The organism is Deinococcus sp. YIM 77859 (assembly GCF_000745175.1).
Lineage (GTDB): Bacteria > Deinococcota > Deinococci > Deinococcales > Deinococcaceae > Deinococcus.
The window spans coordinates 397,982-453,678 of the sequence record NZ_JQNI01000002.1 but is presented as its reverse complement, the minus strand read 5'-3'; the positions used below and the strand labels follow the sequence as shown (position 1 = coordinate 453,678).

Sequence of the window (55,697 nt, the reverse complement as noted above, 5' to 3'; positions counted from 1 at the left end):
GGGCAGAGCCACCACCGGAGGGCTGGCCGCGGGTGCTGTCATGGGCGGACAGGCCGCACCCGGTAGACCCGCCGCGCAGCGGGCGGCCCGACCTCGCCCCGCTCGAGCAGGACGGCGACGGCCTCCGGTGTGAGGCGTTCCATGCGGGTAAGGTACGTTTCCAGCGTCTGCGGGCTGTCGAAGCGGCGGGGATGGGGATCCCCTTCGACGCGCAGGTCAAGCCAGTCGGTTCCGCTGCTCATAGGGGTGCCGTCGCGGACGGCCATTCGCTCCACTCTTGGAGATTCTTCATGGATCTCAGCCACCGGGAGTTGTGTTGTTTCTTCATGGTGTTCCACTCTATACGGTGACGCAACCAGTAACGGTTTTGGAGGGCTTTCCCCTGCCCCTTCGGGAGAGGTGTCTCTGGGGCAGAGATGGGAAAGGAGGAGGGATGCTTTTCTGTCCACCCTCTCACCTGCTATTAAAAGTGGAGCATGACTTCAGACGAGCAGACACTGAACCCGGAGATCATGGTACGCCTCAAGGAGATGACCCGGGAACAGCATGACGCCGTCGAACGTCTCTTCCCCGTCTTTGAGCCCACCTTCGACCGGCGACGCTACGCGGCCCTCCTGGGTCAGCTCGCCCAGGTGGTGTTTCCCCTAGAAGCCCACCTGTTGTCCCTTCCCCTCCCGGCGGCGTTCCAGCTTCCCAAAAGATTAAAAAGCGCGGCCCTCCTCGAGGATCTGCGTGTGCTTGGTGTAGAGCCGGCATCGGCGCCTCCGGCCTACTTGCGCCTGCCACCGGATGTCCCCACCGCCCTCGGCGCGCTGTATGTGCTGGAAGGTTCAACCTTGGGGGGCCAAGTCCTCTCGCGGCAGTTGCAGGCCCGGCTTGCCCTCACGCCGAAGCGCGGTTTGCGCTACTTCTCGGGGTACGGCCCGCAGACGGGGGCGATGTGGCTTGCCTTTGGACGTGCCCTGCGCCAGCACGTCCGACCGGGCGAGGATCTGCGGGTGATTGAGGGTGCGCAGCAGACTTTTGCGGCTTTTGAGTGCGCCCTGACAGGAGTGTCCGCGTGACGGAAGGCCCGCTGGACTTGTTGCCCCCCACCTACCTGGGCGGACCGAGCATCACGCCTGAGAACTGTGACCGCAAGCCGATTCATCTTCCAGGAAGCATTCAGCCACACGGAGCGCTGCTGACTGTCGACGCCGCAACGTGCCTGATCCTTCAGGCGAGTGCGAACACGCAAGCGCACCTTGGCCACCCACCCGAGGCACTCAGGGGTCAGGCCCTCACCACGCTGCTGCCAACCAGCGAGGCACAGTCCCTGCTTGCCGCTCTGCCCCCCGGGTCGCCCGATCATCTCCAGTACCGCACGGTGCTCGGTCTCCCGGCGGGCCGCCTCGCCCTGACCGCTCACCGCGCGCAGGACCTGCTGATCCTGGAATTTGAGGCGAGTGAGGGGCACGGTCCCACCGGCCCACCGGCCCTGCGCAACGCCGTGTTCGCCCTGGAAAGCGCCCCCACACTCGCCGACCTTGTGCAGGTGGCCGCCCGGGTTGTGCGGGAGATCTCGGGATTTGACCGGGTCATGGTCTACCGCTTTGCTCCGGACGGGAGTGGAGAAGTCATCGCTGAGGCTCGGCGGGAAGACCTCCATGCCTTCTTGGGCCACCGCTTTCCCGAGTCAGATATCCCGGCACAGGCGCGGGCCCTGTACAAGCGCCACCTGCTGCGGCTCACGGCGGATGCACACGCTGCCCCCGTCCCGCTCGAACCGCTGCTTCATCCCCAGACCGGTCAGCCCACGCCTCTGGGAGGAGCCGTGCTGCGCGCGACCTCTCCCATGCATCTTCAGTACCTGCGGAATATGGGGGTGGCCTCCAGTCTGTCGGTGTCCATCGTCGTGGAGGGTCAGCTCTGGGGCCTGATCTCCTGCCATCACCTCACGCCTTATGTGGTTTCTCCTGAAACCCGCACGGCGCTCGAATACCTGGGCCGCCTGCTGAGCCTGCAGGTACAGGTCAAGGCCCGAGCGGACACAGACAGGTTTCGTGCTCAGCTGCAGGCGCGTCACCTTCAACTCGTGGACGCCGCTGCCCATTCACTCGCGCCCCTGGCCACCTTGACGGATGAAGGTTTGGATCTGGCAGGGCTGATGCGAGCGAGCGGCGTGATCGTGTTTTTTGAGGGGCGCTGGCAGGCGCGGGGCCTTGTCCCCGAAGCCGCCGAGATCGACGCCCTGCTTTCTTGGCTTCGCACGCGGGAAGGCTCGCTCTTCTCCACCGACGCGCTGGCTGACCACTGGCCACCTGCCGCCCACCTGACGGACCGGGCGAGTGGTCTCCTCGCCATCAGTGTAGGGGGCGGCTGGGCTGAGGGGGTGGTGTGGCTGCGCCCAGAGATCACCACGGTGGCTCGCTGGGGCGGCGCGCCGCCAAAAGAGGCCAAAGGTCGGCTGGGACCGCGCCACTCCTTTGAGACCTATGTCGAAACGGTACGGGGACGAGCCGAACCCTGGCATCCCGGGGAGCTGGAAGAGGCCCAGGACCTTCAGCGGGCCCTGACGGCGGCGCTGGGCGAACGGCTCCAGGTGGTCCGCGAGCTCAATGCGGCGCTGGAGCGGGCCAACGCCGAGTGGCGTCAGTACGCTTTCGTGATCGCCCACGATATGCAGGAGCCTGTACGCTTGATCACACAATTTGCAGAACTCTTTCACCTGCGGTACCGCGACCAGGTGGACGCTTCTGCCGAACGTATTCTCCGCTTTCTGCTGGACGAAGCGGCGCGGCTGCGCAGCCTCACGCACGACCTCTACCGCTATACGGCGCTGCTCTCCGCCCCGCCTCCAACCCGCCATCCGGTGAACCTGGGCGAAATTCTGCGCGGCGTGCTTGCAGAACTCGCTCCCCAAATCCGTGACACCGGGGCAGAGATAGCAACCCAGGAGCCGCTGCCTTCCCTCGAGGTTGAGCCCTCCGAGCTGCGCGACCTGCTGCGGCACCTCATTCAGAATGCCCTCACCTTCGCGGGCCCGAAGCCCCGAGTGGAGGTGAGCACCGAACGGCAGCCCGGCGCCTGGAGCGTCACTGTCCGCGACTTTGGACCGGGAATCGCTCCAGAGTACCAGGAGAAGGTCTTTGGCTTGTTCCAGCGCTTGGGCCGCCGCGAGGATGCCCCGGGCAACGGCATTGGGCTCGCCCTGTGCCGCCGGATTGCCGAGCGTCATGGAGGTCGCCTCACCCTCACGTCCGCTCCGGGGACAGGCTGTGCCCTGACGTTCTTTCTGCCCGACCTCGTCAACCGCTATGCCTGATCTCCCCCTCCATCTGCTGCTGGTCGAGGACAACCCGGCGGACATCTTCCTGATGGAGGCCGCCCTGGACCTCGATGGCTTTTCCCACACACTGACTGTGGCCCGTGACGGTCAGGAAGCCTTAAAGCTCCTCGAGGACGCACTGGAACGGGGCACGCTGCCTGACCTCGTCCTGCTGGATCTCAACCTGCCTCGTCTCAACGGCTTTGACGTTCTGGGGGCTATCCGCAGTCATCCTCAGCTGAGGCAACTCACCGTTGTGGTCTTTACGACCTCTACGGCGAGCACGGATGTCCAACGGGCCTACACGCTGCGAGCGGATTCCTACGTCACCAAGCCCGCTGGCCTTGACGAGTTTCTCGGGATTGTGCGGCAATTGGGTGCCTTTTGGTCACAGGGAGCTCATCTGCCCTGCACCCATGCCCGGCCGTCCTAGGGCACTCACTCCCACTTGGCTAGAGTTCGCGCAGATCCTCCCAGAGTTGCCAGCCCACACCAGGCGGCGTAGCGTCCAACAGGGGACCAAGGGCCTCGCTGGCCGCCTCGGCGTCCTCGTGGAGTTCGCTTCCGGCTGGTTTGTCGTCGTACACGCGCAGCACGGTGAACTGATAAAAGGTCTGTCCGGCCGTCGGCTCGCCGTTTTCGAAAAACGCGAAGGGTGGGGTCACCTCGTCCCACAGGACGTGCGCATGGTCGAGTTCATGAGGCAGGTAATGTTCTAGGTCCACGTCGGCGTTCTTGGGGTGCCAGAGGTAACCCTGGAGCAGGCGCACGGCAGCGCGACCCCCTCCGCCACCGTGGTCGTCAGTGGTGCTCATCACTTCGCAGCATACCCGCTTCGGGCACACAGGACCGAGGTGCATAAGCAAGGATTCAAGGCTTAGCCGTACCCCGCAGGATTACACCTCCTGCCGGTTCTCCCGCGCTTCCAGCAGACCGAGCGCGTCGCGTACCCGTAGGGTCCCCGCCTCCCACTCCGGGTGCAGGGCGCGCAAGACGGCTTCCGGGTGTGGATGCCGCTGCTCCAGGGCGCGGCCCGCCTCACGCCAGACGCCGAAACGAAAGGGGCCGAGCGCGGGATCACCCAAAGCGTGCCGCAACGAGCGCAGGGTGCGCTCACCGTCGAGGATGGTCGCGCGGGCCTCTAAGGCCAGGAGCTGCGCGGTGAGGCCGGGGTCGGGGGCGTGGGTTCCGGAGAGGCCAGCCTGCACGCGGCGCACCAAGACATGTGCGCGGTTGATCTCTGCCAGAGCCGCCGGCTCCTGGTCGGCCCGCAGCAGCGCCTCGGCAGACAGGGCGCGGGCCTGCGCCTCCGCATAGGGATGATCCGTCATGTCGAGCGCGCGGCGCACCGATTCCAGCGCCGTCCGGGGGTCAGGTTCTGCCAGAGCGCGGCTGAGGTGCATATCAAAGGTCAGCACCTGCTCGCGGTCGCTGGGCGCGGGGGGGCGCGCCAGAAAGGCGTCGAGGAGGGCGCGGGCGTGCACGAGGTCAGGGTGATCGCGCCGCGCACCGGCAAACGGCTGAAGGTATGGCCGGCCCAACCCACGGGTAAGGTACGCCAGCGCGACCCGGTAGCGCGTTCGCCGGGTTCGGTACTCGGCCTCGGCTCGCCGCGGGCCAGGCTGAGCCAGGAGTTCCAGGGCGCGCGCGGCGTCGGCCAGGGCGTCGTCGGGCCGTGCGAGGGCCAGCAGGATGGGCACACCCTCGCTCAGGAGGCGCGCGCGCAACACCCTGTCGCTGCGCCCTTCCCAGCCGTCCTCGTTCGGCAACAGGGCCAGCGCCTGCTCTAGAACGCGCAGTCCCTCCTGCGGGCGGCCCAGACGGCGCAGGGCGGTGGCCGCGCGGGCGACGGCGCGGGCGCGTTCCTCGGCGCTGCCTCCGGCGCCCTCCAGACGAGCAGCAGCCTCGGTGAGGGCCGCGAGGGCCGCGTGCGGCTGTCCTAGACGCAGGCGCAGGTCTCCTTCCTGGTACAGGGCACGCGCGGAGAGCAGCGGACTGCTGTCTGGGACGAGGTGCAGGTGCCGCAGCGCCTCTGCCCAGCGCCCCGCGTCCTTGGCGATCAGGCCGCGCCAAAGGTGCGCTCGTGGGCCGCTGTGCGCGGCACGTGGATCAGACACGACCCGAGTGGCCGCGTCGAGGTCACCCCGCCAGCGGGCAAGCGCCGCCTGCACAAGCAGCGCGTCGGCCTGGGCCGCGACCGTCCAGGCATCGGGCGGGCCCGCCAGCGTTGCCGCGAGTTCCGGGTGCGCGAGCTGCGCGGTCGCCGCCTCGAAATTCCCGGCGTCTACGCTGCTTTCCGCGAGCTTCACCCTCGCCCAAACGCGGGCGGCGGCATGGGGCGACTCCAGCAGGGTAAAGAGGGCATCCCGCGCGCGGGGGTCGTCGTACTCGCCCCGTCCGGCGTGGTGTGCGGCCACCGCGCGCGCCAGCGCCTCCCGCGTTTCTCCACGTGCACCGGCCCGCACCTGTGGCCACAGGGCCGGGAGGTGGCGGGCGTCATCCGGATGCGCCGCGACGTGGGCCGCAAGAGCTCCCCACTCACCGAGGGCGGCCAGAGCACCCAGCCGCGCGGGAGCGAGGTCCGCAAGCGGTGGAGCGGTGATCAGGCGGCCCAGCGCCGCCGTACGGTCGGCCGCAGGCACGTGACGCAGGGCCGCCCGCAAGACTGGTGCCGGCTGCCATCCCGTTTCCTCGCGGCGCAGCAGCGCTCGGGCGTGGGGGGGCAGCGCCGCGACGGGTTCCCCCAACGCGGCGGCAAGAGCGGTGTCCGGCACGCCATGGCCGCTTTCCCCACCCAGCGACACCAGCGCCGCCGCCACCCGACGCACCTCCGAATCGGCCAGCAGCCGCTCTGGAGGGACGCCCTCCGGGCCACTTCCGGCCAGGAGGGTGAGGCGGTCTAGGTGGCGGCCGGTCTCGCGCGCCAGGGCATCGGCCCGTTCCCGGGTGACCCCCAGACGCGCCATCAGGTAGGCGCGGGCCTCGGCCAGCGTGGGCGGGCGCAGGGCGATCACCTCACACAGTCCGCTGGGCAGCCCTGCCCCGTCCTCCAGGGCCAGCAGCACCGCCACGCCGGGAGGAGCGCGGCGCAGCAGGTGCTCCGCCAGCCAGGCAGCAGCAGGAGCCGGTGTGCCGTCTCCCCAGCGCGGCGGTCCCCCACCAAAGTGCAGGTCCGCGGTGGCCCGGACCAGCAACACGCCGGGGGAGGTGGGGAAGAGCTTCCGGGCTGCGTCTGCCTGGGCCTGCGCCTGCTCGGCGTAGGAGGTGCCGCCCCCCCCAAGGGCCAGCGCGCTCCGCACGTCACCGCTGAGGTTCAGCCGCCGGATCTGCCCGGCGTCCAGGCCATGGAGAGCACGTTCCAGGTGGTCCAGCAGGACGGTCTTGCCGGCCCCAGCACGACCGGTCACGATCAACCGGGGAGCGCGGCCAGCGCGAACCCCAGCCAGAAACTGCTTGTAGGCACGTTTCTTGCTGCGACCCAGCAGCTCCAGTTCGTCGGGAAGCGGGGCGGGCGGCAGCGGCGGCGCGCCGTCTTCGGGGAGGGGCCGTCCTGCCTGGCGCGCGAGATCGGCGAGAATGCTGCGAAGAGCCGCCTTATCGGCCGGCGTCCCCACGTTGCGGTAGACGATATTGCGCACCGAGGCAGGATTGGCTCCCCGCGCGCGCATCTCGGCTTCCAGCCAGCGCAGGCTGCCGGGCACGCCCCGTCCAGCCTCGCGGGTAGGAGGCAGATGCGCGCGCAGGTCGGCCAGAATGCCTTTCCAGTCCACAGTGGGGCGAGCCTAGCATTCCCCTCCCCCCATCTTGAACCGGGTGCAACGCCACAGCCCGAACTGTGTATACTCGGTCCAGTTTTCAGCAATTTGTCGGTTCCACAGGAGGAAACATGCGTCTATCTCCCTTGCGTTTCGCCCTCGTGCCCCTCGCCTTGGCTGTGGCGGCGCCCGCCAGCGCCCAAAGTCTCCAGGCCGCGCAGAGCCTGTATGACCAGGGCAAGTGGCAGGAGGCGGCCAATGCCGCTGCGGCCCTCAACACCAGCGCCGGGTTTGCGCTTGCCGCCGAGGCCACCACGGCGGGTGCCAGCGTCAGCCCCGACGCGCAGAAAAAAGCCCTCTTTGCCAAGGCGCAGGAGTACGCCCGGCAGGCCATCGCCAAGGACGCGAACAACGCCGACGCCTACTTCGAGTTGGCCCGAGCACAAGGCCGCTTGGCGCAGTTCGTTGGCATTCTCCAAAGCCTGAACCTGGCCGGAGATATGAAAAAGAACCTGGAACAGGCGCTGAGGCTCAAACCCAATATGGCCAGCGCGTATGTGGCCCTGGGCTTGTGGCACGCCAACCTGGTCAGCAAGGGCGGAGCCGCCACCCTGCTCACGGGCGCCAAAAAGAACCAGATTGTTCCCAACTTTGAAAAGGCCATCGCGCTGGAACCCAACGTCGCCATCCACCGCATCGAGTACGCCAACGCCCTGCTGCTCCAGGGCAACAAGGCGGGGGCCATCGCGCAGCTTCAAAAAGCCGTGAGCCTACCCGCCGACACCTACTGGGAAAAACGTGACCTAGAGGCCGCGAAGGCGAAGCTCGCGAGCTTGCAGTAAGCGGCAGCGCTGGAGGTGCGAGGGATCACGCCTCGCACCTCTCGTTTGGGGAGGTCGCTAAGGCCAGTAGCGCGCGGTCTGCCCGCTCACCACGATGATCTTGCCGTCAGGCTGCTGCAAAAGCGCACCGAGGGGCGTGGCGGGAAGCCCCTCGGGCAAGAAGGTGACCGGCAGCCCCGTCAGCACCTGGCCCCCTGTACCGAAGCTGGGGTCGAGGCTGAGGTCTGGCTTAAGCCGGGCTAGACCGTACTGCGTGGCCGAGCTGGAGCTGTCCGCCCGGCCCATACCGCCCACCAGCAGCTTGCCGTCAGGCTGGAGCCACACGTCACTCAGGGTGTTCTGGCTCGCCGGGCTGCCCTCAGAGAACCGCACGGTTGCTGCGGCCTGTAGGGAACCGTCGGAGCGGTACCGCCGCACCACACCGCTCGCGACGAAGCGGCCCTCGTACCCCACCGCGACGATATCGCCATCCGGCTCCAGCACCACGTCATTGAACAGACCGTAGTAGCCGCCCCGTTCGGCACCGTTTTGCGCAAAGGTCGTGTCCAGGCTTCCATTGGGGTTCAGCCGCGCCAACAGCCAGCCGGTTGCGCCTCCCGGAGCATCGGACTTCCCTGCGACCACGATCTTGCCGTCGGGCTGGACCGTGACCGCCCGCGCCTCGTCCTCGGTGGGAGCAGTGGGGACATCGAAGCTCAGAAAGACGCGCCCGCCCGTACCGAACGTCGGATCAAGCTGGCCGTTCGCGTTGTACCGCAGCACCACTCCGTCGGCGTGCGGCTCGGGATCGGGCGGCACGACCCGGTTGATCCTGCCCGCCACCACAAGCCCGCCGTCAGGCTGCACGGCCACAGCGTAGGCCGCTGCGCTGCCTCCCAGCGCGGTCACGACTTTCCCAGCCGTGCCAAAAGAGTCGTCCAGGGTCAAGTCAGGGTTGTAGCGCACCAGGGCCACAGCATCACCGCTCTGCCCAGCCACCACAATCCGGCCGTCGGGCTGCCGGGCAATTGCAAATGCCGCGTCTTGGCCCCCCAGATCCGCACGAACTTCGCGCAGATCGCCGTTGGGGAGGAGGCGCCGCAGCGCGAAGTCACCCCCGGCGGTGTCGGCCAGGAGCACATTGGTGCCCGCCTCAAGCGCGGCGTCCACACCTCCCACGGCCGCGCGTCCACCCACCGCAAAGGTCGCGTCCAGACTGCCCGGAGAGGGCGGGGCGTCCTTTTGGCAAAACACCTTCGGGTTGGCCCAGTCGGCGTGATCGTAGTTGATGCCGTCGCCGGCGTCCGTCACCACCAGCCGCAGTTCCTGCTTGCCCGCTATACCCAATTCTACCCGCTGGGTCGCGCTCGCGCCGGTCATCACGCCACTGTCGTACGCCTTTTCTCCGTCCAGATAGACCTGGAACACCACGCTTCCCCGGCGTCCCACCTCATCGTCAACGCCGACCTCCACGGTAAAGCGGGTACACACGGCGCCCGTCCCCTTCAGGCCAAAGCGCAGTTCGCTGCTCGCGTGCACACCGAATCCCCGGCGGTAGGTTTTGCCGTTGAGGGTGAGTGTTCGGCCGTCGCCAGCGCGGTGTTCGCCGTTGCTGCGGTCGATCTCCACCGGCCCCCAACCGTTTGTGGCCGCCAGAATGGGTTCGTAGTAGAGGGTGTTTTCGCCGGGTGTCAGGCTGAGGGGCGTGAGTTGGTCGGGTGCGGGCGTGTAGGACCAGGGAAAGCTGGCCCCAGCCGCATACGGATTCGGCCCGGCCGGTGCGTCAACCGGCGATTGTCCGCAGGCGGCGAGGAGGAGACTCAGGCTTGCGGCCAGCAGCCGCCGGGCGACAGGCTTCTTCATAGGAGCGCTCCTTTGCAGGGAGGACGTGACAACCTTTCGAGTGGAACGGCTCCATCCTGTCGTTTTGTGAAATCCTTTGCATTTAGTCAGGGTTCATGAGGAGGTTGAGGGCCGCCGGTACCGTTGAGGAGGGTCACGGCGCCCGGCAACACCTCCACCTGGAGCGCGGTCACCTGCCCGGCCGGGTCGCCGTCGAGGTGGAGCGCCATGGGCTGTGCCCAGCGCACCGTGACCACGCGGCCCGCTCGGTGGTACACCTGCGGATGCCCCAGGTGCCGGCCGGGCAACACGCGGCCCATCAACGCCAGAAGCTGACGGCGGGTGAGTGGGCCGCTCGCCAGCACATTGAGGCGCCCGTCTCTCGGGTCTGACGCCGGGCTGATGTGAAAGCCGCCGCCGTAGCGGGTGCCGTTCATCACGGCGGTCAGGGCGCTGGGCCCGACATACAGTTCCTCCCCGTCGACCTCAACCGCCACGGATGTTAGGCGCAGGTCACGCAGTGCGCCGAGGGCCGCCCAAACGTAGCGGCCGAAACCGGGCAGGGCGGCCGGAGTGCGGTTCATCAGGGCCGCGACCTGCGCGTCAAAGCCCAGGCCCAGCCCATTGATCAGGAGACGCGAAGTTCCGGCGCCTTCCCCTGCCAGGATGGTGGCCCGCAAGGCGTCTACCCGTTGCGGCGGGCCCGCGAGCCGGCTGAGCGCCGCCCTGAAGTCTCCTGCTCGCAGGCCCAGCATGCCCGCAAAATCATTCCCGCTCCCCAGCGGCACGATGCCCAGCGCTCTGCCGGTGCCCACCAAGGCCGGCAGCAGGGCGCCGACTGTGCCGTCGCCACCGACGGCCAAGATCCCCACGTCCGGCGGGAGCGCCCCTACCCGTGCCAGGGCCGCTGACCCGCTTGGCTCGGTGATGGGCTCGAAAGAAAGCCCGCGGGCATACAGCTCGGCTTCTAGCCGTGGCCACACGCGCGCCGCCAGTCCACGCCCAGCGTTGGGGTTCAAAACGGCGGCGTAGCGCGCGCAGGAGGGGGAAGACAGGAAAGAGGGCGCGTCACTCACGTTGTGCCCAGAATAGGGCGCGGCCCAGGCGTCTCCCCTTAGGCCCAATCGGCGGGGCGCTCGGCTTGTCCGAAAAACCAGGCGATGGCCTGCGCAATCCGCCGGGCAGCCTGCCCGTCCCCGTACGGATTGCGGGCCTCGCGCATCCGGGCCAGGCGCGTTTCGTCGCTCAGCAGGTCGCTGAGGACAGCGCGCATCTGCTGGGGATCATTTCCGGCAAGCACCAGCACGCCCGCCTCTACCCCCTCGGGCCGCTCGGTCACGTTGCGCAGCACGGCGACCGGCACGCCGAGCGCCGCGCCCTCCTCCTGAAGGCCGCCGCTGTCGGTGGCCAGCAGGGTGGAAGCGGCCATCAGGGGCGCCATGTTCGCGTAGTCCAGGGGGTCTGTCAGTTCGAAGTTGGGAAGGTCACTCAGGGCGGGGCGCACCGCCTCCTGCACCGCCGGATTCAGGTGCACCGGATACACGAAGTAGCACTCGGGATGAGCGCGCGCCACCGCGGCCAGGGCCTGCGCCATCTCCCCCATCACGGGCAGGTTCTCGCGCCGGTGCATGGTCACGGTGACCAGGCGCTGCCCGGCTGCCCGCCGGGCCTGCCATTCGGGGCGCAGGGGAACCCGCCCGGCCACCTCGCGCACAGCGTCTACCGCAGTTTGCCCGGTCACAAAGATGCCCTCTTCGGGCTTGCCCTCGCGCAGCAGGTTGGCCCGGCTCCCCGGGGTGGGCGCGAAGTCCAGGGTGGTCAGCACGCCCGTCAGGCGGCGGTTGGCCTCCTCGGGAAAGGGTTCCCGCAGGTTGCCGCTGCGCAGCCCCGCTTCAACGTGCCCCACCGGAATCCCCTCGTAAAAGGCGCTGAGGGCCACGCAAAAGGAGGTCGTCGTATCCCCGTGCACCAAGACCATATCGGCGCCCAGCTCACGCAACCGGCGCCCGGCCTGCGGCACGATGCGGGCGGTCAGGTCCGCAAGGGTCTGCCGTTCGGTCATCACGTTCAGGTCCTCATCGGGAGTGAGACCGAAGACGGCCAGCGCCTCATCGAGCATCTGGCGCTGCTGGCCGGTGGAGAGAATGAGCGGTGTCAGGCCGGGCTGCTGCGCCAGCGCCGCATAGACGGGCGCCATCTTGGTCGCCTCAGGCCGCGTGCCGAAAGCCAGGACGATGCGTTTGGGTCCACTCGGGTCACTCATCCCGGTCACGCTATCAAAGGGCGGCGAGGAGGGACCCGGCGCAGCGCCTAGGACGCAGCCGCCGCCTCGCGGTCCAGCGCCCGAATCCGGCGATAGGCGACGAACCATAGGCACAGCAGCACGGTCAGCACCGTCGCGGCGATCGCCAGCAAGGGCACGCCCTGCGCCAGCATGCCGATCACGCCGCAGCCCAGGGTCACTCCCCACAGGATGATGGCGGTGCGGCGGGCCGAGGCAGTTCGCGCCAGCACCCGGTGATGAATGTGGGTCTTGTCGGGGTGGCCCAGCGGGTTGCGAACGCCGCGGGCCAGCCGTCCAATCACCACCTGGGTGGTATCCAGAATAGGCAGAGCCATCACGATCAGGGGAACGAGCAGGCTGGCCCCCGCACTCACCTTGAGGGTGCCCAGCAGGCTCACAGCGGCCAGGGTGTAGCCGAAGAGGTACGCGCCCGCGTCCCCCATGATGATGCGGCTGGGGTTGAAGTTGTGACGCAGGTAGCCCAGGGCTGCCCCCGCCAGGCCAGCGAGAAGCACCACGGCGGCGGCCCGGTCGGCGAACTGCGCGGCCGTGACGAGAAGCACCATGCTCGCCACAAAGCCCACGCCGCCCACCACCCCATCCACCCCGTCCATCAGGTTCACGGCATTCGTCAGCCCGACCACCCACAGGATGGTGAGCAGAACGCTGAGCGGGCCATTCACCGTGTCGGGCAGGACCGGCAGGAAGGGAATCGCGTTGAAGTCGATCTTCAACCCGTTCACCACCAGGAGGACGGCCGCAAGCGTCTGCACGATCAGCCGAAAGAGGGGCGAGAGGCCAAACTGGTCATCAATAAAGCCCACCAGCACAAGCACGGCTGCACCCAGTAGGATCGCCAGCACCTGGATATTCACCTGCTCGATCACGATGGGTCGCAGCGTCCAGGCCACCACGACGCTCACCAGGAACCCCGCAAAGATCGCCAGGCCGCCCGCGTTGGGCAGCGGCTCCTTGTTCAGCCGCCGCTCGTTGGGAAGGTCGGCCCATCCCACCTTGATGGCGAACTCGCGGACCCGGGGAATAAAGCGCCAGGTAAACACCCAGGCGGTCAGGAACGTCAGCAGCACGCTGAGAAAGCCGCGGCCGAAGAGGTCTGCGATACCGAATTGCGCCGCAAGGGCGTTCAGGGACTCCATAAGCTGACGGGATTCTAAAGGAGCCGGGGGCAAAAAACAGGGCTAGGCCAAAGCCCGCGCCGCCCTACTTCGTTCCGTAGATGCGGTCCCCGGCGTCGCCCAGGCCCGGCACGATGTAGCCGTGATCGTTAAGGCCCTCATCGACCGCGGCGGTCACGATGTCCACTTCGGGATGATCGCGTTCCACGATGGCGATTCCTTCGGGCGCGGCCAGGATCGTCATGAGCTTGATGCTCTGCGCCCCGGCCAGCTTGAGGGACGCGATGGCCGCCGACGCGCTGCCACCCGTGGCGAGCATGGGATCCGTCAGAAAGACTCGGCGTTCGGCGATGTCGGCGGGCAACTTGTTGTAGTACGCCACGGGCAGAAGCGTCTGAGGATCGCGGTACAGGCCGATATGCCCGACCTTGGCCGCCGGCACCAGGTTCACGATGGCGTCCGTCATGATGAGCCCCGCGCGCAGGATGGCGACCAGCGCGAGCTTCTTGCCGCTGAGCATCGGAAAGTCACCCGCCCGAAGGGGGGTTTGCAGGTGGGCCGGCTCCAGTTCAAGGTCACGCATCGCCTCATAGGCGAGCAGCATGGACAGCTCGGCGGCGAGTTCTCGAAACTCCTTGACCCCCGTGCGCACGTCGCGCATCAGGGAAAGCTTGTGTTGAACGAGCGGATGGGTGACGACCGTAACCATAGCCTCACGATACCCGGCCAGGCCGTTCACGGCGACGCTGCCGGGAGACGAGCCAGCACGTGCCGCGCGCGGGGGAGCTTGAGCTGCCGCTGACGGTCGAACTCGTAGGGCTCATTCATCAAAAACCAGTACAGGTCGTGCAGATAGGTGTGGGCGAGGTAGGCCCGCAGCCGGGTGAGGGTCGGGGGCGTGTGGTCGGGCAGAAACGTCAGGGCCGCGTTCAGGCTGGCTTCAGGGCTGAGGAGGTCCAGGGTGCCGGTTTTCAGCAGGGCCAGGTCACGCAGCGGGTCGTCCCAGCCCGCCTTGGTCCAGTCGATCACCAGCACCTCGCCACTCGCAGAAATCAGGATGTTGTCGTGCCACAGGTCGAGGTGACAAAACGCCGCGGGCTGGTCGAGCAGGCCGCGCTCCAACGGCAGCTCCACCGCGTCGAACAGGTCGTCAAGGGGATAGGCCGCCAGGGCGCTGCGAAACCGTTTCAGGCGCTCGCGCAGCCGCCGCAGGTCCACACAGCCCTGCCGGTCGCGGTGGAGTGCGGCCAGAATCTCGCGCAGGCGGGGAAGCGCCGCGGGAATATCGGCCGCTCGCAGCGGATGGCCCGGAAAGCGCCGCATGATAAGCGCCTCGATCCCGTCAGCCTCCACGGTATCCACCACCCAGGCACCCAGCTGAGCGCGGCGCATGTTCTGCGCTTCGAGGCGGTGTTCACCCTGCTGGTTGCGGTACACCTTCACCACCAGGTCACCGGCCGAAGTGGTGTAGACCCGGCTCTGCATGCCCGCGTCCACCGGAGTCAGAGGACCGAAACGGGCTTCCAGCACAGGAAAACGGTGGGTTGGCAGGCCGCCCGGAGTCACCCGCGCATCATAGCGGGGACCAGCGGGGAAGTGACGACTCCACGAACTGGAAGCCCGAGGCTTCCCGGGTCAGTGGGTAGGGGCAACCCCATGTCCCTCACTGAAGGCTCCGTCCATGCCCCGCAGCAGGGGGTTCTTCTTCCTGCTGGCTTCGCGCTGGAGTCGCCCCATCTTGCGCTCGGCCTTTTTGAAGAAGCGGGGTGCCTCCACGAACTCGCCAGCTGAGGTGAGAGCGCTGAATGACCTCGCTGGACACGCTTCCTGCCGACCCGATGTGGTACGCCGAAGTCCACAGGTGCCCCCTGGCCGACAGCCGAGGGAACTGATGAGGCGTTCACGCACCTCGCCCCCCAGAATGCGGCGGCAGTCGTTCGGCATGGCGACCAGCTTCGTTGAGATCGTACCGAGAGTGACGAGTAGAACGCTCCGCCTAGGCCCACTGCTTCCGCTAGCCCTGAGCCCGGTCGAGCGGCAGCCTTTCCAGCAGCTCGACCAGGCGGGGATCGAGGCTCTGGCCGGCCTGGGCCCGGACGCGCTCCAGGTCTCCGAGCCGTACGGCGGTGTCCGCTACCGCCAGAATGCGGGCATACAGGGGAATATCCTCTCCGGCCAGCCCGGCGGGTTCGCCCTGGCCGTCCCAGCGTTCGTGGTGATGCCGGATCGCCTTTTGCGCCTGCGCGAGATGCGGAATGTCGTGCAGGAAGTTCGCGCCCACCTGGGCGTGACCAGCCTCCCCGTGAATCTTGCCCAGGTCGTGCAGGGTGGCGGCGTACCACAGTTCTTCCAGCTCACGCTCGACCAGGCCCACGGCGCGGCCCAGGCGCACCGCCGTCTCCGCCACCGCCTGAGCGTGTCCCAGCGCGTCAAACTCCCGGCTCTCGACAGCCTCGACCAGCGCGCTGGCCACCTGCCGGGCGGTCTGCCGCCACTCATCACGCGAGTCCATCAGCGCCAGCAACGGCGCGACCATTCCGCCCCACCGCGTCACCGCTTCTTGCTGCTCGGGGGTCGGGTTTGCGGGGGCGGTTCGGTCCAGCACAAGCGCGCCCAGGGTGCGGCCACGGTCGGCCAGCGGCACCACCAGGGTGAGGGACACGCTGCGCAGACCGGCCCGGTCCAGCTGCTCCCGCACCTCCGGAGGATTCAGGCTGTACAGTTCGCGGCTGCCATCGGTGAGCAGACGAGGCCGCGCGCCCGCCCAGGGGCCTTGCAGGGCCAAGCCGACCAACGTTTCAGGATACCCAAACACCGCGGCGACGCGGTCCTGACTGCGCCGCAGAACGGCGTAGCCCTGCGCCTGTCCGTCCAGCAGGGCGACGGCATGGGCGAGGGCACCTTGAAGCAGGCTCTCCGGATCGGGGCGGGCGAGCAGGTCGCCCAGCACCTGCGCCGCGTCGGGAGTCTCTCTGAGCGGCGTGCCGGCGGAGGAACGGGAGTCGGGCCCGGGCGTCGGCGCGGGCTGCGGACGAGAGCGACGGAACACCTTGTGTTCAGTATAACCGCGCTACCCTGCCGCGGTGACGCATTCTTCCCCCCCTCCCCCCTCCCCCACCACCCGGGTGACCGCCGCAGTCGAGCGGGGCTACGCGGCCTACACGCGGCGGGCACAGGCGTGGACGGCGCGTTACCAGGAACGGGGCGGGCGCGTGTACTGCGGCGCGGGCTGCTTCGCGTGCTGCAACATGCCCATCCGCGTGAGCCTCGCCGAAGCCCTGGTGACCGCCCAGGCCCTCTCAGAGGAGGAGGCGGCCCGTGTGGAGACGCACGCCCGGAGGGTGCTGCGCAACGCCCGCACCGCCCCGAACGAGGGCGTGTACGTGGAGCGCCACCGCACGGAGGTCGGCTTCTGCCCACTGCTCGATCCTGCCAGCGGCGGCTGCACCCGCTACGACGTGCGGCCTACCCGTTGCCGCGACACGTTCAGCGCACTCCCCGCTCGGTACTGCGAGGCAGGAGCGTGGGAGGCCATGACCCGCCGCGAGCGCGAGCAGTATCAACGGGAAGTCCGCCGCACCCCGGGCACCGACGGCGAACTGCACTTTATCGCGCCGCTGGAACACCTCTCCGAACCCATCTGGGCCGCCGCAGCCAGGGCGATGCGCACCGAGTGGGGCCTGGAAGCCTGGGGAGACTTCTGGGTCTTGACGACGCTGGCGCGGGACGCAGCCTTTATAGACCGGGTGGCCCAGGGCGACGCGCGGGGGGCCTGGCGTGTGGCCAAGGCAGCCGGTCTCGCGCACCCCACGGTCCTGGACATCGGCTGACCCCTAGAGAAACAGCGAGAAAGGGCGGGTAGAGGTTCAGGTACCGGGCGCGAACCGCGTGTGCCCGCGCAGACGCACCGCCGCATAGTAGGCGGCCGCCGCCGAGAAGCAAGCGGGCTGGGCGGCCAGGAGCCTGCGGGCACAGATGGCCCTCATGTTGGCGTAAAAGGCGTCGTCGCTCGCCCGGCGGTTCGCGGCGGTCGGTTCCAACACCCGCAGGTTGTCGTAGGCGAAGTCGTGGACCTCGCAGGCGGGGGCAAACACGTTCCGGTAGCCCAAGCCCAGGCCCTCGGGAGCGCTGCACCCGTTGCCCTGCCAGACCAGGTCGGGCCAGAGCGGCTCCAGCGTGGTTCGCGCTGCCCGGAACGCTTCGGGCGTGCCCCAGCCAAGCCGCTTGACCACGGCCAGCCGGGAATCAGTGCCCTGGGGCGAGGCCTCCACCCGGAACTGGGTGGGCGCGCAGCCCAGCAGCACGCCGGAAAGGCCGAGCAGCAGGAGCGGGCGCAAGCGGGGTTACTTCCGGGCGGCCTCGATCAGGGCGGGCACGATCTGATTCACGTCCCCGACGATCCCGTAGTCCGCGACCTTGAAGATGGGCGCCTCGGCGTCCTTGTTGATGGCGACGATGTACCGGCTCTTGCCCATGCCCGAGAGGTGCTGCACGGCGCCGCTCACGCCCAGCGCGATGTACGCCTTGGGCTGCACGGTCTTGCCGGTCTGCCCCACCTGCTCGGCGTAGGGGCGCCAGCCCGCGTCCACCACCGCGCGGGTCGCGCCCACCCCGGCCCCCAGCCGGTCCGCCAGGCCCTCGACGTAGGCGGCAAAGTTCTCGGGGCTCCCCACGCCGCGCCCGCCAGTCACGATGATGTCCGCCTCGGTAAGCGCCACACGGCTACTCTTCTCGACACTCTTGCCGGTGACCTCCACACGCGGAGCCGGGAGCTCAAGCTCCACGTCGTACTGCTCCCCGGCGGCAGCGGCGGGCTGAGCGGGCGCAAAGGAGCCGGGCTTCACCGTTACCACAACCACCGGACCCTCCGCCTCCACGGTCTCCGTGACGCGGGCGAGGTAGGTGTAGCGCTGCGCCTGGAGGGCGCTGCCGTTCGCCTTGAGGGCGATGACATCCTCCAGGTACGGGGCGTCGAGCTTCACGGCGACGCGCGGCGCGTACTCACGGCCCGAGCGGCTGCCACCGATGATCACCGTATGGGCCTCGCCTTCACGCGCAATCTGCGCGGCAGCAGCGGCCCACAGCTCGGCGTTGTACCCCGCGAGCTGCGGCAGATCCGCAACCAGCACCTGATCGGCGTACCGCGCGGCCTCGTTGGCCACATCGGCAACCCCCTGGCCGAGAACGAGGACCGTGACCGGACCCTCACGGCCCGACTCGCGGGCGGCGGTGATCATTTCCAGGGTGGACTTGGCGAGCTTGCCGCTCGCGTGTTCGGCGACGATCAGAATCATGCAATCACCTTGGCTTCGTTGCGCAGGAGGTCGAGCAGCTGCTGGGCGGCAGCCTGGGGGTCCTTGCCGTCGATCATTCGGTTCAGGCGCGCGCGCGTCTGGATCTCACTGTTGACCACCCGTACCCTAGGCTGCACGCCGTAGCTGGCGAGGTCGTCCTTGCGGAGTTCCTTTTTCTTCGCCTTCATGATGTTGGGCAGCGTAGGGTAACGCGGCTCGTTGAGGCCCTGCTGGGTGGTCACCACGGCGGGCAAGCTCGCGCGAAAGCTCTCGTTGCCGTCATCCACGTCGTGGCGACCCGTCAGGGTCTCCCCTTCCAGCCGCAGCTCGTTCGTCCAGGTGAGCTGCGGCCAGCCCAGGCGTTCGGCGGTCGCGGCTCCCAGCGCCTGGCTGTCCCAGTCCGCTTCCTGTCCGCCCACCAGGATCAGGCTGACGCCTTCGGCCTGCGCGACCTGCGCGACCACGCTGCTCAGGGCGATGGGATCGAGCTTTTCTTCGGTCTCCACGTGAATGGCGCGGTCCACGCCCATCGCCAGCGCGGTCCTTAGGGCGTCCTCCACCCGTTTGGGGCCAACGGCCAGGGCGACGATCTCCTCAACGGTCCCGCCGTTCTCGCGCAGGCGCAGGGCTTCTTCCACCCCGTACTCGTCCATGCCGTCAATCACGAGGGTCGCCCCCTCCAGGTCAACCTGCTGGCCGCTGATCTTGACGCGGGCTTCGGCGTCGGGGACTTGACGAACTAGGGTCAGGATCTTCATGGGTCCTCCAAGAATAGGCCAGAGCGGCAAACACGCTCCATGCCCAGGCACTTCGCCTGACAACTTAGACTCGGTTCAAGTTTAGCAAGCCTGCCGCCCGGGCGCTACCGGCCCCCCAGCGAGGCCCGGGCGATCCGCCGAGCTGAGAAGCTTCTCATCCAGAAAAGCCTGACGCCCCGCTTTCCAGTTCATAAAGTCGCAGTAAAACTCATGAAGCGCGCCGCTCATCTTGGTGAGTCAGGCTACGAAGTGCCATGAAGAAGCTCCTTGCTTTTGCCCTGAGTGCTGGCCTCGCGACCGCGGGCGCACAAACCGTCAACACCATTCCTGCCACGCCGGTCGGCATGGGCCTGAACGGCATTGAGCTGGGCCTGACCGGCGGCTACGCGGGCGGCCTCAGCGGCGAGGTGTTCGTCCACGCGCCCAACGTCGCGGGGGCCTTTGGGATCAAGGCGGGCGTGAGCTTCACGCGCCCCAGCGACGCGATCAACGACAACGCCCCCGTAGACCCCACCGGTACCCTCTTCCCCGCGACCTTTACGTACGGGCAGGCCAAACAGCAGGGCCTAGCCACCGAGTCGGGCAGCCGTATGATCCTCAGTGTTGACGGCACGTACAGTGTGGGCGAGCTCTCGCCCGGCCTGGACAGCACCTTCTACGCGGGGGGGCGTTACGGCATGTTCCGCAGCACCGCCGACTTTGGCGAAAACGGCAGCCAGACGTTCTCCAGCAACGCGTTTGGGGTTGGTGCGGGCCTGATGGTCAGCTACCCGCTGGCCGCCAACCTCAGCCTGGTGGGTGACCTGGGGGTCGATCAGTTCTTCGGCTCCTCCTTCACCGTCGCCAGCAGCAACGGGAACGTGGATACCTTCAGGCCCGGCGAGGCGGGGTACAACGAACGGAGCGCCGCCTTCGTTCGCCCCGGCACAGTGTTCAAGGCGCGCATCGGCATCAAGACCACCTTCTAAGTCGCTGGCAGGTGATGATCGCATCATCACCTCGAGCGGAGCGAGAAGCCAAAAGGTGGCGGGTGGCGGAGGTGGAGCCCTTCCGGTTGTCGTTTCCCGGAAGGGCGGAACTGTAGCCGCCCGCCACTTAGAAAGGGAGCTCTCCCCTGCGCCCTCACCCCTCGCGGGTGGGGGGTTTTGTTTGGCTATTGAGCAACGCCTGAAGCTGCGTGAAGGCCGCCACCACCCGCGGGAACCCCAGGTACGGCACGCACAGCAGCAGTGCCTCGCGCACCTCCTGTTCGGTGGCCCCGGCCCGCAGCGCTCCGCGCAGGTGCGTGCGGAGTTCCTCGGGGCTCCCCAGGGACACCAGCAGGGCGCAGGCGATCAGCTCCTTGGTCTTCAGGTCCAGACCAGGCCGCTCGTACACGGTGTCGTAGGCGAAGTCGCGCACGTACCGCATCAAGTCCGGGTCCAGGGCTGCGAGGCGCTGGAGAATACGTTCTTCCTGCAACCCAAAAATCTGGGTACGGGCAACGCCAGGCGCTTTGGGATCAGTGGGGTTCTCCATGCGGGGAGCGTAGCAGGGGGCCCGCCCCCCGACGTGGAGGGCGGGCCTGCTCCATGAGGGTTATTTCTTGAGCGCCTTGACCACAGCCGCCGTCAGGTCGGTGTCCTGGTTATTCGCGTACACGACCAGGCTCGTCTGTGCGGCCACCCGGCGGTCCATCACCACCGTGTAGCCGTTCGCCCTGGCGACACTGGCGACCGCTGCGTTAATCCTGCTCGCGAGGGGCTTGAATTCAGTGGACAGACGCTGCTGGTAACCCTTCTGGGCGCTCAGAAACGACTGCTGCGCCTTCTGGAGCGCCTGGCGGTCAGCGGCGCTGCGGGTGCTGGCGGCCTTGGCGGCGAGCGTCTGGATGTTTTGCTGCCTGGCCTTGAGGTCAGCGTCAACCTTTTTGCTGAGGTTGAGGTACGCGCTGCTCCCGGGCAGCGCTGCAACCGCCTGCTGCACATCCACAAAGCCCAGACGGTGTGTTTTCTGCTGTGCCTGCGGTACGGTCGCCAGCAGGGCCAGCGGCAGGATCAGAAACGCGTTTTTCACAGGAGTCTCCTTCGGTTGGTCGTGGAGCCCGCTCAAGGCAAAACCCCCGCGCGTGGCGGGGGCCGGACCTGGCGGCCTTGCCCGCCTTAGGGCTTAAGCGCCTTGAGCGCGGCGTCCGTCAGTTCCGTGCTGGCGTCGGCGTAGATCACCAGGCCGCTGGCCGCAGCGACGTTGCGGTCCATCACGATGCCGAAGCCGTTCGCCTTGGCGGCACTGCTAACTGCGGCATCGACAGCCTTTTCGACGGCCTGAACCTTGGGCTGAAGCTGGGTGTCATAGCTCTTGGCCTTGGCCTGCGCGGTGCTCAGCAGTTGGGCCCGCCGGTCCTTGTCGGCGGCGGTCGCCTGGGCACCCTTGGCGTCAATGGCCTGAATCTGCTTCTCAAGATCACTCAGTTCGGCGTTGGCCTTTTGCTGGATGGCCTTGATGTCCTTGTCGTTGGGGTGTGCAGACAGCAGTTTCTGCACGTCCACGAAGCCGATCTTCTGCGGCGTCGTCTGGGCGTGCGGCACCACCGTCCCCAGACCGAAAGCGGCCACAACAGCGAGCGGGGCGAGGGCTTTGGCGTTGATCTTCATGGGCGGTACGCTAGCACGCACGTTTCTGAGCCGAATGAACCCTTTCACAGTTTGCTCACACAGTGGATCAGGTCACGATCAGTTCAGGAAAGGGCAAAGCGTAGAGTAAGCTGGCGCCATGCTCGTCAAAGACTGGATGACGCCAAACCCGGTGACCGTCACCCCCGACACGCCTGTGATGGACGCCCTCAAGATCCTCAAGGAGCGGGGCTTTCGCCGACTGCCGGTGATGGAGGGGGAGCAGCTGGTGGGCATCACAACCCGCAAAGACCTCAAGGACGCGATGCCCAGCAAGGCAACCACCCTAAGCGTCTGGGAACTGAACTACCTGCTGAGCAAACTGACCGTCTCCGAGATGATGGCCCGCCCGGTGATCACCGCTCAGGAGGACGAGTACATGGAAGACGCTGCGCTGCGCATGCAGGAACACGGCGTCGGCGGTCTGCCCGTGCTCAACGAGGCTGGACGCATGACCGGCATCATCACCATCACGGACGTGCTGAGGGCCTTTGTCGACATCATGGGGCTGAAGGAGGGGGGCACCAGGCTCACCCTGGATATGCCCGACCAACCCGGCAGCCTGGCCCGCGCCGCACAGGCCGCGCAGCCCAGCAACATCATCAGCGTCGCGACCTATGGCCACACCACCGCAGGGGGGCAGCCTCGCCGCCGCTTCGTGATGCGCGTGACCGGCGAGGGGGCCCAAGACGTACGGGCACGTGTGCAGGCCGCGGGAATTGACGTGCTGGGCTAGGGTCTGGACCCCTACACGCTGAGCTGCACAATCAAGCGCTCCAACACGGCCGCTGGATCGAGCCCGCGCTTCATGGCCACCTCCGCGTCGAGGATGCGGGTGAGATGCGCGCGAATCCTGCTCTCATTGAGGCGGCGGGCCACCTCCAGGGCTTTTTTGGCCGAGTAGGGCTTGAGGCCCAGGCGCTGGGCCGCCCCCGCCTCGGTCACGCGGCCCTCCTCCTGAAGGAGGGCGACGCAGCGGGCCACCAAGCCGTACTGCCACACCACGGCCCCCAGCAGCCGAAAGGGATCCTCACCACTTGCGAGCAGGCGGCGCAGGTGCGTGACGGCCTCGCCGGGACGGCCACCCGTCGCGGCGCCCAGCATGGCAAAGGTGTCGCCGGGCGGTTCGCGGCCCACCACCCGGCGCACGAGGTCTGCCGTCAGGGGGCCGTCCAGCAGGGCAAGCTTATTAAGCTCCCCGGCAATCCCAGTGAGGTCCGGGCCAAACACCTCCGCGAGGTACAACGCGGCCTCCCGGTCGAGGCGGAGGCCCGCACGGCGGGCACGCTGCGCCGCCCACCCCGCCACGTCCCCTGTTTTTTGCGGCGCAGCCGAGGGATAATGCTCGCCGCGCGACTCGTACAGCTTGACCCGGCCGGCGGGCGGCGCCTCATCAAGCACCGCCACCGTGACGGGTGCGGACGCCAGCAGCTCCAGCAGGGCCTTGTCGGGTTTGGTCCCCGCCAGGTCCACGATCACGCCCCCATCTCCAAAGAGGCTGGGTGCCAGAAGCGGCGCGATGGTGTCGGCGGTGACCTCCTCGCCCGCAAGACGCGGCAGGTCGCGGGGAGAAAGGCCCCGGGCCATCAGGGTGTCCCGCAACGCCTCCTCCGCCAGAAAGCGGTTGCCGCTAAAGGCCATCAGGGGCATAGAGCCTCCAACCCCAGCGCGCGGGCGGCAGCCTGAAGCTGGGCCTGCATCTCCAGGGCGCTTTGCGGGCGATCCGCCGGATCGCGGCTCAGGGCGGCCTCCAGGAGGGGATGGAGTTCCGGCGGACCAGGGAGAGGGGCCCGCTCCTGGGAGACGCCCACCAGCCAGCCCAGGGCGTCCTCGTAGGGCGGGCACCCGGCCAGGCAGTCAAACAGCAGCACCCCGACGGAATACAGGTCGCTGCGCGGGTCACCTCGACGGCCCCAGAACTGCTCAGGGGCCATAAAGTGCGGCGTGCCCATCCGGGTACCGCTGTGGACATCGGTGGGCAGCGCCCGCGAGTGGCTCATGCCGAAGTCGATCAGGCGCACCTGCTCGGCCCGCGCCCGACCACCAACCAGCAGGACGTTTTCGGGCTTGAGGTCATGGTGCGTCACCCCCCGCGCGTGCAGGTGCGCGACGGCCCTCAGCACGCCGCACGTCACGCTGAGGGCTTCGGCTGTCAGGAGGGGACCGCGCTCCACCCGTTCGCGCAGCGTGCCGCCAGCCACAAACGGGAAGACGAGTTGGCGGGGCGTCCGGGCGAGCAGCGGCACCACCAGAGGATGGCTGAGCTCTTCTGCGATCTGACCTTCGTGCTCGAAGCGCAGGGCAACCTCTGGGTCGTCGGTGAGCAGCGACTTGATAAAGGCCACCCGCCCATTCCACTCGCCCACCTCGCTCTGCACGCCGCCGCGTACCCCCAGCACGCGCGCGCACCCGCCAGCCTGGGTGCCCAACAGAGACGAGTCAGAACGTCTGTGCACGCGGTCCATTGTAGGCAGGGGCATCACACAGGAACGTCACAGCCGCAGAAACGTGCGCTGGCGTTGTTCGCCCGGCTTAGGCGAGGCGAACGTTGTTGATCAGGGTACGAATCACCGCCTCGTTGCGGCTGTAGTCCTTGACGTTCCCCGCGACCGTCACGACCAGGATGCGGCCACCGGCGCTGGTCATCAGCAGCTCGCGGCGCAGGTCATCCCCCTGCCCGGGCGTGGTAAACACAAACTGCGCCCAGGGCGTGCCCCCGATCTCCAGCAGGTTGGCCTTGAGGGTCTTGATGTTGGGCACCTGCGCACGAAGCACGGCGGGAAACTGCGCGACCAGGTCCGGCACCTGCGCGGGCGTCAGCCGGCCCTCGCGCCACTCAAAGGCCACGCTTACCTTGCGGTCCTCGGTCAGAAACACCGCGTCGGGGCGGCCTGCCGCCGACGGAAAGGCTCGCGCAATCCCCTCCGCGTTGAGCATCAGGAGGCGGGTGCTTGGCTCCACAGTCACGGGCAGCGTGCCGAGCTTGACGGGCGCGGCCAGAGCCGAACCGGACAGCACGGCGGCAGCTGTCAGGGTGAGCAACACAGTCTTCATTCCCCTCACCCTAGCGGCCTGACCCCGGCGCGGCCATGAAGATCGCGTGAGGAACGTGCGAAGAGGCGTCAGATCAGCGTGAGGTTGGCGGGGAGCGAGGCTGGCCCTGCTACCCTGCCCGCATGACCAAGGCAAGGCAACTCGCCAGCGTGACCCTCCAACCGGGGGCGGTGCGGCGCATCACTGGCCGCTATCCTTTCGGCCACGCGGGAGATATCGCGGCAGCAGACGCGGGCATCACGCCCGGGGAGGTGGTGGAGGTCCGTGCGCCCGGCGGCGCTGTGATCGGGCGCGGCTACTTCAACCCGGAGGGCGCAACGCCCCTGCGGATGCTGACCTGGGAGCGCGAGGCGATCGACCTCCATTTTTTTCGTTCGCGGGTGCGCGCGGCGCTGGCACGGCGAGCGGGCCGCATCACCGGAACGAACGCCCTGCGGGTGCTTCACGCCGAGGCGGACGGAATGCCCGGGGTGGTGGCCGACCGGTTCGCGGACGTGCTGAGCGTGCAGTTTCGGAATGCGGGGGCCGAGCGTCACCGCGAGCTGATCCTGCGGGCCCTGCGCGAGGAGACGGGTGCCGCCGCCGCCTTTGAGCGCAGTGACACGGGGGAACGCCGCCGCGAGGGGCTGGCCCTGCGCACCGGTGTGCTGTGGGGTGACGTGCCCGAGCGTGTCACCTTTTTTGAGGATGACCTGACCCTGCATTTCTCCCCCATGGCAGCGCAGAAAACCGGCTTTTTTCTCGATCAGCGCGACAACCGCCGCCTGCTGCGTTCGCTGCTCTCCGCGGGCGAGGCGTTCCTCGACGTGTACTCGTACACGGGCGGCTTCAGCCTGCACGCGGCCCGTGCAGGGGCAACCCCGGTCGCGATCGACAAGGATCAGGTTGCGCTGGGTGTGCTGGAACGCGAGGCACGCGAAAACGGCCTGAATGTCGGGGTGCGCTGGGGCGACGCCCTGGAGACGCTCGCGGCGCTGGAACGCGAGGGACGGGTGTTTGGCGCGGCGGTTCTCGATCCACCCACCCTCGCCAAACGCAAAGAGGACGTACCGCGCGCCAAACGCATCTTTACCGAAGGGGCCGAGCGGGTTCTGCGGATGCTTCAACCGGGAGGGCACCTCCTCATCAGCACCTGCGCCCACTACATCCGAGTGGATGACCTGCTCGATGCAGCACGCGTGGCGGCGGGCGAGGCCAGGAGGGACGCCGAGGTCTTGGCGATCACCTACCAGCCCGCCGACCATCCGCACCTGCTGAGCGTGCCCGAAAGTCTCTACCTCAAGAGCATCCTGCTGCGCTCACTCTCCTAGTCCGCCTCCTCGATCAAGGTGGCTTCCAGCGCGGAAGGATCAAGAAGCGTGACCGTCTGGGGCCGGACTTCCAGAACCTTTTGCGCCTCCAGCCGCCGCAAAACTCGGGTCACCGTTTCGCGGCTGCTGCTTGTGCGCAACATGATGTCCGAAGGGCTCAGCGGGAGCACCTCCGGCTGAGGCACCCCCGCGGCCAGGCGCTGGCGGTAGAGGTTCGAAAAGACGTGGCCGAGGGCCGCCTCAGTGTTCTGACCAAAGGCGATGAGCTCGTCATTGAGCAGGGTGACGCGCCGGGCCAGCATTTCGGCCAGGTTCCACAGCACGCCCGGATGTCGGCGCAAAATCACTTCGAAGTGCGCGCGGTGCAGCATCAACGTGCGGACCTCGCCCAGCGCCGTGACGGAGGCGCTGCGCTCCTGACCGGCCAGCACCGCGGTCTCACCCACCACACCGGGCGCGTAGATGTCACCCAGGACCCGCTCGCGGTTGCCCAGGCTGACGCGGCTGACACGGACGACGCCCGCGGTGATCAGGTGCAGCGCCTCTCCTTCGGCGTCCTGCTCGACCACCCGTTCACCGGGCCCAAACGTCCGTTCCACCACCACGCCTAGCGCCTCGCGGACCGCGTCCTCAGGCACATTCCGGAACAGGGGGGAGCGTTTCAAATCATCCAGGCGCGCCATCGCGCTGATGCTAGCGCCTGGCCACAGGCAGGCTGTCCTGCGAGCGGTCACCGCGTGCGCTACAGTACCCCGCGTGACCACCCCCGTTCCCGCCCTCGCGGCCCACCACGTCCAGCACGGCTTTGGCAGCACGCCTGTCCTGCACGGGGTGAGCCTGACCGTCTTGCCCGGTGAGGTGGTGGCCGTCTCGGGGCCGAGTGGCAGCGGCAAAAGCACGCTCCTGCACCTGCTGGGCGGCCTGGACACCCCGCAGGGGGGCGAGGTGTGGTGGGCGGGCGAGCGGGTGGATATCCTGAGCACCCACGCGCGGGCCCAGCGGCGAGCCGGCCGGGTCGGGCTGGTCTTTCAGCAGCACTACCTTCTCGAAGACCTAAGCGTGCTGCAAAACGTGCAGGTACCCGCGCTGTTGAACGGTCAAGACAGCCGCGACCGAGCACGGGCCCTGCTCACCCGGGTGGGCCTGGCGGGACGTGAGACAGCGCTCCCGGGCGTCCTCAGCGGCGGCGAGCGGCAGCGGGTGGCGGTCGCCCGCGCGCTGAGCGTACGGCCCGCCATCGTTCTGGCCGATGAGCCGACCGGCAGCCTTGACCGAGCGAATGCGGACGTCGTGGCGACGCTGCTCCTCGACCTCGCGCGCGAGGAGGGTGCCGGCGTGCTCCTCGTCACTCACGACGAACGCCTGGCCGCCCGCGCCGACCGGGTGCTGCACCTGCTCGACGGGCGGATCGTGGAGGAAGAGGGCGCTGCGCCTTCCGCACCCAGCTCTCCGCACGGCAACACGACAGAAGTCCGGAGAGGGTAGGCGAAGCTCCCTCCGCTTCCCCCAAGGCCCTACCACCCCGCTCGTGCGTACACGTCCGGAAGCGCCGGAGACAAGCCCAGCTCGCGAGCAGCACGCTGGGGCCAGTGGGGGTCGCGCAAAAAGGCCCGGCCCAGGGCAATGAGATCAGCCGAGCCCTGCCCCAGCACCTGCTCTGCTTTCAGCGGCGTGTCGATCAGGCCAACCGCCATCACGTGCAGATCAGGGACCTCAGCCTTGACCCGACCGGCAAAGGGCACCTGATAGAGCGGAGTCGCCGTGATGTGTTGCTGGGGCGTGAGGCCGCCGCTGCTCACGTCAAGGACGTCCACGCCTTCAAAGCGCAGCAACCCCGCGAGCCGCACCGTCTGCTCGATGTCCCAGCCCCCCTCGGCCCAGTCGGTGGCGCTGACCCGCACAAAAAGCGGCAGGTGCAGAGGCCAGACCGCCCGCACCGCCCGCACCACCTCGAGCAAGAGGCGCACCCGATGCTCAAAGGAGCCGCCGTACTCGTCGGTGCGGGTATTGGCGAGCGGCGAAAGGAACTGGTGCAGCAGGTAGCCGTGCGCGGCGTGGATCTCCACCACGTCGAAGCCCGCCATCAAGGCCCGGCGCGCTGCGGCCGCAAAGTCGGCCGTTACCCGCGCGATGTCCTGAACTGTCATGGCCATCGGCTGCGGGTAGGACGGGTGAAACGGAGCCTCGGTAGGCCCGATCACCTGCCAGCCACCGGCCTCGGCGGGCACGGCGCCCCGCCCGCGCCAGGGTGCATAGGTGCTCGCCTTGCGCCCCGCATGCGCGAGCTGCACGCCGATCAGACCGCCGTAGCGGTGAACGAAGTCGGTGATGTGCCCCAGCGGCACGATCTGCTCATCACTCCACAGGCCGAGGTCTTCAGGGCTGATGCGGCCTTCGGGTGAGACGGCGGTCGCCTCGGTCAAGATCAGGCCTGCACCGCCAAGCGCGAACTGTCCCAGGTGAACAAGGTGAAAGTCATTCGCCAGCCCGTTGCGCGAGCTGTACATACACATCGGTGACACCACGATGCGGTTGGGCAGGGTGAGGCTACGCAGCTTCAGCGGCGTCAGCAGGAGGGGCTGCGGCACGCCCTCGGCCGGGGCAACAGAGGCAGGCTGGGTCATGGGCAGAATGTAGCGGCCAGCCGGACCCGCCACCAAATCACTCCTCTTCATGGCCGGCGGCCTGTAGGCGAGATGGCGAACCCAACCTCCGCTGCAAAGTTGATTGCCTCACGGTTCTGCGGGCTTTAGCATGCCTGCCAACAAACTCAGCCTGCCCTGCTCCGGCATGGCCTGTCTCTCTGTCTCCCGGAACCCTCTTCGACACCGGAGGCCGCCGTACCTCCATGGAGAACCTGATGCCGAGAACTGCTCCTCCCTTGCCAGCGGACTTACCCTCCCTCCCGGCACCCGACACCCTCACGGTCCATCTGCGCACCATCACCCCCATGTTTGGCGGGAGTGCCGAACCCCGCCACGTGGACGAGCGGCACCCGGTGCGGGCCGCGAGCGTGCGAGGCCACCTGCGCTTCTGGTGGCGGGCCACCGCCGGGGCGGGGTACGCCACGCCGCAGGAACTGCACGAGGCCGAGTCACGGATTTGGGGCAGTGCCCAGACGCCGGGCCGGGTGCGGGTAACGGTGGAAGTCACCGACGCCGGTCAGCACTGCGAGCCGATTCGCCACGTGCGGCGCAGCAACGGCAAGATGGCGACCGACTTCGGGGCGTATCCGGCCTACGCGCTGTTCCCGTTTCAGGGCACCATCAAACACGGTAAAACCGAAGAGATGCCCGCCACAGCGCGGGAGAACGTCGCCTTTACCTTGCACCTCACCTGTCCGCCGGAGCTGCGCCCAGAGGTCGAAACTGCCCTGCACGCCTGGGTGCTGTTCGGGGGCATTGGCGCGCGCACCCGCCGGGGCTGCGGCAGCCTGGAACTGGTGGGGACCGAAGCACAGTTTCCCCGGCACCACAAGAAGGCGGGGAAGCTGCTCACCGCCTTACCGGGCCATTATTTCATCGGAAAGCCGCAGCGTAACCCGGTGCAGGCCTGGGCTGAAGCGGTGGCGGTGTACCGCGATTTTCGGCAGGGCGTGGACTTTGCCCGCAACAAGGGTCAGCAATCCAACCGTCCGGGGCGCTCGCGGTACCCGGAACCCGACACCCTGCGCGACCTGACCTGGCGCTACGGCCACCAGGTCATTCACCCGGTGCGCGGCTTTCCCCGCGCCGACCTGGGGCTGCCCATCATCTTTCACTTTCAGGGGCAGGGTGAACCCGACGATCAGACCTTGCAGGGGAGCCGGGAGGGACGGCAGCGCTTCGCGTCACCGGTCGTGACCAAAGCGGCCCGCATCGGCGGCGAGTACGTGCCGCTGGTGCTGGTGCTCGACAGCCCCCATGTTTGGGACGGCCCCGGCGTGGAACTCAGGGGGCAGGGTGAGGTCAAGACCCGGCAGATCAACCTCAGTCCCGAAGAGCTGAGGCAGATTCCACCGCTGGACGGCCGACCGGTGCGTGAGGCTCTGGTGCAGTACGCCCGGACTCAGGGTTTCCAGGAGGTCTCGCTGTGACCGCCCCTGAGCGCTTCCTCCTCTCCCTCTCCCTCGGCCCGGTGCAGGAGTTCATCGCGGCGGCCCGCAAAACGGCCGACCTGGAGGCCGGGTCCACCCTGCTCGTCGAACTGGTGGGTGCGGCGGCGAGCGTATTTCCCGCTGAGGAGCGCATCTACCCCGCCAGCGTGGAGAAGGGCGGGGCCAACAAGATTCTGGCGGTGGTTCAGGGCGACCCGGCCGCGCACGCGGCGCGGGCCAGGGCGCAGGCGCAGGCGTACCTCAAGGCGCAGTGGGACGAGGACGTGCGCCCGCTCATCCCGCACATCGATGGGGGGCGGGCTGAGGCTCAGTTGGGGCACTTCCTGGAGTTTTATGCGGCCTGGGTTCCCCTGGGAGACGACTACGGGGCGGCCCGCCGCAGGGTCGAGGCGCTCCTTGCCGCCCGCAAGAGCCTGCGCGACTTTGCCCCGCTTTCGCAAGGGGACGCGGGGATGCCCAAGTCGCCGCTGGACCCCGCCTACGCCAGCGTCTTTCGCGGGGGCCAGGTGCCGGAGGTGTTGCAAGGTGACCCCTGGAACTTCAAGCCCAGCGAGGCCCTCGACGCCATCTCGCTGCTCAAACGGCTGCGTGGAAGGAAGCGGCCCAGGGTGCTGGATACCCACACCCTGGCCCACCGCGCCAAGCACCCGGGAGCTGTGCTTTCCCGCGCGGAGGACGAGGACTTCAGACCCGACTACGCCTATTTCGCCATCCTGGTGGCCGACGGCGACAACATGGGGGCGCTGCTCTCGGCCAACGACAGCGAGGACGCGCACCACGAGATTTCCCGGCGGCTCGACAACTTCGCGGCGCAGGCGGAAAAAATCGTGGAGCGGCATGACGGCCAAAAGGTCTTTGCGGGAGGGGACGACGTGCTCGCCTTCCTGCCGGTGACCACCGCCCTGAGGTGCGGGCAGGAGCTGGCCGAGGCGTTCCGGCATACCGTGCGGGGCACCCTCAGCGCCGGGATTGCCGTCGTGCACTACCGCGAGCCGCTGAGCACCTCGTTGGCCCAGGCGCGGGCGGCGGAGAAGGTGGCCAAGCAGGTGGACGGCAAGAACGCCGTCTGCGTGGCGGTGCACACGCGGGGCGGTTCGCCGCGCCGGGTGGCGCTGCGCTGGGACGGAGCGCCCGCGCTGGAGGCGTTGACCCGCCTGAACCTGCCCCGTGGCCTGCCCTACGAGCTGAGTGAATTGGCCTGCGAGTGGCCCGAAGACACCTCGCCCACAGCACTGACGAACGAGGCCCGGCGCGTCGCCCGGCGCAAGGCCACCGCCGACGGGGTGCGGCTGGACGAACAGGCTCTGAAGGACTGGCACTTCGGCAGCCCGACCGAACTGCACGACTTTGCTGACCTCCTCATCATCGCCCGCTTCCTGCGTGGCCAAGGAGATCCCGCGTGAGTGACACCATCCTCGAACTTCAGCCCCTCTCTCCCCTGCTGCTGCGCGACGGGCGGCCCTTTGCGAGCGGCGGCGAAGAGTCGCGGGCCCAGAGCCTGCCACTGCCGCTGCCGCACACCCTGGCGGGATTCGTGCGCACCCAGATGGGCGAGGGCCGGGGCCTGAACTGGCGCGGCCTGAGCGACGAAGCCCTGCGCCGCGCCCTGCGGGATCTGCACGCCACGCCCATCCGAGCGCTGCCCCTGCGGGACGACAGGTTCATGTTTCCCGCGCCGCTCAACGCGGTGGTGGACAAGAGCGGACAGATCTACCGCGCCCTGCCCGCTGAGCCGCGCCCCGGTGAGGGCACCGACCTGCCCAAGGGGCTGCGGCCCCTGCTGCTGCAAGACCGCGACGGAAACGAACCCGGCGACGCCTTCAAGCCTGACGGTGGCTACAGCTACTGGCCGCAGGACGCCATGCAGGACTGGCTCCTGGGCCGCGTCCCGGAGGGGCTGGAGAACATCTCCGGCCCGCCCCTGGAAGAACGCACCCACGTCGCCATGAACAGCGAGACCGGCACCGGCGACGAAGGGCGGCTGTTCACGGTGAGCTACCGCAGCTTCGAGGAGCGCCGGAAGGGGGCCTACCACCGCTGGACCCTGCGGGTGAAGACGGACCTTGGGGGGGACCTGGCCCCGCTGGGGCACCTGGGCGGCGAACGGCGGCCGGTGGCCCTGCAAGACCGCGGCAACCGGGACCAGTGGCCCAACCTGGGGCAGTTCGGGGCGGTGCGGGACGCTCTGGCGGACTCAAAACACACCCGGCTGTTCTTCGTGCTCACCAGCCCGGCCCTCTTTGCCGGGGGCTGGAAACCCGGCTGGCTGGGGCTGAGCCAGGAGGAGGCGCGGAGGCACGACGGCAGCGGGTTGCCCGCCGGCATCCGCGAACTGATGTCGGGGGACGTTCACCTCGTGGGGGCCGCCGTGGGCCGCCGCATTCCGGTGAGCGGCTGGAACCTGCATACAGGGCAGCCCAAGGCCGTGCGCTGGGCGGTGCCCGCCGGGAGCGTCTATTTCTTGGAGGTCAACGGTCAGTTTGACCGCCAAGCCCTCCTGAATGCCTGGCTCAAACCGCTGAGCGACGAACAAGATGACCAGCGCGACGGCTTCGGCTGTGCGCTGTGGGGAGTGTGGAAATGATGCAAGTCGACCTTTTGATGTGGCAGGCCATCACCCCGGTGCACAGCGGCACCGGCCAGAGCAGCGCGGGCGTCATCGACCTGCCGATCGCCCGCGAGGTGGCGACCGGCTTTCCGATCCTGCCCGCGAGCAGCCTCAAGGGGGTGCTGCGGGGCGGCCGCGAGGACGAGGAGGCCCGGCAGCTTTTCGGCTCACTGGAGGCCGCCGGAAAGCTCACCTTCACCGATGCCCGGCTCTTGTGCCTGCCGGTGCGGTCGTACCGGGGCACCTTTGCCTACGCGAGCTGCCCGCTGGTGCTGGGTCGCCTCGTGCGCGACCTCGCGGCGCTGGGGCACCCGCTCAGCCTTCCGGAGGTGCCCGCCGTCCAGGAGGGCACGGCGCAGGTGGCCGGGGGCACCCTGGTGCAGGGCGAGCAGGTGCTCCTTGAGGACCTCGACCTCACGGCGCAGGAGACGGAGGGAGCGCGGGCGTGGGCCCAAACCCTCGCGGGGCTGAGCGGCCTGGGCGAAGAGCTCACCGAACGGTTTGCCCTGCTGCACGACGACGAGTTCGGCTTCCTCACCGAAACCGCCACCGAGGTCACGGCCCACATCCGGCTGGAGCCGGACACCAAGACCGTGGCGAGCGGTGCCCTGTGGTACGAGGAAGCCCTGCCTGCCGCCAGCCTGCTGACGAGCTTTCTGCTGCGGAGGGAGGCCGCCTTCACGCCCCCTCCCACCCTCCAGGTGGGCGGCAAGGGCAGCGTGGGGCGGGGCCTGCTGAGCGTGCGGGCGGTGGGGCGATGAGCCTGGATCCTATGTCGGCGGCCATGAACAACATGCTCCAACCCCAGTCCGGTCCTGTGCACAAGGCACCTTCCCGGGCGAAGTTCAACCGCGTCCAGCGGGACATCAAACAGGCGGTTGAACAGCTGGAGGCCCTGGCCGGGGCCAGCGACGGCGTGAAGCGGAACTACCTGCGCCGGGTCAAGGATTTTCCGGCGCTGGTGATGCAGGTCGGACTCGCGCAGGCGGTGGCCTTTAGCGTGGACAAGGCGAGCAAGAGTGACGAGCGCGGCCAGGCGCACCGGCACCTGCTCAACCACCTGTGGGCGGTGTGGCAGCCCGGAGCGCAGGGCCAGCCCGTGAGCGTCGAGACCGGCGCGGGCCGTGAACAGGTGCTGATCCACCTACAAGGGGTCTCCACCGCCGAGTACCGCCACCTCACCCGCCGCACCCTGGCCGCCTGGGTGTACGTTCGCCGCCTGAGCGAGAGCATCCTGGACCCTGACGGCAAGCTGGGCGAGGAGCGCGAATGAGGCTGCCCGGACAGTTTCCGCCCGCCGGAGCCAGCCACACCGGGCACGCCCTCACCCGGCGGCTGGCGGTCAAGGGGAGTGGCCAGGAAGAACGCCTCCAGGCAGACCTGAAGGCCATCACCCGGATCGCGCCCCCTGCTGTCTATGCCGGAGCGTTCGGGCGCTGGCAAGACGCCCTGCGGGACGCGGTGCGCCTAGAGGCGACGACGCGCGGGCCACTCGCGGTCGGCCTGGGCAACCCCAGCCCCTTTGAGGTGGGCCTCACCCTCCACCACACCTACGGGGTGCCGTACCTGCCGGGGAGCGCCCTCAAGGGCCTCGCCCTACGGGCGGCGCGGCAAAACGGCGTGCCAGCAGAGGCCATCACCGCCATCTTTGGCGACACCACCTCGGCGGGCTTCGTGACCTTTTGGGACGGCTGGCTGGTGCCGGGACAGACCGAGATCCTCCAACTCGACACGATCACGGTACACCACCCCGACTACTACGGGGACGGGGGCGAATGGCCCACCGACTTTGACGATCCCAACCCGGTGGCGTTTCTGAGTGTTCGGCCCGGCGTGCGCTTCGAGCTGCGCCTGAGCGGGCCGGAGGAATGGGCCGCCTACGCCGCGCGGCTGCTGGAGTGGGGCTTGACGCACCTGGGCCTGGGCGGAAAGACCAACGCGGGCTACGGGAGCTTTGCAGTCGAGCGCGAAAAGACCCCGGCCGAGCGGGAAGCCGAGCGCCGGGCCGCCGAGCAAGCCGAGCGAGAGCGGCAGGCAGCCGAGGAAGCGAAGAAGTTTGAGGGCCGCGCCCATATCCTGCGCCAGCGCGTCGCCGGGATGAACCTCGGCAGGGTCAAGGCCGAGCTGCCCCCCTTGCTGGGTCAAATCAGGGAGTTGCCGGTCCCCCTGCGGCGGGAACTGCTGGAAAGGCTCCTGAAGCGCCTCCAGAGTGACGACCGCACGAAGGGTGAAAAGAAACTGCTGGGCCAGGTGCGGGCGGCGCTGGAGGAGGCGCGGTGAGCCTGATTGTTCTGTCGTCGCTGGGCACCGGGGCCTACCGCGAGGCCCATTACGAGTCCGAACACCACTCCGAGGTCATCCGCACCGGGCTTTTTGCCGTCGCCCTCCACCGCTGGTACCCCGAAGCCAAGGTCAAGCTGCTCGCCACCGACGCGGCGTGGGAGGGGGGCAACGGCCAGTATGTGCGTGAGCACCATCCTGATTTTGAACGGGTCCGCATTTCCGAAGGGCGCACCGAGGCCGAAGCCTGGGAACTGTTCGGGCAGATGACCGGGGCGGTGCCGCCGGACAGCCGGGTCATCTTTGACATCACCCACGGTCTGCGCTCGCTGCCCATGCTGGGCTTCCTGGCGCTGTCTTACCTGCGGGTGGTGCGGAACGTCACCCTTGAAAAGGTGTACTACGGCGCGCTGGAGTTGACGCCGCGCGACGTGGAGGGGGCAACGACGCCGGTTGTTGACCTCACGCCGCTGGTGGCCTTGCTCGACTGGGCGCAAGCCGCCGGGCGCTTTCAGGACACCGGGGACGCGCGGCTGTTTCAAAAACTCACGGACGTCGCAGGGGCCAACGACCTCAAAAACGTGGCCGCCAAGCTCAGCGAACTTTCCGCTGCCCTGGCCAGCAACCGCACCCTAGAAGTGGGTGCGCTGTCCACCGAGCTCCTCAAGAAACTGGGCCGCTGGAAGCGAGAGGACACCCTGGCTCACCACCGCCCGTTTCTAGAAGTCGCCGACGTGGTGACCACCACCGTACAGCCACTGCAAGCGAGTGAAGACCAGCGGCTCAACCTGCTGTCGCATCACGCCCAAATCGAGTGGTACCAGCAGCGGGGTCACCTGGTGCAGGCGGTGGGACTGGCGCGCGAGTGGCTGGTGTCGGTGGTGACCTGGTGGCAAACGGGGAAGCTGCAACTCAGGCGTGAAGTCCGCAAAGACGCCGAGACTCTCCTGGGCCAGCACGCCAAGAATCCTCAGCAAGCGCCTGCGGAGCTGCAAGAGGCAGCCAACCTGTGGGAAAAGTTGACCGATCTGCGAAACGACCTCGCCCATTTCGGCATGCGCGACGACAGCCGCACCAAGAGCATCCGGGTCAGCAGCAGGGTCGCTGAAGTGCTTGGCCTCCTCCCCGCCGCCGTCCGCCCCCTGGGCCTGGAGCTGGAAGGTCCGGAGTCCGCGTGAGCCAGCGCGTCATCTCCACCGTCGGCACGAGTCTGCTGGGCAATCTGCATAATCCGCGCGTCAATCCGGACGGCCTGGATGCCCTGGCGCTGCTGCGGCGCGACCCACAGCGGGCCAGCGCCGAGGCCAACGCCATCACCCGGCTGGCGAAGGGCGGTGACACGCTGGTCTTTTTGCACTCGGATACCGAGGACGGCGAGCGCTGTGCCGACCACCTGAACACCTACTTCGCGGGACAGGGGCACCCGGTGCACGTGCGGCGCGTCGCGGGCCTGAGCTACAACGAGAAGGGCTTCGTCTCGCATGGGCTGCGCGCGCTGGTGCGGCTGCTTGCCGAGGAAATCCGCACGGCGAAGCGGGCCGAGCAGCGCCCCCTGCTCAACGCGACGGGCGGCTTCAAGGCTGAAATCGCCTACGCCACCGCCGTGGGCCTGATGTTTCACGTGCCCGTGAGCTACATCCACGAGCGCTTCGGGGACGTGGTCACCCTGCCCGCTTCTCCGGTCGGTTGGGACTACAGCCTCCTGAGCTGGTACCGCGACTTCTTCGACTGGCTGGACGAGGAACCGCGCCCCACCCACGCCGTTCACGAGCGCCTGGCCGCCCTGCCCGAAAGCGTGGCCCTCCTCGTCGAGGACGCCCCCGACGGCCAGAGCTACCTCTCGCCGCTGGGTGAAGCGTACCTGGAAGCGTTCCGGGGCCAGGCGGACACCCGGCGATCCTTGCGGCTCTCGGCCAGTGCCCGGCGAACCCTAGACGCCCTGGACTTCAGCACCCAGAGCGCCTACCGCCAGTTGCTCGAACGCCTGCGCCACGGCGGGGCGGGCGACTGGCGGCGCAGCGCGGAACTCGTGCGGGGCGACGTGTTCAAGTTTCCCAAGGGCCACAGCGTGCACCGCGCCTTTGTGCGCGAGGACGACGCCGGATTGTGGGTCCTCGAGCTGTGCGGCCATGAGGACGAGCGGCGCTACCAGGAGTTGATACGAACCATTCGCTGGAGCCACTACCAGGAAGACGAGTTCTCCGCCTTGCCCTAAAGCCTCCGTTTCTGCGCGAACCCCACGTGACGAAAAAACCCCGGGGGGTTCGCGCAAAGCAAAAAGTCCCTCTGGGACGGGATCTTTGACAACTGACCCTCAAGGCCACCTCCAAAAACTGGACAGCTCTGGGGAGGTTCGCGCAAACTGATGGCGGGGAGCCGTCTGGGACGCATCCGGATGGCGAACCGTTGCAGCCGTCCTTCGGGGCGGCTGAGGATTGAAACCGCACCATCCGGCTGCACCGCCTGGTCGCGCCCGTGTGTTGCAGCCGTCCTTCGGGGCGGCTGAGGATTGAAACCGAGCGCTGCGGCTGGGAGTGGGGCGGGCGCTGGGGTGTTGCAGCCGTCCTTCGGGGCGGCTGAGGATTGAAACCACATCTGGCAGCAACGAACCCAAGAACAACGCCCCGTTGCAGCCGTCCTTCGGGGCGGCTGAGGATTGAAACAGCTGCGGTGGCTCTTTGCCCGGGGCATTCTCAGGGTTGCAGCCGTCCTTCGGGGCGGCTGAGGATTGAAACCGCGTCATCGGTAAGGGGGACAAAGAAAGGCGCGTGGTTGCAGCCGTCCTTCGGGGCGGCTGAGGATTGAAACCACATCTGGCAGCAACGAACCCAAGAACAACGCCCGTTGCAGCCGTCCTTCGGGGCGGCTGAGGATTGAAACCCTCGCCTGCGCCGCCTTCAGCACGTCCACGCCCGTGTTGCAGCCGTCCTTCGGGGCGGCTGAGGATTGAAACGCTGAACTTCTTGCCGTAGGGCACCCTCTCCCCAGGTTGCAGCCGTCCTTCGGGGCGGCTGAGGATTGAAACAACAGGAGGAGCTGGACCTCGCGGGCGACAAGTTGCAGCCGTCCTTCGGGGCGGCTGAGGATTGAAACAGGCTGGTCCGGCGCGCCATCAGCGGGCCTCCTGCATGGTTGCAGCCGTCCTTCGGGGCGGCTGAGGATTGAAACTGCATCACCCAGCCTGGATGGTGCTGAACCACCTCGCGTTGCAGCCGTCCTTCGGGGCGGCTGAGGATTGAAACATTTTGGTTTCGACGGCCCGCGCCTGCGCCTGTGCGTTGCAGCCGTCCTTCGGGGCGGCTGAGGATTGAAACATCCTGCGTGAGCGCGCTCAGAAAAATGTCACCAGTTGCAGCCGTCCTTCGGGGCGGCTGAGGATTGAAACCATTGTCTACGACGAGAATCAGGTGAAGATTCGCCGGGTTGCAGCCGTCCTTCGGGGCGGCTGAGGATTGAAACCGCGCCCACCATGGCCCGTCCCTCGCCGTCCACCACGTTGCAGCCGTCCTTCGGGGCGGCTGAGGATTGAAACTCGTACCCGGCGAGCCCGAAGGCGCGAATCAGCCAGTTGCAGCCGTCCTTCGGGGCGGCTGAGGATTGAAACGACCTCGATCATGCCCGTGCTCCTCCCATCGCCTGGTTGCAGCCGTCCTTCGGGGCGGCTGAGGATTGAAACCTGGCGGCTCGTGCACGCCTCGCTGGACGGCTGGTTGCAGCCGTCCTTCGGGGCGGCTGAGGATTGAAACCTGGCGGCTCGTGCACGCCTCGCTGGACGGCTGGTTGCAGCCGTCCTTCGGGGCGGCTGAGGATTGAAACAGCATCAACCACACCACGAACGGCACGAGCACCACGTTGCAGCCGTCCTTCGGGGCGGCTGAGGATTGAAACCAGGAGCCAGGGGACCTCCTGGTCCGCCGCGAGGAGTTGCAGCCGTCCTTCGGGGCGGCTGAGGATTGAAACGATCAGTACTACACCCCGGCTTCCGTCGCCTCGTTGAGTTGCAGCCGTCCTTCGGGGCGGCTGAGGATTGAAACGCTACTGGCTGCCTCAGTTGCAACCGTTCTTCGGGTTGCAGCCGTCCTTCGGGGCGGCTGAGGATTGAAACTGGCGCGGTGGCGGAATCGCGCGGCGTGGTGACGTTGCAGCCGTCCTTCGGGGCGGCTGAGGATTGAAACTGGCGCGGTGGCGGAATCGCGCGGCGTGGTGACGTTGCAGCCGTCCTTCGGGGCGGCTGAGGATTGAAACTGCTCAGCGGAGTTCCTGCCGACCGAGCAGCTCCTGTTGCAGCCGTCCTTCGGGGCGGCTGAGGATTGAAACACGGCCATCGCCAACGAGACGGTGACCTGGAGCCAGGCGTTGCAGCCGTCCTTCGGGGCGGCTGAGGATTGAAACCAACCGCCAGGCGGTGCTCGTGCACGACCAGGACCGTTGCAGCCGTCCTTCGGGGCGGCTGAGGATTGAAACCTTACCCTGCGGCATGACTCCACTCTAAGCACGGCGTTGCAGCCGTCCTTCGGGGCGGCTGAGGATTGAAACGGCCCTATGGAGCTCGACGTGACCTACTCCCACAAGGTTGCAGCCGTCCTTCGGGGCGGCTGAGGATTGAAACAAGTCGGCGGAGGGAAGGGTGAGGCCAAAACCACGAAGAAGTTGCAGCCGTCCTTCGGGGCGGCTGAGGATTGAAACCTGGTGTTGTACTCCGGCTGGAAGGACGACAGACCGGTTGCAGCCGTCCTTCGGGGCGGCTGAGGATTGAAACCTGACACCCTAAACGCGAGTTGGGGAACCCAATCATGTTGCAGCCGTCCTTCGGGGCGGCTGAGGATTGAAACCGAGATCTTCTTAAAGTCGTGCGTTCGGCCATTCAATGTTGCAGCCGTCCTTCGGGGCGGCTGAGGATTGAAACCTACGGCCGGATTAATGGAAAGAGACTTCGAACCGTTGCAGCCGTCCTTCGGGGCGGCTGAGGATTGAAACCTAGCTGCTCGCGCTGGTATAGCTGGCCAAAGCCCTCAGCCAAAAGAGGCGCGTCAGAAGCAGCAGAACTCCTGCCACCACGGGCGCGGCCACAGCCAGTGCTGTCGGCAGGGTACCGGTCATGGCCTGAGCCGGCACAGTGGTGATAAAAGCCACGGGCACCACAAAGGTCAGCAGGGCACGGATGGGCAAAGGAAAGGCTGTGACTGGAAAGCGGGCTGCACCAAAGACACCGTTAAAGAGCTCGGCAGCGTTTTGGGTCTTTACAAACCAGAAGGCAGTGGTCGAGAGCGCAAGCCAGATACAGTACACGATGACAACAGCGCAGAGATAGAGCAGGGCAGAGAGCAGGATTCCTGGCCAAGTCACCTCAAGTTGGGAGGCAGCATAAACGATGAGAGCCGCACCTATACAAAGATCAGTTGCACGCAGTGCATTCAGATGCCGAGTGGAGACGTTGAATTGGGCATCTATGGGCTTCAGCAGGACAAAGTCCATGCTGCCGGTGCGCACGGCCTCGGCGATCTTGCTCATGTTGGGCTGGATAAAGACGCTGATGACCCCTTCGGTCAGCATAAAAAAGCCTGTTACCAACAGGGCCTGCTGAAAAGACCATCCCCCTACGCTCGTGGTGCCTGGTTGTCCGAATAGGACGGCAAGCCCCAAGAGGGCCACACCGGCTTCTCCCAGGCTGGCGAGGACGGCGCCCAGAAAGTTGGCGCGGTATTCCAGTTGGGCGGCGAGCGTAGCCCCCACAAAGATGCGGATCAAGCGGAGGAGCTTCATGCTCCGACCGCCCCGTATTTCCGTAACCCCGCACGCCACACGGCCAGCCGGACCACCCAAAAGATCACCAACCACACGAGCAGCACCAGGGCGCCGCGCCCAGCGTCGGTCAGGGTTGCCTTGCCCGCCAGAAGCTGCGCGGGCAGGCCCAGCATGTAGGGAAAGGGCGTCCAGAGCGCGACCTGCTGCACCCACGGAGGATAAAAGGCCAGTGGGGCAAAAATTCCGCCCAGGGCGGCGTACACCAGCCAGATCAGTTCCTGAAAGGAGGTGCTTGATTCGGTCCAAAAGGCCAGGAGACCAATGGTGTACTCATACAGAAAGCGCAGGCTAAAGCCCAAAAAGGCGAGGCCCAACGCCACGAGATAGGCGAGGGGGTCAGCGGTTAGGCTTGCGCCGGACAGCCAGGCGAACAGGGCCACCAACAGCAGCAGCGGGGGAAGGCGCACCACCCGTTCGGCGAGGTGCGCGGCGTAGTGGCCCCACAGGGGGTCCATCGGCCGCAGCAGCTTGGGCGAAAGCGTGCCCTGCCGGACCTCGAAATCCAGCTCCCAGGCCACCCACACCACCAAGACCTGGCTCACCAGCCAGATGCTCAGGAAATAGGAGGCAAACTCGGGGGCGCTGTAGCCCCGCACCTGCCCGCCGGGAGCGGCGTCCGCCTGGGCCATCCACACCAGCATCATCACCAGCGAGAGGGTACCGGAGAGTATCCAGATCACCACCTCGGCCCGGTACTCCACCATTTCGGCAAAGCGGGTGGCCAGCAGCACCCGAGCCTTGCGCCACAGCGCCGCTCCAGCGCCCCTAGCCACGCACGGCCTCCTTGCCCCCAAAGAGCTCTGCCAGCACGGTTTCGATGGGCGGATCCTCGACTGTGAGGTCTGCGACATCGAGGTGAGCAAGCAGCCCGGCGGCGCGCGCACTCACCTCCGCGCGGGGCACGATGAGTTCGGCGCTGAGCCCGTCCACCTTGACGTTGCTGCCGTAGGCACTGAGTTCGCTCGGGGTCACGGGCTGGCGCAGTTGCAGCCGGATCGTTTTGCCGCCGCCGCCGCGCAGGGCAAGCCGAGCCAGGTCGCCATCAAAGACCAGTTGGCCCTGGTCGATCACGAGGATGCGCCGAGCCAGGGCGGTCACGTCGGCCATGTAGTGGCTGGTTAGGATGACGGTGGCCCCGTAGCGGGCGTTGTACTCACGGATAAAGGCCCGCACGCTTTCTTGCATGTTGACGTCCAGGCCAATCGTGGGCTCATCGAGAAACAGCACGCGGGGGCGGTGCAGCAGGGCGGCGGCCAGCTCGCATTTCATGCGCTCGCCCAGCGAAAGCTTGCGGACCTGCTTCTTGAGAATTCCCTCCAAGCCCAGCACCTCGGTGAATTCACGCATGGTCTCGCGGTACTGTGCGTCGGGAATCTCGTAGATGGCCTGGTTGACCAGAAAGGAGTCGAGGGCGGGGAGGTCCCACAGCAGCTGCTGTTTTTGCCCCATCACCAGGGTGATGCGCCGCAGGAATTCGCTTTGGCGGCGCCGCGGCTCGAAACCGGCCACCCGCACCTCCCCGCCCGAGGGGTGCAGCAGACCGGAAAGCATCTTGAGGGTGGTTGTCTTGCCTGCCCCGTTGGGGCCCAAAAAGCCCACCATCTCGCCGGGCTGGAGGTCAAAGGAGACGCCCCTCACGGCCTCCACCACGCGGGTTTTGCGCCGAACAAAGCTGCGGAGGCTGCCCAGAAAGCCCGGCTCCTTCTCGTGAACGACGTAATGCTTGCGCAGTTCTCGGACGTGCACGCTGGCGTCCGGGGAGGGTGTGGTCATAGCTGGCCTCAGCGTACGCGGCGAGCGAAGGGAGAGACATGGGCGAAATGGCGGGGTCTTCTTCAGCGCGGCCTTTTTGTGCGTTACGTGCACGCCTGTTCCCCGAGCAGTCACGGGAGAAGCGCTTGGCGGCAGGTTTACGCTCACGGCATGACCTCCACCGCGCCCGCCACGCCGCCGGAGGCGACCCCGGCGCCCGCCCGACCCACCCCGCTGAGCCTTGCCCGGATGTTTGTGGGCGTGGCCCTGTCGGGCATCGGCGGCGGGCTCCCGGCACACACCCGCCGGGCCCTGACCTCGCGCGGCTGGATGACGGAAGAGGCGTTCGCGGAGACGTTCACCCTGGCGCAGCTCACGCCGGGACCGAACGCGGTGAACCTGGCGGCGATGGTAGGAGCGCGGCTGGCGGGGGGACTGGGGGCGCTGGCCAGCGTGCTGGGGGTGCTGACACCAGGGCTACTGGCCATGGTTGCGGCGAGCGCGCTGACGCTGGAGCAGCCCGGCGGCCTACCGGCAGCCCTGCAGAGCGCCCTGCGGGGAGCAGCGTGCGCGGCGCTGGCGGTGCTGCTCACGGCGGCACTTCCGGTGGTGCGGGTGGGCTGGCGGGTGCGGGGTGGCCCCACCGTCACCCTGGCGGCCTTTTTGGCCCTGGGCGTGCTGCGGCTCGATCTTCTGCCCGTACTGCTCGTCCTGGTGGGGGCGGGCCTGCTGATCCACCGGCCCGGAGGACGGCATGCCTGACCTCTGGGAAATCTTCCTGGTGTTTGCCCGGCTGGGCCTGATCAGCTTCGGCGGAACAAACGTCGCGGAGCTCGAGCGGGCGCTTGTCTTGCATCACGGCTGGATCGACGCACGAACGCTCGCGAGCGGCTTTGCGCTGGGGCAACTGATGCCGGGACCGAATATGCTGGCGGTCACGCACTACGGGTACGCCGCCGCCGGGCCAAGCGGAGCACTCGCCGCGACGCTGGGCTTCTACGGGCCAACCGCGCTGCTGAGTGCGGCAGCGGCGCTTCTGTGGCAGCGGCATAGCGCACATCCTTGGGCGCTCGCCCTCAGAAACGCGCTGCTGCCCTTTGGCGGGGGGGTGATGCTGGCGGGGGCACTGGTGCTCGCGCGAACGAGCGTGACCTCCTGGCCGGCCGCGCTGCTGACGGCCGCCGCCTTCCTGCTGCTGTGGCGTACGCGGGTGAATAGCGCCGCCGTGGTGCTGGGCGCCGCAGCCGTGGGAGCGCTGCTCGGGTTGTAGGAGTCAGGGCGCGAACCGCCGCAGGTGCAGACGGTAGATGCCGCCGCCGTCTTCGCGCCAGGCGAGCACCGCCTCACCGGAGGGCAACACCGCGACGGAAGGCGAGCGCGCGTCCCGCCGGGCATCCGCATTGAGCACGCCTAGGTCTCGCCACGCCGCCCCCGTCCAGCGGGCCAGCCGAACCTGTCCCCGCCCGCCCCGTTCCTCCACCCAGGCCAGAACCGGCTGGCCCTGCGCGCCGAGGGCCAGCGACGGAGCCGACGCAAACCCCGTGCTCACGGCTTGGCCCAGCGGCACCCAGCGCGTTCCGGTCCAGCGGGAGACAAACAGGGTGTCTTGACCGTCCACGTCCTCCAGCCAGGCCAGAACAGGGCGGCCCGCCTGATCAAGCGCCAGACGCGGGGCCGCCAGGTAGGCCGGTCCTCCCCGGCTCAGCGGCGCGCCGAGCGCTTCCCAGTGGTCACCCACCTGCCGGGCCACCCTCACCCTGCTGGCTGTGACGCTGCCCTCCAGCCAGGCGACGGTGATTTGCCCACGGGCGTCCAGCGCTACGGAGGGCTCCCGTGGGGAACGGCTCGGCGTGCCCAGGGGCTCGCCGCGTGCCCACTCTTGTCCGGTCCAGCGCCGCAGCGTCAAGAGAATGCCCGGCCCTTGGCGCGGACGCTCTCCCCAAACGAGCACGGGCTCACCCTGCCAGGCAGCCAGGGCGCGCGTCTTGGCGGCTTGGGGCGAACTGATGCCCAGATACCGCGGCCACCAGTTCGTCCACTGGCCCGCTTGCCACGCCCGAAACACCACCACGTCGTTGTCACCGGAATTTTCGTTCCAGGCCAGAACGGGTGTGCCCTGCGGGTCCACGGCCAGGTTGAGGTTGGCTGCCGGGCGAGGCTGCTGGTAATTCAGCACGCCGCCCAGCGGCTGCCAGGTGCCCCCGGACCAGCGCCAAGCCGTGACCTGCCGGGCTGTAAAGAGGCCCCGCCCGCTGCTGTAGCGGTTCTCGTCTGTGACAAGCGCGAGGATGAGGGTGCCCGAAGCCGCGGCGACACGCAGTTCTCGCAGGGGACGCGGAGCCAGGGGCGGCGGGGCCAGAACCGCCGGGCCGGATGTTCCCCCCGCCTGAACCAGGGACGAGCAGGTGAAAAGGCCCAACAAAGCGTACGCCAGACGCATACATTCCTTTCGAGAAGGGGCGTGAGGAGACGAGCGAGAACAGCATAATGGCAGCGTGACGACAGACTGGCGGCATGACGCCTCCTCACGGCGGGCGCGTCCCCCGCAGGTGCGCGGAGCGGTGGCGCGGCCCCGCCTGCTGGCGCTGCTGCGCTCCGCGCGGGTGGTGACGGTGGTGGCCCCGGCGGGGTACGGCAAGACCACGACGCTCGCGGCCCACCTGCCCGACCTGGGCCAGGCCGCCTGGCTCACGCTCGACGTGGACGACGCCGATCCCCAGGTGCTCGCAGCGGGCCTCGCGCTCGCGGTGTCTGGTCTGCCGGAGGGCGAAGGACCAGGAGTCCTGCTGGATGTGGGGACGCCTCCCCGGCGGGTGGCCGCACGGGTCGCGGACGTGCTGGACCGAGCGGGTGCCCTCCTCGTGCTGGACGAGGCGCAGCACCTCGCGGGGCCGCTGACGGGTGACATGCTCAAGGAGCTGCTGGGCGGGCGGGTGGCGCTCCTTTCCCGCACGCCGCTGGAACACCCGGAGCTGACCCGTCTGGAGGCCGCCGGCGACCTGGTGCGGGTGAGTGCGCCGGACCTGGCCTTTACTCCCACCGAACTCACCGACCTGCTGACGGCCCACGGCGTCCAGGCCAGCGGGTCCGAGGTGAGGCTGGCCCACACGGTCACCGAAGGCTGGCCCATCGCCGCTCGCTTCCTGGCACAGGCCGCCGCCCAGGGCCGGGTTCCCCTGGCCCGGCTGGCGGACCTCGACGGGGGTGAGGTGCCACTGGCCACCCTGTTTGCCTACCTCGCCCAGGAGGTGCTGGGGCCGCTTGATCCCGCGTTGCGGGCACTTCTGACGCGCGGCAGCGTCTTTGAGGAACTCACGCCGGACCTGCTTGCCGACGTGCTGGCCGAACGCGAGGCGGCGACCCTCCTCGCTGCCCTTGAACGGGGCGGCACCTTTCTCACCCGCACGGGCGACAGCTACCGGGCGCATCCCCTGCTGCGCGCGCACCTGCGCGGCCTCCTGACCGGTGAGCAGGTCCGGGAGATCGCCGCGCGGGGTGCAGCGTACTTTGAACGCACCGGACGCCCCCGCCGAGCACTCGCCGCGCACCTCCAGGCGGGCCACACCAACCGGGCCGCCGAACTCTTGGCCCATCACGGCGGACGCTGGCTTGCCCAGGGCCGGGTGACCCTGGTGGGCCGCAGCCTCGCGCGCCTGCCCGCCGCCGCCTGGACGCCTGCCCTGCATGCCCTCTCCGGCGACGCGCTGCGCCTCGCCTCACGCTACGGGGAGGCGCTGGCCGCCTACGAACAGGCGGAGCCGCTCGCCCGGGCGCTGGGAGAAGCGCAGGTCGCCCTGGACACCGTGCAGCCGGACCTCGCCTGGGAACCGCTGCAACAGGCTGCGGCCCTGGCCGCCGACGAGGCGACACGGGCCCAGGTCCGGCGAATGCGGGCCGAAAACCACCTCAACGCGGGCGAACTTCTCCAGGCCCTGGCGCTGGTCCCCGACCTGGCGGGGGGGCGAGGTATGCCCTGCGCTCCGGACACATCACCCACGCGCTTACCCTGGCCCTGGAGGCGGCGCGGGGGGAAACCGGGGGCGCGCGGGCCGCGCAAAACCACCGCGAGGGCCTGCTGCTCGCGGCGTTCTTGCACGCCGTGCTCGGGGAGGCGCCGGAGGCGGCCCGCTGTGCTCGTGCGGGTCTGGCAGAAGGGGAACGCCTCGAGAGCCGCTTTGTGTGCTCGCTGGCCCTGGCCCGGCTGGGGCATGCCGAGGTGGCCGCCCAACGGCCCGAGGCGGCACGGGGCGCCTACCAGGAGGCGCTTGCCCTCTCGCTCGACGTGGTGCCCCGCCTACAGGTGGAACCGCGAATGGGGCTGGCCTATCTGGAGGGCCGCTCAGGCCACGTCACCCTGGCCGCCGAACACGAGGCGCGGGCCCTCGCCCATACGGGCGGAGACCGCTACGTGGCCGCCTTGACGCGGCTAACGGCCGCCCTGGGACGGCTGCACGGGGGGGATGAGCGGGGAGCGGTGCCCGGTCTGGAGGCGGCAAGCGCCCTCTTTGCCGCCTGTGGAGACGCCTTTGGCGAGGGGGCCGCCGCCCTCGCGCGCTACGCGGCCACCGGCGAAGGCGCAGAGGCCGCGGCTCAGGCGGTGGCCCGGTTTCCCTTCCTGCTCGCGCGGCGCTCGCTGCTCTCCCCTGCCCCGGAACGTGTGGCGCGAGCGGCGCTGCTCGCTCGGCTGGGGGCAGCGGTGCCGGAGGCGCAGGCCGCGCTCCTCCCCATCGCCCGCGCCCTGGGCTACACGCACGTTCCTGTGCCCCTTGAGGTTCCGCCCACCGAGGTGCGGGTGCAGGTGCTGGGGCGGGTGACGGTGGTGCGCGGGGAGCGGGAAACGCGCGAGTGGGGCCGCGCGCGCGCCCGCGACCTGCTCGCCCTGCTTGCCGTTTCTCCCCAGGGCTTGCCACGCGAGGCGGCACAGGAGGCCCTGTTTCCGGGGGCGGACCCCCAGGCGGGCGAGCGCAATTTTCGCGTCACGCTGCACGCCCTTGGGCAGGTGCTGGAAGAGGGGGTGGCCAGCGGCACCTTTTTGGAGCGCGGGGACTGGCTGCGGCTGAGATGTGGTCCTGACCTGACGGTGGATCTGCACGAGGCGCTGACCTGGCTGCATGCTGAGCCCGGAACGCCCGGACGCGCCGCCGCCCTGCTGGCCCTGCCGGGAGAGGTGGCCGACAGTGACCTCACCGCGGTACAGGCCGAGGCCGAGCGCTACGCCGTTCATCTCCCCGAGGCCCTGACCGCAGAAGCCGAGCACGCTCTGCACGCCGTGGGGCCGGACCTGGCGACCCGGCTGGCCGAGCGCGCCCTGGCGCTCGACCCCGCGCACGAGCCCGCGGCCCGCACCCTGATGCGCGCGTGGCATGCCCGGGCCAACCCCGCCGCCGCCGCCCGCACCTACGCAGCCCTGCGTGCCGCTCTTGCGGACCTCGGCCTCACGCCGCTTCCAGAAACGGAGACGCTGCACCGGGCGCTGACGGGGCGGGCGCGTGAAACGCCTTCGTGACGCCCACACCCTACACTCTGCCCATGACTCAGGACTCTCGCGTGGCCCTCGTGACGGGCGGCAGCAGCGGCATCGGCCTCGCCATCGCGCAGCGGCTTCAGGCCGATGGACTACGGGTCGCCGTGCTCGACCTCGACCGTCCGCAGGCGCGTACCGCGGCCGCACAGCACGGCTTCACCTTTGTGGGGGCGGACCTCGCCCGCCGGGAAGACTGCCGCCGAGCGGTCGCGGAGACCGTCGCAGCGCTGGGAGGCCTCGACGTGCTGGTCAACAACGCGGGCTTTCAGCACATCGACCCCATCGCGGACTTTCCCGAGGACACCTGGGACACCATGCTGCACGTGATGCTGACCGCCCCCTTTTTGCTGACGAAGTACGCCTGGCCGTATCTGAGGCGTTCGGGGCAGGGCCGCGTCGTCAACATCGCCTCCATCCACGGTCAGGTGGCCAGCCCCTTTAAAAGCGCCTACATCAGCGCCAAGCACGGGCTGATCGGCCTGACGCGGACCGCTGCCCTGGAGGCAGGCGAGCAGGGCTTTACGGTGAACGCGATTTGCCCCGGCTACGTCCGCACGCCCCTGGTGGAGGGCCAGATTGCGGACCAAGCCCGCACGCGCGGCCTGAGCCCCGAGGACGTCGAGCAGAAGGTGATGCTGGAACCCGCCGCCATCAAAAAACTTCTGCTCCCCGAAGACGTGGCGGCCCTCGCGAGCTACGTGGTGAGCCCCGCCGCCTGGGGAATGACGGGGGCAGTGCTTGACCTCGATCTGGGGTGGACCGCGCGCTAGAACCGTGTTCGGCCACCATCGCCGCCCGTCTTGGCGGGCCTCATCCTCCGCCTCGGCCCGCCGTGCTACATCTCGCCTATGCCCCTGCGCCGCGCCGCCGTGACGCTTGCCCTGCTGGCTGCCCCTGCCCTCGCGGTGGCCCGCGCCGGACCCGAGATCTTTGTCGCCTATCCGCCGGACGGGCACCGGGTGGCGTTTGATCACGTGCTGCTTGAGGGCAGTGTGCCGCCCGGCGCGAGCCTAAGCGTGGGGGGACAGGCGGTGGCCGTGGGCGCCGATGGCCTCTTCATCCTGTGGTGGCCGCTGCGCCCGGGAACAAACGAGCTGCGCCTGACGAGCACCCAGGGCACCCAAACAAACACCCGCTCTTTGCGGGTGATCCGGACGGCGGCGGCACCGCTCCCCGCCACGCCGACCCAGATCGACCGCAGCAGCCTGACGCCCGCCGTCTCCTTGGAATTCTGGGACGCGGCCCACGACTCGCCCGCCGAGCGCACGGTAGAGGTGGCCTTTCGCGGCTCACCGGGCGGGCGAGCGACCTTTCAGGTCGGGGCAGGCGCGTCCCAGCTCCTGCGCGAGGTGAGCCCAGGGCGTTACGAGGGCGCCTACGTCCTGCCCGTCTCCGCCCTGCTGTCTCAGGCCCCCGTGACGGTTCGCCTCACCGGCCGCGACGGGAAGACGGTGACGGCCACGGCCCCTGGCCGTCTGAGCAGCAGGCCGCAGGGGGTCCAGACGGGCGTTCAGCGGCCCAACACGGTGCCCGGCTTGGGCCTCAACGACGCGGGAAACGTCGCGACGACTCCCGGGGGCGAGCCGTTCCTGTACCCGCGTGAGGGCATGGCCTTTGCGCTTGTCGGACGGCAGGGGGAGGATGTGCGCGCCCGCCTTGCACCCGGCGTGAGCGTGCTGCTTTCCGAGCAACAACTCGCCGTCACGCCGGGGGCTCCTCCCCCCGCCCACGCTGGGCAGGTGACCCTGGAAGACTTCTCTTCCGCCGCGGAGCTGCATGTCCGGGTGCCGCTCGGTGGGGCGCGCGTCCCCTTTACCGTGACGCAGGAGAATGGGGGCCGCCGCTTGGCCCTGACCCTCTACGGCTTGGAGACGCCGCCGACCCTGCCGCCCACCCTGAATGATCCGCTGCTGGCACACGCAGAGGTGCAGGCCCTGGGCCTGGGCGTCACCCGGCTGACCCTGGAGTTGAGCGCGCCACAGGCCTGGGGATTTACCGCGAACTACCAGGGGGACGATCTGCGGCTCACCGTGCGCCGTCCGCCCGCGCTGAACCGAACACAGCCCCTCGCGGGGCGGGTGATCGTGCTGGACGCCGGGCACGGCGGCACCCAAACGGGCGGGGCGGGCAGCCTGCGCGTCCCCGAAAAGGATCTGGTGCTGCCCATTGCCCGCCGCGCCGCCGACCTGTTGCGGGCACAGGGCGCGGATGTGGTCCTCACCCGTGACAGCGACGTCACCCTTGGCCTGTACGAGCGGGGGTTGATCGCCGAGGCGGTGCGTGCTGACCTGCTCGTGTCCATCCACGCCAACGCCCTGCCCGATGGGCGTGACCCCCGGGGCATTCGTGGTCCAGAGGTGCACTTCACGCACCCGCAGGCCCAGGCTCCCGCCGCCGCACTTCTCGCCGCCCTGCGGCGCGGGCTCCCCGAACTCGGCACCGGCGCCGGGCTCAAGCCCGGGGCGAATCTCGCCCTGACCCGGCCCACCACGCAGCCCAGCCTGCTTGTGGAGACGGCGTACCTCACCGATCCGGGAAACCTTCGCCTCCTCATGGACCCCGGAGGACGCGAGCGCCTCGCGCAGGCGATTGCTGCGGGCATCGCGGACTTCTATGCCGCCCAGGCGCAGCCGTGACGAGCATCCTCCCTATCAGCTCGCTGTCATGCGGGCTGGGTACGCTCGGCCCATGACCCTGCGCCACCGTTCGCTGAGGAGGTCTTTATGCTACGCCTCATCCTCTTGCTGCTCCCGCTCCTGCTGGGGAGCTGCGCGCTGCTGGGCAGCCTGCGGCCACCCGGCGTGCCTGCCGTGGAGCCCCCCGCGGGACGCCTGAGCCCACAGGCGAGCGCTGCGGCCCCCGGGCGGGCCATCACCGTCACCCTTACCCTGCGCAATGACAGTGGGCAGCCCCTCACGCTGCGGTACGCCGCGCAGGTCAACTGGGGCCGCTGCGGCCTGCCGCCCTATGTGGCCCTGGCCCACGTGCCGGGCGAGACCGTCGCCGCTCCCACGGTGGCTGGCCCCCTCACCTGCCCGGAACTCAGCTTCACCCGCACCCTCGCGGCCGGAGACGTGTTGACCCTGCGCCGCACGCTCCCACCCCTGCCGCCCGGCACCTACCGCCTCACCACCTGGTTTGACGGGGAGGCGAACGGTCAGCCCATCCGAGTACAGGCCGACCCGCTGACCGTGACGGTGAGGTAGGCCCCCCGTTTCCCCCCGGGAACTCGCCACTGTTACAATTCCCGGTTATGGACCTCAAGGCTGATCTCAAGGCCGCCGTCGAACGGGCCGCCGCCGATATGGGCGCGCCGCTAGACGCAGCGATTCAGGAAACTCCGGCCAACAAACCGGGCGACTACGGCACGCCCGCCGCCTTTCAGATGGCCAAGGTGCTCGGCCAGAACCCGGCACAGGTCGCGGCGGAGCTCGCGCAGAGGGTGATCCTCCCGGCGGGGATCGCGCGCGTCGAGGCGGCGGGGCCGTTCCTGAATTTCTTTGTCGACGTGGGCACGTTCGTCAAAGGGGTCGTGGAGACGCCCTTTGCGATGGCCCCCCGCGGGGGCAAGGTCGTGATCGAGCACACCTCCGTCAACCCCAACAAGGAGCTGCATGTGGGGCACCTGCGCAACGTGGTGCTGGGTGACAGCATGGCCCGCATCTTTCGCGCGGCGGGACACACCGTGGAGGTGCAAAACTACATCGACGACACCGGGCGGCAGGCGGCCGAGAGCCTGTTTGCGGTCCAGCACTACGGCCGCGTCTGGGACGGCGTGCAAAAGTACGACCACTGGCTGGGTGAGGGCTACGTGCAGCTCAACGCCGATCCCCACAAGGAGGCGCTGGAGCCCGGCATTCGGGAGGTGATGCACCGGCTCGAAGCCGGAGAACTGCGCGCCGAAGTCGAAAAGGTCGTGCGCGCCCACCTCGAGACCTGCTTTCGGTTGGGCGCGCGCTACGACCTGCTGAACTGGGAGTCGGACGTGGTGGGGAGTGGCTTTCTGGCCAGCGCGATGAACATCCTGGAAAAAAGCCCCTATACCTCGCGGCCCACCGAGGGCAAGTTCGCGGGCGCCCTGGTGATGGACGTCTCGGCGTTTATGCCGGGCCTCGAGGAACCGAACGTGGTCCTGCTGCGCTCAGACGGCACCGCGATGTACGCCGCCAAGGACATCGGCTACCAGTTCTGGAAATTCGGCCTGTTCGAGGGCATGAAGTTTAAGCCCTTTCTGACGGATCCCGAAGGGCACGTCGTCTGGACCAGCGCGCCTGACGGTGAGCCGGACCTTGAGCGCCGCTTTGGCCACGCGGACGAGGTCATCAACGTGATCGACTCGCGTCAGGACCATCCGCAGACGGTGGTGCGTTCCGCGCTGGGGGTCGCGGGCGAGCCCGAGAAGCAGGCCCGCAGCATCCACCTCTCCTACGCCTTTGTGACGTTGGAAGGCCAAACCATCAGCGGGCGCAAGGGAATTGCCGTGAGTGCCGACGAGGCGATGGACGAGGCCGAGCGCCGGGCCCTGGCCGTGCTGAACGAGATCAATCCCGAGCTCGCCGCTCGGGCAGACGCCCCCGAGATCGCCCGCCGCATCGGCATCGGGGCCATTCGCTTCGCCATGCTCAAAGCGGAGCCCACCCGCAAAATCGACTTCCGCTGGGATCAGGCCCTCGCGCTGAACGGGGATACCGCCCCCTACGTGCAGTACGCCGCCGTGCGTGCCGCAAACATCCTGCGCCGCGCCGAGGAGGCGGGGTACGCGGCGGACGGCAGCGGGGCCGACTGGAGCGCCGTTCCCGCCCTTGACGTCAACCTGGCCAAGATGGTCGCCAAACTGCCGGAGGTCGTCGCGCAGGCTGTTCGGGTTCACTCGCCGCACGTTGTGGCTCAGTACGCGCTGGACCTCGCTACGGCCTTTAACGCGTGGTACAACGCGAAGGACCAACAGGGCAAGCCCGCCACGAACGTCCTCCAGAGCCCGGCGGGGCTGCGGGAGGCCCGGCTCGCCCTGGTCGCTCGGTTGCGCCGCGCCTTTGAGGAGACGCTCGACCTGATCGGGATCGAGGTTCCGGCAGCGATGTGAGGCGGGCGGCGCTCTCTCCTGTGCTGGCCTCTCCCTCACGTTCCCCCTCTAGCCTGCCGGCATGACGCGCCGCGTGTTCTCGCTGCTCGCCCTGGTGCTGGCCGCTCAGGCCGGGGCACAGACCCTCGTACCGCTCGACTCGCGCCCGGCAACCCGCGTGCTGCCCGCCCTCATCGCCGGATTGGGCGGGGGGACGGTGCAGGTTCCTCCCGCCGACCTCCTGGGCGATGCCCAGCGTGGCGCGGACGCGGCCCAGCTCAGCGCGTGGCTCCGCGCGCAGCCCACCGACGAGCCGCTTATCGTGGCTCTGGACGCTTTGGCGTATGGCGGACTCGTGCAGTCCAGGACCAGCGCCCTGACGGTGTCGGAAGCCCTGACCCGCCTCCAGCCGGTGCGTGACTGGCAGGCGCGAACAGGGCAGCCCGTCTACGCCTTCATCACCCTGCCGCGCGAGCCGGACGCGACAAACCGGGCCCGCAACCTCGCGGTCGCCCGTGAGATGGTCGCCTGGGCGCGCGCGGGCGTCTTTCGGGAGCTGCACGTGACCTGGGATGACGCGCTGCCCGGCAGCCCGGCTCCCACGGAGGGCGCGGCGCTCGCGGCAGAGGCTCCGCCCCACGTCCACATCTACCCCGGCGCGGACGAGGTGCTCAGCCTGCTGGTTGCGCGGGCCCTCGCTCCCACCGAGCGAACGGTGCGGGTGGAGTACAGCGACCCGGCCAAGGCCGAGCAGGTGATTCGTTATGAGGGAATTCCCCTCATCCAGAGCGTCGCCAACCACGCGCGAGCGGGCGGCTTCCGAGTGGTGGAGAGCGGCCCCGCCGACCTGACCCTCTACGTCTTTAACGGCGGTGACCCACGCCGAGCAGCCCTGCGGGTGAGCGCCCTGCTGCGGCGCGGGCCGGTCGCGGTCGCGGATGTGGCGCAGGTGAACCTGGGCAACACGCGGCTGTGGTCTGACCTCGCCACGCTGCGGCAGCACGCCAACCTGCTCGCGCTCGCGGCGTGGGGCACGCCCGGCAACAACCTGGGCACCGCCCTCGCACACGCCCGCCTCGCCCTGAAGGGGGCTGATCCCCTGCGGCAGGACGCCCTGCTTGCCCATGAGTATGCCAACGACGTGATCTACAGCGCCGAGGTGCGGGCGGCCCTGCGCAAGGCCGTTCCCGAAGCGGCACTGAACACGCCGGAGGGGCAGGCAAAGCTGCTTGATCTCGCCCGCGCCTACTTCCCCCTGCGCATGGGACTGAGCTACCAGCTGGTGGACGCCACGCTGCCCTGGGGCCGCTCCTTTGAGTGGTCGTTCGAGCTCACTCCCCAGTAACGGCCCGCTGGGAGGCGGTCGGGCGGTTCTCCACGCTCAGCAGCAGCGCCGCGCCGATCACCAGCGCCGCGCCGAGCAGCGCCGTGGCAGAGAGCCGCTCGGCGAAGAGCAGCGCGGCAAGCAGGGCGGCCACCACGGGTTCCAGGCTGGCGATCACGCTGGCGCGAGTGGCGGGCAGGCGCCTAAGCCCCGCGCTGTAGGCGAGATAGGCGAAGTAGGTGCTCAGGACGGCGATGGCGAGCAGGCTGACCCACGCGCCGGGCGTCTTGGCGCTGAAGTCCACCAGGGGCAGCAGACCTAGGGCGCCCACGGGCAGCGCGACCGCGTAGAGGGCCGTGGGCGCGTAGCGGGCAAAGTACGCCTTGCCGTAGAGGTAATACAGGCTGTAGGTGAACCCGGCGGTCAGGCCCCAGGCGAGGGCCGCGCCGGTGACGTTCACGCCCTCTCCGCCACCCAGGCTGATGAGGGCGATGCCGGCGAGGGTGCCCGCCACCGCCAGCCCCTCCCGCACGCCCAGCCGTTCACGCAGCAGCCCCCAGCCCAGCAGCGCCACAAAGGCCGGAGCCGTGTACAGCAGCACGCTCGCGAGGCTCGCGCCGCCCGCCCGCACCGCCAGTTGATAGGCCCCGTAAAAGACGCTGACGCCGACCACCCCAAAGGCTGCGGTCACCAGCAGGTCGCGGCCACGGGGAAGCGCCGCTCTGGTCACGGCAGCATGCAGCGCAAACAGCCCGCCGGCCAGCGCGGCCCGCCAAAAGGCGACCTCCAGCGGCCCCACGCCCGCCGCCTGCGCGTTCTTGCCCAGGATGCCCAGCAGGCCCCACAGCACGGCGGCCAGCAGGATCAGGAGGGGAGCGGGGAGCCTCATGCACCCCTCCGCCACAGGATCACGGTGGCGACGACCACCAGCAGCAGGCCCAGACCGCCCAGCGCCACCAGGAGCAGGGTACGGGTGTCGCGCGTCTGACCCACCGGGGGCAGAGTCCCCTGCGTAAAGGGCGTCTGGTCGCCAG

Annotated in this window: 54 protein-coding genes and 1 CRISPR repeat array (2 of these 55 running past the window's edge); of the genes, 26 read left to right on the top strand and 28 right to left on the bottom strand. The window is 68.5% G+C overall.

What is annotated here, in order from left to right:
- A protein-coding gene (locus EI73_RS02395; RefSeq protein WP_034383845.1) for a DJ-1/PfpI family protein crosses the window boundary here: on the bottom strand, nt 1-42 show its 5' end (the start). The gene continues 543 nt to the left of window position 1, outside the view; only the first 42 of its 585 coding nucleotides appear in the window; the start codon lies at nt 40-42; its stop codon lies off the left edge, out of view.
- On the bottom strand, nt 39-266 hold the full coding sequence (locus EI73_RS02390; protein WP_231557264.1) for a hypothetical protein: 228 nt from the start codon (nt 264-266) through the stop codon (nt 39-41). Before EI73_RS02390 ends, EI73_RS02395 begins: the two co-directional genes overlap by 4 nt.
- Before the next feature lie 210 nt (nt 267-476).
- Between EI73_RS02390 and EI73_RS02385 the strand changes: the two genes are divergently transcribed.
- From EI73_RS02385 to EI73_RS02375, 3 genes are read left to right on the top strand one after another with little or no spacing between them, the layout of a single operon-like run.
- Nucleotides 477-1,064, top strand: coding sequence for a biliverdin-producing heme oxygenase (locus tag EI73_RS02385; protein WP_034383842.1), 588 nt, complete (start codon nt 477-479; stop codon nt 1,062-1,064).
- Nucleotides 1,061-3,304, top strand: coding sequence for an ATP-binding protein (locus EI73_RS02380; protein ID WP_034383839.1), 2,244 nt, complete (start codon nt 1,061-1,063; stop codon nt 3,302-3,304). Before EI73_RS02385 ends, EI73_RS02380 begins: the two co-directional genes overlap by 4 nt.
- Nucleotides 3,297-3,740: a response regulator gene (locus EI73_RS02375; RefSeq protein WP_034383837.1), complete on the top strand. Its 444-nt coding sequence runs from the start codon at nt 3,297-3,299 to the stop codon at nt 3,738-3,740. Before EI73_RS02380 ends, EI73_RS02375 begins: the two co-directional genes overlap by 8 nt.
- Nucleotides 3,741-3,759: 19 nt before the next feature.
- Here the strand turns inward: EI73_RS02375 and EI73_RS02370 are convergent, their stop codons facing one another.
- Nucleotides 3,760-4,122 (bottom strand): DUF3208 domain-containing protein, encoded by a 363-nt coding sequence (locus tag EI73_RS02370; RefSeq protein WP_034383834.1) that lies wholly within the window; start codon nt 4,120-4,122, stop codon nt 3,760-3,762.
- Nucleotides 4,123-4,203: 81 nt separating this feature from the next.
- A complete protein-coding gene (locus tag EI73_RS02365) occupies nt 4,204-7,077 on the bottom strand; it encodes a hypothetical protein (protein WP_034383831.1) in 2,874 nt (957 codons plus the stop codon).
- 116 nt (nt 7,078-7,193) lie between these two features.
- Here EI73_RS02365 and EI73_RS02360 point away from each other — a divergent pair, with 116 nt between their 5' ends.
- Nucleotides 7,194-7,904 (top strand): tetratricopeptide repeat protein, encoded by a 711-nt coding sequence (locus tag EI73_RS02360; protein WP_034383828.1) that lies wholly within the window; start codon nt 7,194-7,196, stop codon nt 7,902-7,904.
- A 57-nt stretch (nt 7,905-7,961) separates the two neighbouring features.
- Here the strand turns inward: EI73_RS02360 and EI73_RS15570 are convergent, their stop codons facing one another.
- The 7 genes from EI73_RS15570 to EI73_RS16655 form a co-directional block, all read right to left on the bottom strand.
- On the bottom strand, nt 7,962-9,746 hold the full coding sequence (locus EI73_RS15570) for an NPCBM/NEW2 domain-containing protein (protein WP_051935384.1): 1,785 nt from the start codon (nt 9,744-9,746) through the stop codon (nt 7,962-7,964).
- An 86-nt stretch (nt 9,747-9,832) separates the two neighbouring features.
- On the bottom strand, nt 9,833-10,801 hold the full coding sequence (locus EI73_RS02350) for a diacylglycerol kinase family protein (protein WP_231557263.1): 969 nt from the start codon (nt 10,799-10,801) through the stop codon (nt 9,833-9,835).
- Nucleotides 10,802-10,839: 38 nt separating this feature from the next.
- Nucleotides 10,840-11,988: a non-hydrolyzing UDP-N-acetylglucosamine 2-epimerase gene (gene wecB / locus EI73_RS02345; RefSeq protein WP_034383827.1), complete on the bottom strand. Its 1,149-nt coding sequence runs from the start codon at nt 11,986-11,988 to the stop codon at nt 10,840-10,842.
- Between the two features lie 47 nt (nt 11,989-12,035).
- The gene (locus EI73_RS02340) at nt 12,036-13,166 is read right to left on the bottom strand and encodes an MraY family glycosyltransferase (RefSeq protein ID WP_034383824.1); all 1,131 of its coding nucleotides are present in this window, start codon (nt 13,164-13,166) and stop codon (nt 12,036-12,038) included.
- A 64-nt stretch (nt 13,167-13,230) separates the two neighbouring features.
- The gene (upp, locus tag EI73_RS02335) at nt 13,231-13,854 is read right to left on the bottom strand and encodes a uracil phosphoribosyltransferase (RefSeq protein WP_034383821.1); all 624 of its coding nucleotides are present in this window, start codon (nt 13,852-13,854) and stop codon (nt 13,231-13,233) included.
- 26 nt (nt 13,855-13,880) lie between these two features.
- Nucleotides 13,881-14,711, bottom strand: a complete 831-nt coding sequence (locus EI73_RS02330) for an aminoglycoside phosphotransferase family protein (RefSeq protein ID WP_034383817.1) — start codon at nt 14,709-14,711, stop codon at nt 13,881-13,883.
- A gap of 448 nt (nt 14,712-15,159) precedes the next feature.
- The gene (locus tag EI73_RS16655) at nt 15,160-16,194 is read right to left on the bottom strand and encodes an HD domain-containing phosphohydrolase (RefSeq protein ID WP_034383813.1); all 1,035 of its coding nucleotides are present in this window, start codon (nt 16,192-16,194) and stop codon (nt 15,160-15,162) included.
- Between the two features lie 34 nt (nt 16,195-16,228).
- Here EI73_RS16655 and EI73_RS02320 point away from each other — a divergent pair, with 34 nt between their 5' ends.
- A complete protein-coding gene (locus EI73_RS02320) occupies nt 16,229-16,975 on the top strand; it encodes a YkgJ family cysteine cluster protein (protein WP_051935383.1) in 747 nt (248 codons plus the stop codon).
- Nucleotides 16,976-17,011: 36 nt separating this feature from the next.
- On the opposite strand, the gene EI73_RS02315 is transcribed toward EI73_RS02320, so the two are convergent.
- From EI73_RS02315 to EI73_RS02305, 3 genes are read right to left on the bottom strand one after another with little or no spacing between them, the layout of a single operon-like run.
- Nucleotides 17,012-17,482, bottom strand: a complete 471-nt coding sequence (locus EI73_RS02315; protein ID WP_051935382.1) for a phospholipase A2 — start codon at nt 17,480-17,482, stop codon at nt 17,012-17,014.
- Between the two features lie 6 nt (nt 17,483-17,488).
- A complete protein-coding gene (locus tag EI73_RS02310; RefSeq protein ID WP_034383810.1) occupies nt 17,489-18,439 on the bottom strand; it encodes an electron transfer flavoprotein subunit alpha/FixB family protein in 951 nt (316 codons plus the stop codon).
- Entirely contained in the window at nt 18,436-19,197 is a 762-nt protein-coding gene (locus EI73_RS02305) for an electron transfer flavoprotein subunit beta/FixA family protein (RefSeq protein ID WP_034383806.1), read from the bottom strand. The genes EI73_RS02310 and EI73_RS02305 overlap by 4 nt, the downstream gene beginning before the upstream one ends.
- Nucleotides 19,198-19,451: 254 nt before the next feature.
- Between EI73_RS02305 and EI73_RS02300 the strand changes: the two genes are divergently transcribed.
- Entirely contained in the window at nt 19,452-20,165 is a 714-nt protein-coding gene (locus EI73_RS02300; protein ID WP_034383803.1) for a hypothetical protein, read from the top strand.
- 154 nt (nt 20,166-20,319) lie between these two features.
- Here the strand turns inward: EI73_RS02300 and EI73_RS02295 are convergent, their stop codons facing one another.
- The 3 genes from EI73_RS02295 to EI73_RS02285 all read right to left on the bottom strand — a co-directional run bounded on the left by EI73_RS02295 (nt 20,320) and on the right by EI73_RS02285 (nt 21,830).
- Nucleotides 20,320-20,715, bottom strand: coding sequence for a carboxymuconolactone decarboxylase family protein (locus EI73_RS02295; RefSeq protein WP_034383800.1), 396 nt, complete (start codon nt 20,713-20,715; stop codon nt 20,320-20,322).
- A gap of 60 nt (nt 20,716-20,775) precedes the next feature.
- Nucleotides 20,776-21,252 carry an OmpH family outer membrane protein gene (locus EI73_RS02290; protein ID WP_034383797.1) on the bottom strand — a complete coding sequence of 159 codons (477 nt, stop codon included), beginning with the start codon at nt 21,250-21,252 and terminating at the stop codon, nt 20,776-20,778.
- An 86-nt stretch (nt 21,253-21,338) separates the two neighbouring features.
- Nucleotides 21,339-21,830, bottom strand: a complete 492-nt coding sequence (locus EI73_RS02285) for an OmpH family outer membrane protein (RefSeq protein ID WP_034383794.1) — start codon at nt 21,828-21,830, stop codon at nt 21,339-21,341.
- Nucleotides 21,831-21,948: 118 nt separating this feature from the next.
- Between EI73_RS02285 and EI73_RS02280 the strand changes: the two genes are divergently transcribed.
- Nucleotides 21,949-22,584, top strand: a complete 636-nt coding sequence (locus EI73_RS02280; RefSeq protein WP_034383791.1) for a CBS and ACT domain-containing protein — start codon at nt 21,949-21,951, stop codon at nt 22,582-22,584.
- Between the two features lie 11 nt (nt 22,585-22,595).
- On the opposite strand, the gene holA is transcribed toward EI73_RS02280, so the two are convergent.
- From holA to EI73_RS02265, 3 genes are all read right to left on the bottom strand, one after another.
- Complete coding sequence (gene holA, locus EI73_RS02275) at nt 22,596-23,498, bottom strand: DNA polymerase III subunit delta (protein ID WP_034383788.1); 903 nt, start codon at nt 23,496-23,498, stop codon at nt 22,596-22,598.
- Entirely contained in the window at nt 23,489-24,313 is an 825-nt protein-coding gene (locus tag EI73_RS02270; protein ID WP_034383784.1) for a serine/threonine-protein kinase, read from the bottom strand. The genes holA and EI73_RS02270 overlap by 10 nt, the downstream gene beginning before the upstream one ends.
- A gap of 67 nt (nt 24,314-24,380) precedes the next feature.
- Nucleotides 24,381-24,902, bottom strand: coding sequence for a hypothetical protein (locus EI73_RS02265; protein ID WP_034383781.1), 522 nt, complete (start codon nt 24,900-24,902; stop codon nt 24,381-24,383).
- A gap of 122 nt (nt 24,903-25,024) precedes the next feature.
- On the opposite strand from EI73_RS02265, the gene EI73_RS02260 reads away from it, so the two are divergent.
- Nucleotides 25,025-26,212: a class I SAM-dependent rRNA methyltransferase gene (locus tag EI73_RS02260; RefSeq protein WP_034383778.1), complete on the top strand. Its 1,188-nt coding sequence runs from the start codon at nt 25,025-25,027 to the stop codon at nt 26,210-26,212.
- Here the strand turns inward: EI73_RS02260 and EI73_RS02255 are convergent.
- Nucleotides 26,209-26,895, bottom strand: a complete 687-nt coding sequence (locus EI73_RS02255) for a Crp/Fnr family transcriptional regulator (RefSeq protein ID WP_034383776.1) — start codon at nt 26,893-26,895, stop codon at nt 26,209-26,211. The two genes, EI73_RS02260 and EI73_RS02255, sit on opposite strands and share 4 nt — an antisense overlap.
- A 7-nt stretch (nt 26,896-26,902) precedes the next feature.
- Between EI73_RS02255 and EI73_RS02250 the strand changes: the two genes are divergently transcribed.
- Nucleotides 26,903-27,697 carry an ABC transporter ATP-binding protein gene (locus EI73_RS02250; protein WP_051935381.1) on the top strand — a complete coding sequence of 265 codons (795 nt, stop codon included), beginning with the start codon at nt 26,903-26,905 and terminating at the stop codon, nt 27,695-27,697.
- 29 nt (nt 27,698-27,726) lie between these two features.
- Here the strand turns inward: EI73_RS02250 and EI73_RS02245 are convergent, their stop codons facing one another.
- Complete coding sequence (locus EI73_RS02245) at nt 27,727-28,836, bottom strand: NADH:flavin oxidoreductase/NADH oxidase (protein ID WP_034387534.1); 1,110 nt, start codon at nt 28,834-28,836, stop codon at nt 27,727-27,729.
- A 236-nt stretch (nt 28,837-29,072) separates the two neighbouring features.
- Between EI73_RS02245 and cmr1 the strand changes: the two genes are divergently transcribed.
- The 8 genes from cmr1 to EI73_RS02205 are packed head-to-tail and all read left to right on the top strand — an operon-like array spanning nt 29,073 to nt 37,411.
- The gene (gene cmr1, locus EI73_RS15565; RefSeq protein WP_197050733.1) at nt 29,073-30,287 is read left to right on the top strand and encodes a type III-B CRISPR module RAMP protein Cmr1; all 1,215 of its coding nucleotides are present in this window, start codon (nt 29,073-29,075) and stop codon (nt 30,285-30,287) included.
- Nucleotides 30,284-31,711 carry a type III-B CRISPR-associated protein Cas10/Cmr2 gene (gene cas10, locus EI73_RS02235; protein WP_034383774.1) on the top strand — a complete coding sequence of 476 codons (1,428 nt, stop codon included), beginning with the start codon at nt 30,284-30,286 and terminating at the stop codon, nt 31,709-31,711. Before cmr1 ends, cas10 begins: the two co-directional genes overlap by 4 nt.
- Complete coding sequence (locus EI73_RS02230; RefSeq protein ID WP_034383771.1) at nt 31,708-32,892, top strand: type III-B CRISPR module-associated protein Cmr3; 1,185 nt, start codon at nt 31,708-31,710, stop codon at nt 32,890-32,892. The genes cas10 and EI73_RS02230 overlap by 4 nt, the downstream gene beginning before the upstream one ends.
- On the top strand, nt 32,889-33,677 hold the full coding sequence (gene cmr4, locus EI73_RS02225) for a type III-B CRISPR module RAMP protein Cmr4 (RefSeq protein WP_156103437.1): 789 nt from the start codon (nt 32,889-32,891) through the stop codon (nt 33,675-33,677). Before EI73_RS02230 ends, cmr4 begins: the two co-directional genes overlap by 4 nt.
- A complete protein-coding gene (locus EI73_RS02220) occupies nt 33,674-34,189 on the top strand; it encodes a type III-B CRISPR module-associated protein Cmr5 (protein WP_051935379.1) in 516 nt (171 codons plus the stop codon). The genes cmr4 and EI73_RS02220 overlap by 4 nt, the downstream gene beginning before the upstream one ends.
- On the top strand, nt 34,186-35,196 hold the full coding sequence (gene cmr6 / locus EI73_RS02215) for a type III-B CRISPR module RAMP protein Cmr6 (protein WP_034383765.1): 1,011 nt from the start codon (nt 34,186-34,188) through the stop codon (nt 35,194-35,196). Before EI73_RS02220 ends, cmr6 begins: the two co-directional genes overlap by 4 nt.
- On the top strand, nt 35,193-36,374 hold the full coding sequence (gene csx2 / locus EI73_RS02210) for a TIGR02221 family CRISPR-associated protein (RefSeq protein WP_034383762.1): 1,182 nt from the start codon (nt 35,193-35,195) through the stop codon (nt 36,372-36,374). The genes cmr6 and csx2 overlap by 4 nt, the downstream gene beginning before the upstream one ends.
- On the top strand, nt 36,371-37,411 hold the full coding sequence (locus EI73_RS02205) for a putative CRISPR-associated protein (RefSeq protein ID WP_034383759.1): 1,041 nt from the start codon (nt 36,371-36,373) through the stop codon (nt 37,409-37,411). The genes csx2 and EI73_RS02205 overlap by 4 nt, the downstream gene beginning before the upstream one ends.
- A 190-nt stretch (nt 37,412-37,601) precedes the next feature.
- Nucleotides 37,602-40,173: a CRISPR direct-repeat array (repeat unit 37 nt; unit sequence GTTGCAGCCGTCCTTCGGGGCGGCTGAGGATTGAAAC).
- On the opposite strand, the gene EI73_RS02200 is transcribed toward EI73_RS02205, so the two are convergent.
- The 3 genes from EI73_RS02200 to EI73_RS02190 form a co-directional block, all read right to left on the bottom strand.
- Nucleotides 40,174-40,959, bottom strand: a complete 786-nt coding sequence (locus EI73_RS02200) for an ABC transporter permease (protein WP_034383756.1) — start codon at nt 40,957-40,959, stop codon at nt 40,174-40,176. It lies immediately after the preceding feature.
- Nucleotides 40,956-41,705: an ABC-2 family transporter protein gene (locus tag EI73_RS02195; protein WP_051935547.1), complete on the bottom strand. Its 750-nt coding sequence runs from the start codon at nt 41,703-41,705 to the stop codon at nt 40,956-40,958. The genes EI73_RS02200 and EI73_RS02195 overlap by 4 nt, the downstream gene beginning before the upstream one ends.
- 61 nt (nt 41,706-41,766) lie before the next feature.
- Nucleotides 41,767-42,774 (bottom strand): ATP-binding cassette domain-containing protein, encoded by a 1,008-nt coding sequence (locus tag EI73_RS02190; RefSeq protein ID WP_034383750.1) that lies wholly within the window; start codon nt 42,772-42,774, stop codon nt 41,767-41,769.
- A 150-nt stretch (nt 42,775-42,924) separates the two neighbouring features.
- Here EI73_RS02190 and EI73_RS02185 point away from each other — a divergent pair, with 150 nt between their 5' ends.
- Both EI73_RS02185 and EI73_RS02180 read left to right on the top strand, forming a co-directional pair.
- Nucleotides 42,925-43,515 (top strand): chromate transporter, encoded by a 591-nt coding sequence (locus EI73_RS02185; RefSeq protein WP_034383747.1) that lies wholly within the window; start codon nt 42,925-42,927, stop codon nt 43,513-43,515.
- Nucleotides 43,508-44,023, top strand: a complete 516-nt coding sequence (locus tag EI73_RS02180; RefSeq protein ID WP_034383744.1) for a chromate transporter — start codon at nt 43,508-43,510, stop codon at nt 44,021-44,023. Before EI73_RS02185 ends, EI73_RS02180 begins: the two co-directional genes overlap by 8 nt.
- A 3-nt stretch (nt 44,024-44,026) precedes the next feature.
- Here the strand turns inward: EI73_RS02180 and EI73_RS02175 are convergent, their stop codons facing one another.
- Nucleotides 44,027-45,193 carry a hypothetical protein gene (locus tag EI73_RS02175; RefSeq protein ID WP_034383741.1) on the bottom strand — a complete coding sequence of 389 codons (1,167 nt, stop codon included), beginning with the start codon at nt 45,191-45,193 and terminating at the stop codon, nt 44,027-44,029.
- Nucleotides 45,194-45,248: 55 nt separating this feature from the next.
- On the opposite strand from EI73_RS02175, the gene EI73_RS16650 reads away from it, so the two are divergent.
- The 7 genes from EI73_RS16650 (at nt 45,249) to EI73_RS02145 (ending at nt 54,684) form a co-directional block, all read left to right on the top strand.
- Nucleotides 45,249-47,174 (top strand): AAA family ATPase, encoded by a 1,926-nt coding sequence (locus tag EI73_RS16650; protein WP_231557261.1) that lies wholly within the window; start codon nt 45,249-45,251, stop codon nt 47,172-47,174.
- Nucleotides 47,066-48,259: a BTAD domain-containing putative transcriptional regulator gene (locus EI73_RS16645; protein ID WP_231557260.1), complete on the top strand. Its 1,194-nt coding sequence runs from the start codon at nt 47,066-47,068 to the stop codon at nt 48,257-48,259. The genes EI73_RS16650 and EI73_RS16645 overlap by 109 nt, the downstream gene beginning before the upstream one ends.
- Nucleotides 48,260-48,282: 23 nt before the next feature.
- Nucleotides 48,283-49,047, top strand: coding sequence for a 3-hydroxybutyrate dehydrogenase (locus tag EI73_RS02165; RefSeq protein WP_034383738.1), 765 nt, complete (start codon nt 48,283-48,285; stop codon nt 49,045-49,047).
- 78 nt (nt 49,048-49,125) lie between these two features.
- Entirely contained in the window at nt 49,126-50,913 is a 1,788-nt protein-coding gene (locus EI73_RS02160; RefSeq protein WP_034383735.1) for an N-acetylmuramoyl-L-alanine amidase, read from the top strand.
- An 87-nt stretch (nt 50,914-51,000) separates the two neighbouring features.
- Nucleotides 51,001-51,483, top strand: coding sequence for a hypothetical protein (locus EI73_RS02155; protein WP_034383732.1), 483 nt, complete (start codon nt 51,001-51,003; stop codon nt 51,481-51,483).
- 47 nt (nt 51,484-51,530) lie between these two features.
- Entirely contained in the window at nt 51,531-53,360 is a 1,830-nt protein-coding gene (locus tag EI73_RS02150) for an arginine--tRNA ligase (RefSeq protein ID WP_034383729.1), read from the top strand.
- Nucleotides 53,361-53,421: 61 nt separating this feature from the next.
- A complete protein-coding gene (locus EI73_RS02145) occupies nt 53,422-54,684 on the top strand; it encodes a DUF4127 family protein (protein ID WP_034383726.1) in 1,263 nt (420 codons plus the stop codon).
- Here the strand turns inward: EI73_RS02145 and EI73_RS02140 are convergent.
- Both EI73_RS02140 and EI73_RS02135 read right to left on the bottom strand, forming a co-directional pair.
- The gene (locus EI73_RS02140; protein WP_034383723.1) at nt 54,671-55,552 is read right to left on the bottom strand and encodes a DMT family transporter; all 882 of its coding nucleotides are present in this window, start codon (nt 55,550-55,552) and stop codon (nt 54,671-54,673) included. The two genes, EI73_RS02145 and EI73_RS02140, sit on opposite strands and share 14 nt — an antisense overlap.
- Nucleotides 55,549-55,697 carry the 3' end of a glucodextranase DOMON-like domain-containing protein gene (locus tag EI73_RS02135; RefSeq protein ID WP_231557259.1) on the bottom strand. Its footprint extends 589 nt past the window's final position, so the window shows 149 of its 738 coding nt (coding positions 590-738); its start codon lies off the right edge, out of view; its stop codon occupies nt 55,549-55,551. The genes EI73_RS02140 and EI73_RS02135 overlap by 4 nt, the downstream gene beginning before the upstream one ends.

Bases quoted from the DNA above. Each gene is read 5' to 3' on its own strand.
- EI73_RS02165 (WP_034383738.1), top strand. From the start codon at position 48,283: ATGACTCAGGACTCTCGCGTGGCCCTCGTGACGGGCGGCAGCAGCGGC.
- EI73_RS02220 (WP_051935379.1), top strand. From the start codon at position 33,674: ATGAGCCTGGATCCTATGTCGGCGGCCATGAACAACATGCTCCAACCC.
- EI73_RS02340 (WP_034383824.1), bottom strand. From the start codon at position 13,166: ATGGAGTCCCTGAACGCCCTTGCGGCGCAATTCGGTATCGCAGACCTC.
- cmr4 (WP_156103437.1), top strand. From the start codon at position 32,889: ATGATGCAAGTCGACCTTTTGATGTGGCAGGCCATCACCCCGGTGCAC.
- EI73_RS02285 (WP_034383794.1), bottom strand. From the start codon at position 21,830: ATGAAGATCAACGCCAAAGCCCTCGCCCCGCTCGCTGTTGTGGCCGCT.
- EI73_RS02360 (WP_034383828.1), top strand. From the start codon at position 7,194: ATGCGTCTATCTCCCTTGCGTTTCGCCCTCGTGCCCCTCGCCTTGGCT.
- upp (WP_034383821.1), bottom strand. From the start codon at position 13,854: ATGGTTACGGTCGTCACCCATCCGCTCGTTCAACACAAGCTTTCCCTG.
- EI73_RS16645 (WP_231557260.1), top strand. From the start codon at position 47,066: ATGGGGCTGGCCTATCTGGAGGGCCGCTCAGGCCACGTCACCCTGGCC.
- EI73_RS02200 (WP_034383756.1), bottom strand. From the start codon at position 40,959: ATGAAGCTCCTCCGCTTGATCCGCATCTTTGTGGGGGCTACGCTCGCC.
- EI73_RS02250 (WP_051935381.1), top strand. From the start codon at position 26,903: ATGCTAGCGCCTGGCCACAGGCAGGCTGTCCTGCGAGCGGTCACCGCG.
- EI73_RS02280 (WP_034383791.1), top strand. From the start codon at position 21,949: ATGCTCGTCAAAGACTGGATGACGCCAAACCCGGTGACCGTCACCCCC.
- EI73_RS02160 (WP_034383735.1), top strand. From the start codon at position 49,126: ATGCCCCTGCGCCGCGCCGCCGTGACGCTTGCCCTGCTGGCTGCCCCT.
- EI73_RS02195 (WP_051935547.1), bottom strand. From the start codon at position 41,705: ATGGTGGAGTACCGGGCCGAGGTGGTGATCTGGATACTCTCCGGTACC.
- cmr1 (WP_197050733.1), top strand. From the start codon at position 29,073: ATGCCGAGAACTGCTCCTCCCTTGCCAGCGGACTTACCCTCCCTCCCG.
- EI73_RS02305 (WP_034383806.1), bottom strand. From the start codon at position 19,197: ATGAAGATCCTGACCCTAGTTCGTCAAGTCCCCGACGCCGAAGCCCGC.
- EI73_RS02370 (WP_034383834.1), bottom strand. From the start codon at position 4,122: ATGAGCACCACTGACGACCACGGTGGCGGAGGGGGTCGCGCTGCCGTG.
- EI73_RS02270 (WP_034383784.1), bottom strand. From the start codon at position 24,313: ATGGACCGCGTGCACAGACGTTCTGACTCGTCTCTGTTGGGCACCCAG.
- EI73_RS02295 (WP_034383800.1), bottom strand. From the start codon at position 20,715: ATGGAGAACCCCACTGATCCCAAAGCGCCTGGCGTTGCCCGTACCCAG.
- EI73_RS02140 (WP_034383723.1), bottom strand. From the start codon at position 55,552: ATGAGGCTCCCCGCTCCCCTCCTGATCCTGCTGGCCGCCGTGCTGTGG.
- EI73_RS02385 (WP_034383842.1), top strand. From the start codon at position 477: ATGACTTCAGACGAGCAGACACTGAACCCGGAGATCATGGTACGCCTC.
- EI73_RS02255 (WP_034383776.1), bottom strand. From the start codon at position 26,895: ATGGCGCGCCTGGATGATTTGAAACGCTCCCCCCTGTTCCGGAATGTG.
- EI73_RS02155 (WP_034383732.1), top strand. From the start codon at position 51,001: ATGCTACGCCTCATCCTCTTGCTGCTCCCGCTCCTGCTGGGGAGCTGC.
- EI73_RS02180 (WP_034383744.1), top strand. From the start codon at position 43,508: ATGCCTGACCTCTGGGAAATCTTCCTGGTGTTTGCCCGGCTGGGCCTG.
- wecB (WP_034383827.1), bottom strand. From the start codon at position 11,988: ATGAGTGACCCGAGTGGACCCAAACGCATCGTCCTGGCTTTCGGCACG.
- EI73_RS15570 (WP_051935384.1), bottom strand. From the start codon at position 9,746: ATGAAGAAGCCTGTCGCCCGGCGGCTGCTGGCCGCAAGCCTGAGTCTC.
- cmr6 (WP_034383765.1), top strand. From the start codon at position 34,186: ATGAGGCTGCCCGGACAGTTTCCGCCCGCCGGAGCCAGCCACACCGGG.
- EI73_RS02310 (WP_034383810.1), bottom strand. From the start codon at position 18,439: ATGATTCTGATCGTCGCCGAACACGCGAGCGGCAAGCTCGCCAAGTCC.
- EI73_RS02265 (WP_034383781.1), bottom strand. From the start codon at position 24,902: ATGAAGACTGTGTTGCTCACCCTGACAGCTGCCGCCGTGCTGTCCGGT.
- EI73_RS02390 (WP_231557264.1), bottom strand. From the start codon at position 266: ATGGCCGTCCGCGACGGCACCCCTATGAGCAGCGGAACCGACTGGCTT.
- EI73_RS02300 (WP_034383803.1), top strand. From the start codon at position 19,452: ATGAAGAAGCTCCTTGCTTTTGCCCTGAGTGCTGGCCTCGCGACCGCG.
- EI73_RS02185 (WP_034383747.1), top strand. From the start codon at position 42,925: ATGACCTCCACCGCGCCCGCCACGCCGCCGGAGGCGACCCCGGCGCCC.
- EI73_RS02190 (WP_034383750.1), bottom strand. From the start codon at position 42,774: ATGACCACACCCTCCCCGGACGCCAGCGTGCACGTCCGAGAACTGCGC.
- EI73_RS02145 (WP_034383726.1), top strand. From the start codon at position 53,422: ATGACGCGCCGCGTGTTCTCGCTGCTCGCCCTGGTGCTGGCCGCTCAG.
- EI73_RS02245 (WP_034387534.1), bottom strand. From the start codon at position 28,836: ATGACCCAGCCTGCCTCTGTTGCCCCGGCCGAGGGCGTGCCGCAGCCC.
- EI73_RS02260 (WP_034383778.1), top strand. From the start codon at position 25,025: ATGACCAAGGCAAGGCAACTCGCCAGCGTGACCCTCCAACCGGGGGCG.
- EI73_RS02175 (WP_034383741.1), bottom strand. From the start codon at position 45,193: ATGCGTCTGGCGTACGCTTTGTTGGGCCTTTTCACCTGCTCGTCCCTG.
- EI73_RS02375 (WP_034383837.1), top strand. From the start codon at position 3,297: ATGCCTGATCTCCCCCTCCATCTGCTGCTGGTCGAGGACAACCCGGCG.
- EI73_RS02150 (WP_034383729.1), top strand. From the start codon at position 51,531: ATGGACCTCAAGGCTGATCTCAAGGCCGCCGTCGAACGGGCCGCCGCC.
- holA (WP_034383788.1), bottom strand. From the start codon at position 23,498: ATGCCCCTGATGGCCTTTAGCGGCAACCGCTTTCTGGCGGAGGAGGCG.